46 protein-coding genes and 1 pseudogene (1 of these 47 running past the window's edge) are annotated in these 57,494 nt (G+C 63.7%); 15 read left to right on the top strand and 32 right to left on the bottom strand.

Translation table 11 applies throughout. The features are described from left to right. The 18 genes and pseudogenes from tssK to tssA all read right to left on the bottom strand — a co-directional run. Positions 1–806 carry the 5' portion of a type VI secretion system baseplate subunit TssK gene (gene tssK / locus ACXAHG_RS12190; protein ID WP_475057633.1) on the bottom strand. Its footprint begins 535 nt before the window's first position, so only the first 806 of its 1,341 coding nucleotides appear in the window; it begins with the start codon at positions 804–806; its stop codon lies off the left edge, out of view. Between the two features lie 47 nt (positions 807–853). Beyond that, entirely contained in the window at positions 854–2,320 is a 1,467-nt protein-coding gene (gene tagH, locus ACXAHG_RS12185; protein WP_475057630.1) for a type VI secretion system-associated FHA domain protein TagH, read from the bottom strand. 7 nt (positions 2,321–2,327) lie between these two features. Further along, on the bottom strand, positions 2,328–2,630 hold the full coding sequence (locus tag ACXAHG_RS12180) for a PAAR domain-containing protein (protein WP_475045505.1): 303 nt from the start codon (positions 2,628–2,630) through the stop codon (positions 2,328–2,330). A gap of 18 nt (positions 2,631–2,648) precedes the next feature. Then, a complete protein-coding gene (locus ACXAHG_RS12175) occupies positions 2,649–3,257 on the bottom strand; it encodes a DUF6931 family protein (RefSeq protein WP_475045503.1) in 609 nt (202 codons plus the stop codon). A gap of 10 nt (positions 3,258–3,267) precedes the next feature. Then, positions 3,268–5,370 carry a type VI secretion system Vgr family protein gene (locus ACXAHG_RS12170; RefSeq protein WP_475057627.1) on the bottom strand — a complete coding sequence of 701 codons (2,103 nt, stop codon included), beginning with the start codon at positions 5,368–5,370 and terminating at the stop codon, positions 3,268–3,270. A gap of 64 nt (positions 5,371–5,434) precedes the next feature. Further along, complete coding sequence (locus ACXAHG_RS12165; RefSeq protein ID WP_475057737.1) at positions 5,435–8,989, bottom strand: type VI secretion system contractile sheath domain-containing protein; 3,555 nt, start codon at positions 8,987–8,989, stop codon at positions 5,435–5,437. Positions 8,990–9,373: 384 nt separating this feature from the next. Further along, positions 9,374–9,871: pseudogene (gene tssB, locus ACXAHG_RS12160) on the bottom strand (type VI secretion system contractile sheath small subunit); the annotation flags it as partial. After that, positions 9,864–10,718: an ion transporter gene (locus ACXAHG_RS12155; protein ID WP_475045500.1), complete on the bottom strand. Its 855-nt coding sequence runs from the start codon at positions 10,716–10,718 to the stop codon at positions 9,864–9,866. The gene ACXAHG_RS12155 and the pseudogene tssB (ACXAHG_RS12160), both read right to left, overlap by 8 nt. A gap of 68 nt (positions 10,719–10,786) precedes the next feature. Then, positions 10,787–12,034 (bottom strand): hypothetical protein, encoded by a 1,248-nt coding sequence (locus tag ACXAHG_RS12150; protein WP_475045499.1) that lies wholly within the window; start codon positions 12,032–12,034, stop codon positions 10,787–10,789. A 35-nt stretch (positions 12,035–12,069) separates the two neighbouring features. Further along, on the bottom strand, positions 12,070–14,793 hold the full coding sequence (tssH, locus tag ACXAHG_RS12145; protein WP_475057624.1) for a type VI secretion system ATPase TssH: 2,724 nt from the start codon (positions 14,791–14,793) through the stop codon (positions 12,070–12,072). Position 14,794: 1 nt separating this feature from the next. Then, a complete protein-coding gene (gene tssG / locus ACXAHG_RS12140) occupies positions 14,795–15,850 on the bottom strand; it encodes a type VI secretion system baseplate subunit TssG (protein ID WP_475057621.1) in 1,056 nt (351 codons plus the stop codon). Further along, positions 15,814–17,691: a type VI secretion system baseplate subunit TssF gene (gene tssF / locus ACXAHG_RS12135; RefSeq protein ID WP_475045495.1), complete on the bottom strand. Its 1,878-nt coding sequence runs from the start codon at positions 17,689–17,691 to the stop codon at positions 15,814–15,816. Before tssF ends, tssG begins: the two co-directional genes overlap by 37 nt. After that, positions 17,691–18,188 carry a type VI secretion system baseplate subunit TssE gene (gene tssE / locus ACXAHG_RS12130; protein WP_475045494.1) on the bottom strand — a complete coding sequence of 166 codons (498 nt, stop codon included), beginning with the start codon at positions 18,186–18,188 and terminating at the stop codon, positions 17,691–17,693. The genes tssF and tssE overlap by 1 nt, the downstream gene beginning before the upstream one ends. Continuing rightward, positions 18,181–18,984, bottom strand: coding sequence for a type VI secretion system accessory protein TagJ (locus ACXAHG_RS12125; protein ID WP_475045493.1), 804 nt, complete (start codon positions 18,982–18,984; stop codon positions 18,181–18,183). The genes tssE and ACXAHG_RS12125 overlap by 8 nt, the downstream gene beginning before the upstream one ends. Positions 18,985–19,075: 91 nt before the next feature. After that, positions 19,076–19,564 (bottom strand): Hcp family type VI secretion system effector, encoded by a 489-nt coding sequence (locus tag ACXAHG_RS12120; RefSeq protein WP_475057618.1) that lies wholly within the window; start codon positions 19,562–19,564, stop codon positions 19,076–19,078. A gap of 79 nt (positions 19,565–19,643) precedes the next feature. Continuing rightward, a complete protein-coding gene (gene tssC / locus ACXAHG_RS12115; RefSeq protein WP_475045491.1) occupies positions 19,644–21,140 on the bottom strand; it encodes a type VI secretion system contractile sheath large subunit in 1,497 nt (498 codons plus the stop codon). Positions 21,141–21,155: 15 nt separating this feature from the next. Further along, positions 21,156–21,671 (bottom strand): type VI secretion system contractile sheath small subunit, encoded by a 516-nt coding sequence (tssB, locus tag ACXAHG_RS12110; RefSeq protein ID WP_027233793.1) that lies wholly within the window; start codon positions 21,669–21,671, stop codon positions 21,156–21,158. Between the two features lie 71 nt (positions 21,672–21,742). Next, positions 21,743–22,813: a type VI secretion system protein TssA gene (gene tssA / locus ACXAHG_RS12105; protein ID WP_475057616.1), complete on the bottom strand. Its 1,071-nt coding sequence runs from the start codon at positions 22,811–22,813 to the stop codon at positions 21,743–21,745. 184 nt (positions 22,814–22,997) lie between these two features. On the opposite strand from tssA, the gene ACXAHG_RS12100 reads away from it, so the two are divergent. The 6 genes from ACXAHG_RS12100 to ACXAHG_RS12075 all read left to right on the top strand — a co-directional run bounded on the left by ACXAHG_RS12100 (position 22,998) and on the right by ACXAHG_RS12075 (position 27,330). After that, the gene (locus ACXAHG_RS12100) at positions 22,998–23,843 is read left to right on the top strand and encodes a hypothetical protein (protein ID WP_475057613.1); all 846 of its coding nucleotides are present in this window, start codon (positions 22,998–23,000) and stop codon (positions 23,841–23,843) included. Between the two features lie 65 nt (positions 23,844–23,908). Next, positions 23,909–24,328, top strand: a complete 420-nt coding sequence (locus ACXAHG_RS12095) for a hypothetical protein (protein ID WP_475057610.1) — start codon at positions 23,909–23,911, stop codon at positions 24,326–24,328. 3 nt (positions 24,329–24,331) lie between these two features. Then, the gene (locus ACXAHG_RS12090) at positions 24,332–24,949 is read left to right on the top strand and encodes a MotA/TolQ/ExbB proton channel family protein (RefSeq protein ID WP_475057607.1); all 618 of its coding nucleotides are present in this window, start codon (positions 24,332–24,334) and stop codon (positions 24,947–24,949) included. A 16-nt stretch (positions 24,950–24,965) separates the two neighbouring features. Then, positions 24,966–25,376, top strand: coding sequence for an ExbD/TolR family protein (locus tag ACXAHG_RS12085; RefSeq protein WP_475057604.1), 411 nt, complete (start codon positions 24,966–24,968; stop codon positions 25,374–25,376). Beyond that, positions 25,373–25,780: an ExbD/TolR family protein gene (locus ACXAHG_RS12080; protein ID WP_475045481.1), complete on the top strand. Its 408-nt coding sequence runs from the start codon at positions 25,373–25,375 to the stop codon at positions 25,778–25,780. Before ACXAHG_RS12085 ends, ACXAHG_RS12080 begins: the two co-directional genes overlap by 4 nt. Continuing rightward, entirely contained in the window at positions 25,777–27,330 is a 1,554-nt protein-coding gene (locus tag ACXAHG_RS12075; RefSeq protein ID WP_475057602.1) for a DUF4384 domain-containing protein, read from the top strand. Before ACXAHG_RS12080 ends, ACXAHG_RS12075 begins: the two co-directional genes overlap by 4 nt. Positions 27,331–27,684: 354 nt before the next feature. Here the strand turns inward: ACXAHG_RS12075 and ACXAHG_RS12070 are convergent, their stop codons facing one another. Continuing rightward, entirely contained in the window at positions 27,685–29,181 is a 1,497-nt protein-coding gene (locus ACXAHG_RS12070) for a caspase family protein (protein ID WP_475057599.1), read from the bottom strand. 187 nt (positions 29,182–29,368) lie between these two features. On the opposite strand from ACXAHG_RS12070, the gene ACXAHG_RS12065 reads away from it, so the two are divergent. Continuing rightward, a complete protein-coding gene (locus ACXAHG_RS12065; RefSeq protein WP_475045477.1) occupies positions 29,369–30,409 on the top strand; it encodes an OmpA family protein in 1,041 nt (346 codons plus the stop codon). 226 nt (positions 30,410–30,635) lie between these two features. Here the strand turns inward: ACXAHG_RS12065 and ACXAHG_RS12060 are convergent, their stop codons facing one another. Continuing rightward, positions 30,636–31,736: a ParB/RepB/Spo0J family partition protein gene (locus ACXAHG_RS12060; RefSeq protein ID WP_475057596.1), complete on the bottom strand. Its 1,101-nt coding sequence runs from the start codon at positions 31,734–31,736 to the stop codon at positions 30,636–30,638. After that, positions 31,733–33,037 (bottom strand): AAA family ATPase, encoded by a 1,305-nt coding sequence (locus ACXAHG_RS12055; protein WP_475045475.1) that lies wholly within the window; start codon positions 33,035–33,037, stop codon positions 31,733–31,735. Before ACXAHG_RS12055 ends, ACXAHG_RS12060 begins: the two co-directional genes overlap by 4 nt. A 553-nt stretch (positions 33,038–33,590) precedes the next feature. Between ACXAHG_RS12055 and ACXAHG_RS12050 the strand changes: the two genes are divergently transcribed. Next, positions 33,591–34,274, top strand: a complete 684-nt coding sequence (locus ACXAHG_RS12050) for a DnaA N-terminal domain-containing protein (protein WP_475057593.1) — start codon at positions 33,591–33,593, stop codon at positions 34,272–34,274. 81 nt (positions 34,275–34,355) lie between these two features. Continuing rightward, positions 34,356–34,790 carry a GFA family protein gene (locus ACXAHG_RS12045; protein ID WP_475057591.1) on the top strand — a complete coding sequence of 145 codons (435 nt, stop codon included), beginning with the start codon at positions 34,356–34,358 and terminating at the stop codon, positions 34,788–34,790. A 9-nt stretch (positions 34,791–34,799) separates the two neighbouring features. On the opposite strand, the gene ACXAHG_RS12040 is transcribed toward ACXAHG_RS12045, so the two are convergent. From ACXAHG_RS12040 to ACXAHG_RS12025, 4 genes are all read right to left on the bottom strand, one after another. Beyond that, positions 34,800–35,711, bottom strand: coding sequence for a MurR/RpiR family transcriptional regulator (locus ACXAHG_RS12040; protein WP_475057735.1), 912 nt, complete (start codon positions 35,709–35,711; stop codon positions 34,800–34,802). A 49-nt stretch (positions 35,712–35,760) separates the two neighbouring features. Next, positions 35,761–36,063, bottom strand: a complete 303-nt coding sequence (locus ACXAHG_RS12035; protein WP_475057588.1) for a type II toxin-antitoxin system RelE/ParE family toxin — start codon at positions 36,061–36,063, stop codon at positions 35,761–35,763. Continuing rightward, the gene (locus tag ACXAHG_RS12030; RefSeq protein WP_475057586.1) at positions 36,056–36,292 is read right to left on the bottom strand and encodes a type II toxin-antitoxin system ParD family antitoxin; all 237 of its coding nucleotides are present in this window, start codon (positions 36,290–36,292) and stop codon (positions 36,056–36,058) included. Before ACXAHG_RS12030 ends, ACXAHG_RS12035 begins: the two co-directional genes overlap by 8 nt. A 187-nt stretch (positions 36,293–36,479) precedes the next feature. After that, positions 36,480–40,337: a PEP/pyruvate-binding domain-containing protein gene (locus ACXAHG_RS12025; RefSeq protein WP_475057732.1), complete on the bottom strand. Its 3,858-nt coding sequence runs from the start codon at positions 40,335–40,337 to the stop codon at positions 36,480–36,482. 408 nt (positions 40,338–40,745) lie between these two features. On the opposite strand from ACXAHG_RS12025, the gene ACXAHG_RS12020 reads away from it, so the two are divergent. Continuing rightward, the gene (locus ACXAHG_RS12020) at positions 40,746–41,642 is read left to right on the top strand and encodes a PhnD/SsuA/transferrin family substrate-binding protein (RefSeq protein ID WP_475057583.1); all 897 of its coding nucleotides are present in this window, start codon (positions 40,746–40,748) and stop codon (positions 41,640–41,642) included. A 16-nt stretch (positions 41,643–41,658) separates the two neighbouring features. Then, positions 41,659–43,941, top strand: coding sequence for a response regulator (locus ACXAHG_RS12015; RefSeq protein ID WP_475057581.1), 2,283 nt, complete (start codon positions 41,659–41,661; stop codon positions 43,939–43,941). A 183-nt stretch (positions 43,942–44,124) separates the two neighbouring features. On the opposite strand, the gene ACXAHG_RS12010 is transcribed toward ACXAHG_RS12015, so the two are convergent. Genes ACXAHG_RS12010 through ACXAHG_RS12000 form a run of 3 tightly spaced genes read right to left on the bottom strand, consistent with a single transcriptional unit; the run spans position 44,125 to position 46,153 of the window. Next, entirely contained in the window at positions 44,125–44,922 is a 798-nt protein-coding gene (locus ACXAHG_RS12010) for a metal ABC transporter permease (protein WP_475057579.1), read from the bottom strand. Continuing rightward, positions 44,919–45,674, bottom strand: a complete 756-nt coding sequence (locus ACXAHG_RS12005; protein WP_475057577.1) for an ATP-binding cassette domain-containing protein — start codon at positions 45,672–45,674, stop codon at positions 44,919–44,921. Before ACXAHG_RS12005 ends, ACXAHG_RS12010 begins: the two co-directional genes overlap by 4 nt. After that, positions 45,671–46,153, bottom strand: a complete 483-nt coding sequence (locus tag ACXAHG_RS12000; protein WP_475057574.1) for a Fur family transcriptional regulator — start codon at positions 46,151–46,153, stop codon at positions 45,671–45,673. Before ACXAHG_RS12000 ends, ACXAHG_RS12005 begins: the two co-directional genes overlap by 4 nt. Before the next feature lie 101 nt (positions 46,154–46,254). On the opposite strand from ACXAHG_RS12000, the gene ACXAHG_RS11995 reads away from it, so the two are divergent. Beyond that, on the top strand, positions 46,255–47,340 hold the full coding sequence (locus ACXAHG_RS11995; protein ID WP_475057572.1) for a zinc ABC transporter substrate-binding protein: 1,086 nt from the start codon (positions 46,255–46,257) through the stop codon (positions 47,338–47,340). Between the two features lie 33 nt (positions 47,341–47,373). Here the strand turns inward: ACXAHG_RS11995 and ACXAHG_RS11990 are convergent, their stop codons facing one another. Then, complete coding sequence (locus tag ACXAHG_RS11990; RefSeq protein WP_475057570.1) at positions 47,374–48,645, bottom strand: NAD(P)/FAD-dependent oxidoreductase; 1,272 nt, start codon at positions 48,643–48,645, stop codon at positions 47,374–47,376. Continuing rightward, positions 48,635–50,137 carry an L-piperidine-6-carboxylate dehydrogenase gene (gene amaB, locus ACXAHG_RS11985; protein WP_475057730.1) on the bottom strand — a complete coding sequence of 501 codons (1,503 nt, stop codon included), beginning with the start codon at positions 50,135–50,137 and terminating at the stop codon, positions 48,635–48,637. Before amaB ends, ACXAHG_RS11990 begins: the two co-directional genes overlap by 11 nt. A gap of 151 nt (positions 50,138–50,288) precedes the next feature. Here amaB and ACXAHG_RS11980 point away from each other — a divergent pair, with 151 nt between their 5' ends. The 3 genes from ACXAHG_RS11980 (at position 50,289) to ACXAHG_RS11970 (ending at position 53,390) form a co-directional block, all read left to right on the top strand. After that, complete coding sequence (locus ACXAHG_RS11980; protein WP_475045454.1) at positions 50,289–51,179, top strand: LysR substrate-binding domain-containing protein; 891 nt, start codon at positions 50,289–50,291, stop codon at positions 51,177–51,179. A gap of 1 nt (position 51,180) precedes the next feature. Continuing rightward, positions 51,181–52,068: a LysR substrate-binding domain-containing protein gene (locus tag ACXAHG_RS11975; protein ID WP_475045453.1), complete on the top strand. Its 888-nt coding sequence runs from the start codon at positions 51,181–51,183 to the stop codon at positions 52,066–52,068. A gap of 113 nt (positions 52,069–52,181) precedes the next feature. After that, positions 52,182–53,390 (top strand): pyridoxal phosphate-dependent aminotransferase, encoded by a 1,209-nt coding sequence (locus tag ACXAHG_RS11970; RefSeq protein ID WP_475045451.1) that lies wholly within the window; start codon positions 52,182–52,184, stop codon positions 53,388–53,390. Here ACXAHG_RS11970 and ACXAHG_RS11965 read toward each other — a convergent pair. Both ACXAHG_RS11965 and ACXAHG_RS11960 read right to left on the bottom strand, forming a co-directional pair. Beyond that, the gene (locus tag ACXAHG_RS11965) at positions 53,387–55,927 is read right to left on the bottom strand and encodes an AMP-binding protein (protein WP_475045450.1); all 2,541 of its coding nucleotides are present in this window, start codon (positions 55,925–55,927) and stop codon (positions 53,387–53,389) included. The two genes, ACXAHG_RS11970 and ACXAHG_RS11965, sit on opposite strands and share 4 nt — an antisense overlap. 193 nt (positions 55,928–56,120) lie before the next feature. Continuing rightward, a partial coding sequence (locus ACXAHG_RS11960; protein ID WP_475057568.1) for a LamG-like jellyroll fold domain-containing protein occupies positions 56,121–57,494 on the bottom strand: 1,374 nt, incomplete at its 5' end.

Raw genomic sequence — 57,494 nt, 5'->3', positions numbered from 1 at the left:
CCTGCGCAGGTGGTGAACAGCCGTTCCGGGTGCAGGTTCTCGATATTGCGCAGGTGGCGCACCTGCGGCAGCATCCGGTTCACCACCGCCAGCAGCATGAAGTCCGACACATCGGCCACCCCGCGGGCGCCGCCCGCCTCCGCCAGGCGGCCCGCCAGCGCCTCCATCCGGTGCGCAAGAAGCCCTTCCAGCTCGCGCAGGAAGCCGCTAAGTGCAGGCGCGGCCCGCACATCCAGGCAGGACGGGATAAAGGCCTGGTCCAGCACGATCTCCTTGTCAGGGCGCACTTCGATGATGCGCGCCACCGGGATCGCCAGCAGGTCGGCCAGATCATCCACCTCCAGCGCGAACTGCAGGCGCATCTTGCCCACGTCCAGCTCCACCGGCTTGCGCTCGGTCGAGGTGACATCGGTCACTTCCACCTTGTCCGGGCGCAGGCGGCTGGCCGAACGCTCAGCGCCGCTCAGATCCACCTCGGTCGCCCCCTGCCGGCGCTGCGGCACGGTCAGGTAGACAATGCAATCCTTGACGGTCGTCGGCACTTCCATCGCCGGCGGATGCGGGTCCGCCATCGGCACCCGGAACACGGTGCCGTCATGGCTCAACCCCTCGCAGGACTTGACCGCGAACTGGCCGATCTTCAGTGCCTCGTGGTCGATTTCCAGCCCGTTCACGCCCCAAGCATAAGGGCTTAGCCGCCGCGCCAGCCCGGCCACCAGCGCCTCGTTGTAACGGTCGGACTGCTGGAAATGGTGCGGCTGCAGAAACAGCCCCTCCGTCCAAAGTACCTTGCTGTCCCAGGACACCGGGATCTCCTCTCAATTACGGGCACGCGCACTGGGCGCGGTGCCGGTCATTCCTTCAACCTGTCCAGCTGGTCCTTGTAGGCCCGCGCGAATTCGCGGCTGAACAGGTCGTGAAAATCATTCTCAGCCTGGTCGGAAATCTCCGCATAAAGCTGCTCATAAACGTCCCAGTACTGCGCCTTCTTACCGCGCAGGAGGCCGGTGAAACCGCCCTTGGTCTCAATCTGGCTTTCCAGCGCCTTGGGGTCGAGCCGCTTCAGCACGCCTTTCAGCGCCGCCTCCATGCCGGTGACCATCGCCACCTCATGCGCCTTGATGTCCCGCAGCGCCTCCTCAGCAGCGGTTTCGGGCGAAAGGTAGCCCTTGGTCGCCGGGCGCACCATTGCCTCGAGGGCCTGCTCCGGCGTGATCGAGAATTTCAGCGGGTTGTTTCCACCGGCAGAAATCATTGTCTGCTCAATGCGGAACTCGGACTTGATCGAGGTTCGGGTCATCAGGATTTCGCGCAAGCCCGTGACCAGTGTTTTCATCACCCGGCCCATCCGCGCCATGGTGCTGGCGTGCTCCGAGGGATCTATGCTGACGTCAGCCCCCGCCCCATTGAGGAATGCGGCCACAGCCTCCTGCGCCTCGGCAGAGGGTGCCGCGGCCGGAGCAACGGTCCTCTCTGCAGCCTCATGTTGCGGCGGGATCTCCTGCGGCGGCACAGGCGGTGCCTCTTGCGGCGGAGCAGCAGGCGGCACTTCTGTTGGCGGCTGCGGCACCTCACGCGGCGGGGTAACTGGCTGCGGATCCGGCTGGGGCGCGGGAACTTCCGGCTCGCCGATGCCAGACAGGAAGTCGTCATCCCAATCATCCGGGATCAAGCTGGACTGCGCCGCAGGTGCCGCAAACCCGTCCGAGGCGGTCGGGTTGTGATTGGGCAGGCTTGCCCCTTCACCCTCGCGCCCGTCGCTGGCTTTCTGAAAGAACGGATCCTCCTCCTCGCCCATGGGTGGCAACAGCTCGTCGATCGGGTCCACAGGATTGAATTGCGCAGGCCCCTTCGGCCCCTCGCCCAGCAGATCATCCAGGAAATCGCCGCCCGGCCCGGCATCCTCCAGCAGTTGCAGCGGATCCGGCGCATTGGCGGCATTCCCGTGCGATGCAGGGCCTTGTGCCGCAGGCGCCGCAATCATGCCGCCCACGTCCGCCAGGTCTTCGCGGATTTCCACCACCAGCTCATAATTGCCGACACACAGCACATCGCCGTTGTTCAGCGGTGTCGGGGTACGGCCCAGAGGGATCTTGGAATAGTTAAGAAACGTGCCATTGGAGCTGAGATCAACCACCACCACATTGCCGTTGTGATCCTCGATCACACAGTGGTTGCGCGACAGCATCTGGTCCGGATCCGGCAGCACCAGGTCGCAGCTGGCACCGCGCCCCACCGTGAGGCTCGGCCCCCGCATCGGAACAGGGGCCGCATCACCGGGCATTGCACCCGAGCTCTGGAATTTCAGTGTCACTGCCATGCTGGGCTTACCCTCCTACCAGCACAGTGAATTCCCCTTTGACAACCATCCCGCCGCAAGCCGTATTGTCTAGGACGCGCGCAGCTGGCAGGCTGTTGATCAGCACCGTCGCCGACCCCTTGATTATCGGATGCGGTGCGGGCGCGGCAGTGCACATATCGCTCAGCCGCGCGGCCGGCAGCTTTCCTACCAGCACAGTTACCGCACAAGGCGGCAGGATCGGCGTCGGCACTGGCAAAACCGGCGGCGGCGGGGTGGAGGGCAGCATGCAGGCATGCAGATCCGTCATCCGGGCCTGTGGCATTCCCATCTATCACATCCTCCCTAGTCAGTCCTGCGCCGCGTGCTGGGGCACTTCGATCACTTGCCCTTTGCCGCCGCGCGCAATATCCAGCGCGCGCTCGATCAGCACGCCGCCGTGTTCTTCAAACTTATCAGACAATTGACCCAAGGCCACCATATTCATGGCAAAGGCGGCCGCCTCAGAGGCCCCTGCCGGAGCAGGATATTGATTCAATTCTCCGGGTCCCAGGGTTCCGGCCGCATACAGCACCGCCAGCGCACAGTTCACCGTGTCGTCATCCACATAGGCATGATCCAGGGTGATCCGCGCCTTGTCGCGGTTTTCCTCGCTGGGCTCAAACACCCAGGCCTCCGACGCAGTCAGCGAGGCCGGATCCTTGTCCGACCGCGGCCCGATGTAGTCGCGCGCCGCCAAGCAGGCCCACCAGACCCGCTCGCGCGGGGGCAGCAGCACCGCCAGCGTGCGCAACAGATCAACTAAGGCACCCTTGCGCTCCAGCTCTTCAAGCACAACCCCTGCCTGCGCCGTTGGCGGCGCCTCCAGCGGGGTTTTCAGGATGACATTTGCCCGCGACAGCAGCTTGGCCACCGGGTCGGCGGGCATTTTCACCAGCTTTTCAAATCTTGCCGACATCTGCACCCGCCTAGTTGATCATCGTGAGGCCGCCCTTCAGGGTCAGCATCGCATCGCCCTTGACGGTGGTCATCGGCGCCTTGGCCTCAACCATGCCGGAGCCTTCGATCTTGATCATCGGCCCCTTGATGGTGACACCCGAGTTGTCGATCTTGACCGAGGAGGCGCCCACGGTCAGCTTGATCTCCTGGCCCGCGCTCATCGCAATCTTGCCCGCGGTCACATCCACGGTGAGATTGCCCAAAGACACCGTTTCCGAATGGTTTCCCTTGGCAATGGTTTCGGTCAGGTTTCCAGTGTCGACGTCCAGGGTCATGTTGCCGGTCTGGATGTTCTCCGACTTGTCGCCTGTCTCCACGACTTCGGTGCGGTCGCCCTGATGCACGGTTTCCGTCATGTGCTGCTGCACCGTCAACACATAGCTCTTTTCATCCGCCGAGGTGACCTCAGGATCCGGCGCATCCATGCCGACGGTCACCGTGGACCGGTCCTTGACCAGCATCTGATGATCCTTCTCGGCCTGCACCCGCATCAGTTCGCTGTCTTTCTTGTCGTCGAACATCAGCTCGTTGTAGCCCCCGCCGCCCTTGGAGGAATTTGTCTTGATACCCAGCTGGGTCTGATCGTCCGGGTAGGTATAGGGCGGCATGGTTTCCGCATTGTACAGCATCCCGGTGCAGATCGGCCGATCCGGGTTTCCATCCTCGAACTGGATCACCGCCTCTTGACCGATACGGGGAACGGCCACCATGCCCCAGTTCTTGCCAGACCAGGGTGTCACCACCCGTACAAAGCAGGACGAGGTCTCGTTCTTCTTGCCCTCGCGGTCCCAATGGAACTGGATCTTGATGCGGCCATGCACATCAGTGTGAATTTCCTCACCGCTAGGCCCGACCACGGTGGCTGTCTGCAATCCCTGCACCTCTGGCCAGGGTGTCACCAGCGGCGCCCGGAATTGATCGGATTTCAGAATTGCGCCAAAGGTCGAGGCATAGACGTCATGCTCCATCTCCTCCGGCACCTCCATGTTCTTCGCCTTCACATCGCGGCGCATGGCCCCTTTGTCCGCAGTTTTCTTCTGGCTCTGGCTTTCCCGTTCGCCGTAATCCCAGGCCACCTTGATGTGATGCTCCGCATCAATCACCAGGTATTCCTTGTTGTTCTCCTTCACCGGGTGCTCCTTCATAGTGAAGGTGCAGCCCGTGACCAGCGTCGGCACGCTGGAGGCACCGCGCCAGCGGATGTGCTTGATCGCCTCTGCTTCCATCCGCACCCGCGCCAGCTTGTCGCCCAAGCCGGAGTTTTTCCGGTAGTGCCCCTGGTAATCGTAGACTTCATAATCCTTGTAGCTGTGCTTGCCCTTCTGGATGGATGATGCCGCCTTAAGATCACCTGTTGGTGTCAGGAAATCAAAATCGTTCAGTGTGACCTTGCCCCTAGTGATCCGCTCATCCTTGGCCCACTCAGAGATATGCTCCTCGCGCCGCCGGTCGCTGTCATCACGGGCGTGAAACTCGACATCCGCACCGCCCGCAATCGGGGTGTGGCCGCTGACACCGTCGCACAGCACCAGCTTCTCCGGACTGCTGGAACTGTCGAAGTAGAAATAAATCCCTTCCTCCTCCATCAGCCGGCACAGAAAATCGTAATCGCTCTCGCGGTACTGCAAGCAATATTCCCGCGTCTCATAGCTCTCGCTCAGCTTGTCAGTGAAATCACTGAAACCGTATTCATTGAACAGCTGCTTGATGATCTCCACCGTGGTCTTTTCCTGGAACACCCGAAGATCCGCGGTGCGGGTCAGCATCCAGAACCAGGGACGCACCTCGGCCACATACATCTCATAGCCGTTGCGGAACCCCAGATATTCGACCGAAACGCACTTGCCATTGAACTGATGCTCCGTCTGCTGGCGCATCACATGCACGTTCATCTGCTTGCCGACCAGATCCTCCAGCTTGGGCTGTTTCTTGGTCGCCGCGAATTCGATCGTGGTCTCGGTGAGCTTGCTCAACCCCTCGCGCACGATTGCCCGGCTCATCATCAGGCCTTCGGTGTCATAGCCCCCCGACATCCAGGCGAGGTCGTTTTCATGGCCCTTGCTTACAACCATGTCTCCTCCTTTCCGCGACGGGAACGGGGCCGGTAATCGCCGGCAGTGTTCTCAAACATTCGCATCACAAATCATCCAAAAGCGCGGCGAGGTCCGCATCCATTTCATCATCATCCCCATCACCGCTGTCGTCATCATCCCCAAACGACGACAACAAATCGTCCAGATCTCCAAGGCCATCGTCCTCCCCGCCATCGCCTTCGAAATCCAGATCATCCAGGCCGAGATCGTCCTCATCGTCTCTGCCCGAATCCAAATCAAGATTCAGGTCTTCGTCCTCTTCGCCACCCGCCGCAGGCAGTTTGGGTTTAGGCAACCCGCGCGGGTCCGGGGGCGAGGGCTCCGGCGCCGGCAACCCGGTCCAGGGCCCCAGGATCTCGCTGCCCTTAAGGGAGTTGAAGGACGTGAGCCGCACCTCGTCCCGCCCCTTGACCGCACTCACCGCCATGAACCCGCGTTCCTGCGCCAGCGCGATCTTGTCCAGATCGATGTTGCGCTCGGTGCAGGGCAGCGCCACCTGGTCGCCGAACTTGTCGTTCACATAATGATAGGGCATCCCACCCAGGGACATAATTTTACCCAACTGCAGCGACGGCCCGTGTTCCGTGAACGACCGCCCCAGCAGGATCGCCACCAGCACCACCGGATTGGCCCAAAGCATACCCTTCAGGCCTTCCGTTTCGGTAAACTCCTCGAAATCAAACTCATAGCAGGGATCGGTTTTTTCGCCATAAGGCCGGCGCAGCAGGAACCGCGGGCTGGCCAGCCCCAGATGGCCTGCCTCCGCCATGCCCTGAAGCGTGTCCCAGGCCTCCGTCACCAGCTTGGGCCGCTCCGCCTTGGGCGTTTTCAGGAACTCCGGCGAAATGGAGGCAAAGAAAGGCGCGTCCACATGCGCCGCCACCCGCGCGATCCGGCCCAGCAATTCGGCATGCGGCGGGGTCTCCTCAAACTGATACATCCCGATCAGCGCCGAATAGCCGCCGCGCCCGCTCTCCTCGTCCAGGGGTTCCTCGGTCAACAGCCGCACGAAACCGGTCTTGGACAGGTCGTCTTCGGCCGCCAGATCCGCTGCCAGCTCCTCTGCCGAGATGTCATACAGCATCACATCCAGCGTATCGTCCGCCTCAATCGAGCGCGCCATCAAGTCAATCGAGCGCCATTGCGCCTCGACCGATTGGAATTCCGGGTGATGCAGCACCAGCCGCATCGCATCGGACAGCGCCTCGTCCACCGCCTTTTGCATCGCGGTGACATCCGGATCCGGCAGCGCCCGGATATGCGGCCCGACGACGCGTGCCAGCAGGTCCTCCACCGGCGTGGCCGGGCGCGGGCTAATGCCGGCATCCCCGATCAACTGCTGAAACGCACTCAGCCGCTTGTCCGCCGGCACCGAATTCCCAGCTGAAGTCCGCTTCGGTGCCCGGGCCTTGGTGCCGAATTTCTCCGCCCAGGCCTTCAGCGATTTCGCCGCATGATCCGCGGTCGCGCCGCTCTGCAGCTGCTTGCGCAGGCCGACCAGCTCGGCAAACAATTCCACGTTTTCATACAGCTCATCCGGATGCAGCCCGTCCAGATCCTCCAGCTTGACCGCAATGCCCGCACCATCCTTGCCGATCGGCAGCACCAGCTCGGTGGCAAAGCTCTCGATCACATCCTCAACCGTGTCCGGATCCAGCAGCACCGCCTTGCGCGCCGCCAGCGCATCGCCAGTCTCGATCTGCCCTTTGGCCGCGCGGCCCGAAAAATCGCCCAGGACAGCAATCCGGAACCGCTTGCGCTCCAGCTTTTGCGGCTCGGGCCGCTCCGCGCTCATGGTGCCATAGGCAAACTCCGGCTCGTCTGAGGCTTCGGCCGCTGCCGCCGCTGCAGGCTCATCGCCTCCCTCGTCCAAATCTCCCAGGAGCGCATCCAGATCGCCGCCGCCTGCCTCAGCGGTATCCTCGTCGTCTCCGCCAAGATCGCCAAGCAGTTCGTCCAGGTCCAAATCCCCGCCGTCACCGCCCATCAGGCTGTCCAGATCCGCATCCGCGTCCCCCAGCCCGCCCAGCAGCGCGTCGAGATCATCTTCGGCGCTGTCCGCCTCCTCTGCCGCTTCGGCCTCCACCTCTTCGCCAAGACCTGCCAGCAGGCTGTCCAGATCGCCGTCTTCTTCCTCATCGCTGCCCAGATCGCCTAGCAGGTCATCCAGGCTAGCGTCCTCCTCGTCCGCGTCCTCATCCAACCCGCCAAGAAGCGCGTCCAGATCATCCTCGCCAGCGTCCCCGGCCCCGCCGCTGACGTTGTCCTCCAGACCGCCCAACAGCGCATCGAGATCGTCACCACCGTCTTCTTCGGCGGCCTCCTCATCTGCCAAAAGCGCATCCAGATCAGAGTCTTCGTCCTCTTTCTCCGCGTCCAAACCGCCGAGAAGATCATCCAAGGTGCTGTCTGCCCCGCCCTCAACTGCTGTTTCCTCCCCCAAGGCGCTCAACAGCGTATCAGAGCCGTCCGCAGTCTCCTCCTCTGCATCCAGACCGCCCAGCAGGCTGTCCAGATCGTTCTCCTCATCCGGCCCGCCGGCGAACAGCGTGTCCAGATCCTCGTCACCGCTGTCCGCATCCTCCGTGCTGCCAGCCTCGGCAAGGCCTGCCGGCACCTCAACGGACTCATCTTCGGCATCATCTTCCGGCGCATCACTGTCCAGGTCCGCAAGCAGATCCTCCAGCCCGCTGTCTTCACCTTCGTCTTCCGGCGCAGCGTCCAGCAAGCCCTCAAGAATATCCTCCGCGCCATCCTCTCCCGCGTCCTCAAGCTCAACACCAACCAGGCTCTCCAGTGCATCCTCCAAGTCTTCACCGTCTTCAGCCTCCTGCACCGCGGCCCCCGCCAGGCTCTCCAACGCAGCGCCGGAAAAATCTTCGTCGTCGGTGGCATCCGGCTCCAGCCCGGCCAATCTCTCGAGAATATCCGAGTGGTCTTCCGAATCCGGCTCTTCAACTTCAGCAGCGGCCAGGCTTTCCAGAGCGTCATCCGCCGCGGTGTCTTCAACCTCCCCCACAGCAGCCTCTGCCAAATCACCCAAGACGCCGGAGTGGTCCTCTTCCACGGCCTCCTCAATCTCGACAGAAGCCAGGCTTTCAAGCGCATCGCCTGTGGCGGCATCCTCTGCCTCCGGCACTTCCAGGTCCGCCAAGGCATCCAGAACGCCAGAGTGATCCTCTTCTTCCGCCTCGCTCACCTCAACCGCCGCAAGGCTCTCCAGCGCCGCATCCGCGGTATCTTCTTCCGCGGCCGCTTCCACTTCCTGCGCCGCCAGCCCGGCGAGCACATCGCCCGAAGTGTCTTCTTCCTCCGCAAGGGTTTCCGCCTGCGCCAATCCTTCCAAGACAGCGCCCGTCTGATCTTTCTCTGCAGCTTCCGGAACTTCAACGCCCGCCAGTGCGGCCAGCGCCTCGCCGGCTTCATCGGCCGGGTCTTCTTCGTCCGGTGCCGCGGCGCTCAAGCCCGCCAGCACATCCGCCGAACCATCATCCGCCACTTCCTCTGCAGGCTCCGCCGCCCGCAACCCGCCCAGCACGCTGCCGGAGGCATCTTCCGTTTCGGTCTCCTGCGGCGCTTGGGCGGCAAGCCCCTCCATCACCGCAGCGGAGGTGTCTTCCTCAACAGTCTCCTGAACCTCAGCCGCAGCCAGCGACGCCAGGGCATCCGCGGCCTCATCCGACAGGTCTGTGTCCTCAGGTGCCGCCGCACTCAGACCCGCGAGCACATCCGCGGAGGTGGGTTGCGGCGCCGCAACTTCCGGCACGGCAGAGCGCAACCCTTCCAGCACATCTGCCGACGTATCCTCCTCTGCCTGCTCCTCAGGCGCCGCCTCGCGCAATGCATCCAGAACACCGTTCGCGGTGTCCTCAGCGGCTGTCTCCTCCGGCGCCTGCGCCGCGAGGCCTTCCAGAACATCACTCGTGGTGTCCGCTTCTTCCTTCGGCAACTCCAGATTGCGCAGGCTGTCCAGCGCCGCTGCACTGTCCGCGTCCGCCGTAGGTGCCGACACCGCCGCCAGCAGCGACGGGTCGTTCAGGATCGTCTCGATCAGCGTCTCGGCCCCGGTCTTGCCGTCCATATAGGCCATCAGGTTCTGCAGCTGGGTGCGCGCCTCCAGCAGCGGGCGCAGCGCATCTACCTTGGCGGCAATCGCACCGGGCGCGAAATCCGCCATGCTCTCAAACGTCAGATCCACCGCCAGATTGCCCTCGCCGGTCAGCGTGTTGGGCACCGTGAAGGCCGCCCGCGGGGCCAGGCCCTTCATGCGTTCGTCGAAATTGTCGACGTCGATCTCCAGGAACTTGCGGTCGGCCACCGCGGGCTGCTCGACCGTGGATTTGCCAACCAGATCGCTCATCACCCCCATCACAAAGGGCAGCTGCACCTTCTTCTCGGCGCCGTATAGCTCCACGTCATATTCAATCTGCACCCTTGGCGCCCGGTTGCGGGCGATAAACTTCTGAGAGCTGTCAGCCATTGCCCTGCCCTTTCAACTCGGCCAGCTCAGCCCGCAACGCCTTGATCTCCTCATGCATCTCCCGGACATGCTCATCCACCACATCCGTTTCCGATTTCACCAGATCGCGCAGCTTTTCAAACTCCGCCTCCTGGTCTGCCTCCACCGCAGACTGCATGGTGTTGACCAAAAGGCCGATGAACAGGTTCAGAACTGAGAAGGCGGTGATCACGATGAAGGGCACAAAGAACGACCAGGCCAGGGGGAACTCTTCCATCACCGGGCGCACGATGCCCATCGACCAGCTTTCCAGTGTCATGATCTGGAACAGCGAATAGAGCGACCGGCCCAGCGTGCCGAACCATTCGTCAAATACCTGCCCGTACATCATCGTTGCCATCACGCCAAAGACATAAAACACGATGGAGATCATCACGATCACCGCACCCATGCCCGGCAGCGCATCCAGCAGAGCCTGCACCACGGCGCGCATTTGCGGAATGACCGACAGCAGCCGCAACGCCCGCACCACCCGCAGGCCGCGCAGCGCCGACAGGCCTTCATTGGCCGGGAACAGGCCGAAAGACACCACAACCAGATCAAAGATATTCCAGGCCGACGAGAAAAACCGCAGCCCGTAGGCAAACAGCTTGAGCGCCAGCTCCAGCACAAAGACCGCCAGCACGAGACGATCGATCACATCCAGCAGACCGCCCGCATGGGCCTGCACAGCAGCTGATGTGCCCAGCCCCAGCGTAATCGCGTTAAAGATGATAATGCCGAGAATGGCATTGGTCACCGCTTTGCGTTCCACAAACGCCCGGGCACGGTCCTGGAGGGTCACTCCGCCTTGCGTGCTGCTGTCCAAGGTTTCACTCCACTTGGTCTTCGTCAGATCCGCCAGGCGCCCCGCAGCGCCCGGCAGAGATTTCGAGCTCAGGCCGCGTCGAACACGGTCCCGTCCAGCACCTTGCTGGTGATCTTGTCATAGGCATAGCCGCCCACTGCGCCGCCCACGCCCAGGGCCAGGTCCTTGGCGCCGGTGGCAATTGAGTTGCCATCGATCGGCGCAGTTGCCAGTGCGGCGAATTTTAACGCCTCGCGGAACACTTTCAGCGCCTTCGGATCCTTGATCGTCAGCGCCTTCACCCGCTTCATCAGGTCCTTGATATTGTTGGCCCAGCCGCGGGCATCGGCATACATGATTTGGATCTTATCGATGGCGTTCTGAACCTCGGCGTAGTTCTTGGCCAAAGCTGTATCCAGCGCCTTGCTGATCATCACCAGCTGCGTCTTCTTGTCCTTGACCGGGTGCTTCTTCAGCTTCTTGCCGACCTCGGCCAGGAATTCCTTCTTCAACTTGTCCTGTTCCTTCAGGATCTTGTTCAGGTTCTTCGACAGGTCATGCATTTTGACGACCATCTGGGCATATTTCGCCTTCAGCGTATCCGCCGCATCCTCCACCGTCTTTACCGAGGGCTGCGAAATGCCCAGGAACTCCTGAAACACCGCCGCAGACACCTCGTTTGTGGCATTCAGCGCCTTGTTTGATGCCGCCTTTTCCACCACAGCGAGGTTCTTCACCAGGATGGTCTTGGACTGGTCGATGTTGATCGCCAGCTTGCCGATATCCTTGGCCAGCGTGACGCCGGACTTGATCAGGCCGATAATGCCAAATGCCGCCCCAGCACCGCCTGAAAACGGCGAGGTCGCCATCGCTGCGATGCTCACCGCCAGACCGGCCAGCGTGCCTGCGATGGACACGCCCACCTTGATCTTGAACTTGGACCATTCCTTCTTTTTCTTTTGAAGATTGCTCCAGGCCTTCTGCGCTGCCAGCTCCGCCGCCTTCTCGCCGACCTTGATGTCGTTCTTGATGGCGTCGTTCAGCCCTTTCAGCTGCTTTTCCATCGTTTTCTTGTCGGCGCCCTTATTGGCCATTTCCACAAAGGCCTTGTCGAACACCTTGCACTTCTTCTCGATGGTCTCGCGAGTTTGATCGAAAACCTCACTGGCGCCTGCGTGGAATTCCTGCTGCAAAAGCGGGTCTTTCTCGACCCCCTTCTCCATCTTCTTGTCCAGCTCGACCACAACCTTGAAGGACAGTTTGGGCGGATCAACCATCTCCAGCCCCGACGCCTTTATGTCGACGTTCTTCATGTCCATGACAACGTGTTTAACCATCAGATTTCCTTCCCACTGTTTACGCTTGGTCGCGATCAATCAAAGGCGTATGTGAACTCCCCGTCATTGACACCGATCGCGACTTTTTCGACTTCCGCGCCTTCCATAAGCCGGCGCAGGAATTCGTTTGAAATCTCCGGCAGCATGGTGTTGGTGACAATCGCGTCGATCATCCGCCCGCCGCTGTCCAGTTCCTGACAGCGGTTGACAATCTCCTCGACCACGGCCCCGGTGTATTCAAACGGCACCCCATGCGCCTCCTGCACCCGTTTCTGGATGCGGCCCAGCTGCAGCTTGGTGATCTCGCCGATCATCTCCGGGCTGAGCGGATAGTACGGGATCGCCACCAGACGCCCCAGCAGCGCCGGCGGGAAGACTTTCAGCAGCGGATCGCGGATCGCTTTCGCCATGCCCTCCGGGTCCGGCATCAGCTCGGGGTCGGAACACAGGTCCATGATGGTCTCGGTGCCGACATTGGAGGTCAGCAGGATCAGCGTGTTCTTGAAGTCGATGATGCGGCCCTCGCCGTCTTCCATCACGCCTTTGTCGAACACCTGGAAAAAGATCTCATGGACATCCGGATGCGCCTTCTCGACCTCATCCAGCAGCACCACCGAATAGGGCTTGCGCCGCACCGCCTCGGTCAGCACCCCGCCCTCGCCATAGCCGACATAACCCGGAGGCGCGCCTTTCAGTGAGCTGACGGTATGGGCTTCCTGGTACTCCGACATATTGATGGTGATGACGTTCTGTTCCCCGCCATACAGCACCTCTGCCAGCGCCAGCGCGGTTTCGGTCTTACCCACGCCGGAGGTGCCCGCCAGCATGAACACGCCAATCGGCTTGTTCGGATTATCAAGCCCGGCGCGGCTGGTCTGGATCCGCTTTGCGATCATCTTCATCGCGTGATCCTGGCCGATCACCCGCTGCGCCAGCCGCTCTTCCAGGTTCAGGATGGTCTCGATCTCGTCCTTGACCATGCGGCCCACCGGGATACCGGTCCAGTCACCGACAACCGAGGCCACCGCCTGATGGTCGACAATCGGCAGGATCAGCGCGCTGTCGCCCTGCAGCGTTTCCAGCTCCGCGTTCTTGTCCTTCAGCTCCTGCATCAGCTTGGCGCGCTCTTCATCCGACAGCGGGCTGTCAGAGGCGCCCTCCGCAGCGTCGTCCCCAGCATCCGGAGCAGCATCCACGGGCGCGGCCCCCTCTCGCAGCTTGGAGCGCAGTTCCAAGATGCCTTCGACAACCGCCTTTTCCTTGTCCCAGCGCTCGGTCAGCCCGGCCAGCCGTTCCTCCTCTGCAGCCTTGGCGGCCTCAACCGCCTCACGCCTGTCGGCAACCTCATACCCTGCAGTCTCGTCGCGGCCGATGATCTCAAGCTCGGTGGTCAGCGCCTCGATCCGGCGCTGGCTGTCGTCGACCTCAGCCGGCACCGCGTGCTGGCTCACCGCCACGCGGGCACAGGCGGTATCCAAAAGGCTTACCGACTTGTCGGGCAGCTGCCGCGCCGGGATATAGCGGGCCGAGAGGCTGACTGCCGCCTCGATCCCCTCATCCAGCACCTGCACCCGATGGTGGTTTTCCAGCATCGAGGCAATGCCGCGCATCATTAGGATCGCCTTCGGGATATCCGGCTCATCGACCTTGACCACCTGGAAGCGGCGGGTCAGCGCCGGGTCCTTCTCGATGTACTTCTTGTATTCGGCCCAGGTGGTGGCGCCGATGGTGCGCAGGGTGCCGCGCGCCAGCGCCGGTTTCAGCAGGTTGGCCGCGTCGCCGGTGCCAGCCGCACCGCCAGCACCCACCAGCGTGTGGGTTTCGTCCACGAACATCACAATCGGCGTCGGGCTCGCCTGCACCTCGTCGATCACCTGGCGCAGGCGGTTTTCAAACTCGCCCTTCATGCTGGCACCCGCCTGCAGCAGGCCCACGTCCAATACCAGCAGACGCACATCCTTCAGCGCAGGCGGCACGTCGCCGCGCGCGATCCGCAGGGCAAAACCTTCGACCACCGCAGTCTTGCCGACGCCTGCCTCACCGGTCAGGATCGGGTTGTTCTGCCTGCGGCGCATCAGGATGTCGACGATCTGGCGGATTTCCTCATCCCGGCCCACGATCGGGTCGATCTCGCCGTTGCGGGCCTGTTCGGTCAGGTCGGTGCAAAACTGCTCCAGCGCCTCGCCCTTGCCCATCGCGCCCGGCGCCATCGAACCGGACGCCTCGCCCGGTTTCGCCCCGCCGCCGGTCACATTGGAACCGTCCTGCGCGCCCAGCTTTTCCTCAGGCGAGCCATCGGTGGCCTCGTGGAAGTTATCGGCCAGATCATCAGCCCCAATCTTCGCCAGCTCCGGCGACATGTTTGACAGGATGTTGCGCAGCGCAGGCGTCTTCAGCATCCCCAACAGCAGATGGCCGCTGCGCACCTGGGAGGAGGAATAGAGCAGCGAGCCCCAGACCCAGCCCCGTTCCATCGCGTCCATCAGATGGTCTGACAGATCCGAGATCGTCGACGCCCCGCGTGGCAGCATGTCCAAAGCACGGGTCAGCTCGGTCGCAATCTTGCCCGCATCCAGATCATAATGCTGGATGATCCGGTGCATGTCGCTGTCCTGCTGCGCCAAGAGCTGATGCATCCAATGCACCAGTTCCACATAGGGGTTCCCGCGCATTTTGCAGAACACCGTTGCGCTTTCGACGGCCTGGTACCCCAGCTTGTTCAATTTGCCAAACAGCGCCACGCGGCTGATCTCGGTCATTTCAAATCCCTCCCTCTACTCGCTCTTCAGCCCCGGCGCCTAATCCCGGGTACAGGTACAAATCACTCGCGTCCGGCTGATCCGCATCCGGGTCGGGGCGCGAGCGCACCCAGCTGGTATGCCCCAGCCGCGTGGTGCCGCCCAAGGATGCCCGCGGCACCTCGTCGCCCGCCAAAATCAGGTTGACGTCCCAATCCAGCACATCGCCGGCATAAGACCGCACAATGGCACGCAGCCGGTCCAAGGCCGCGCCGCCCGGCAGCAGCCGTTCATAATCTTCCAGCTTCAGTGGCCCGATGCGGATGCGGAACTTCGCACTGCGGCTCCACACCTTGTCACCGATGCTAGTGGTCTGCCCCAGCCCGCCATAGCCCAGCTGCCAGCGGTCATCCGGCTCCAGCTCCAGCCAGCTGCCGATATATTCCTCCAGTTTGACGGGCACTTCAAAAAACGCCGACAGGATCGACACCAGCCCCTCCGCATTCTTGGCCCCCTTTGCCAGATGGCCCGCGAAATGCAGCTTGGCCAGGTCCGGCATGTCGTCCCGGTCACCAAATTTAAAGCCGTTGTAGCCGATCAGCGAGGACACCTTGCGCGCCATCGGATCATCCGCCCGGTCAAAGCTGACGGCGGGCGAACCTTGCGTCCAGGCGCGATAGAGCAGGCTCATCAGCCGGTGCGTCAGCATATCGGCAAAGGCCACCATTGTCAGGTCGCGGTGGTTGCGCTTCCTGTCGCGCGCGTATTCGGTCAGATGAAGCGGCAGCGGGCCTTGCGGCCCGAACAGCCCGAAGAACCGGTTGGTCAGCACCGCCGGCTTGCCCCCCTCGGCCGGTTTGAACGCCGCAATGGTCGAGGGCGGGAACGCCAGTTCGGCCTCCTGCCCCAACCGCAGCCGGTCCTGCCGCGGGCGGCGGCTTTCGCCTAGGCGCGGGGCATCATCGAAATGCGCCTCCAATACCCTCAGGGCCTGAAAAACATGGTGCTTTTCAGGGTCCATGGCCAGCCGGCCATAGAGGCTCAGATCATCCGGCCGAGGCCCTTTTCCGGTCGCCATCTGGCAATTTCCCCGCGTTTTTCGGTTTTCAGGACGGTCTCCGTGAACGAGTTGATACTGGCATAGCCGCGGAAGAACCGCTCCAGCACGGCCCCCAGCGCATAGATATTGCTGCCCTCGAAGTAGCTCTCGTCAAAGCCCAGGGTGATCTCCAGCCCCCGCACCGCGGTGGACAGCACCTCATCGCTCATCCGCCGCACGATGGGCCGGGCACCGACAGACAGGATGCCTTCCAGCTGCTTTTCCGTCACCCGGTCGCCCAAGGGTGCATAGAGCCCGACCAGCTCACGCAGCGCCTCCGCCGACTGGCCCTTGCCGGTCTCGGCAATCGAAACATAGTTCAGGCTCAGATGCGAGATCAGCCGCCAGGCAGTGTCGCCCTGCGCCAGCGTCGGATGCGGGCGGGTGGGGGAAACCGGCAGCGTCACCTTGCTCACCGGGCCGCCTTCGGGCAGGTGGAAGACGTCGTCATTGCCGGTGGCCAGCAGCATCGGCAGATCGCGGTTGGTGCACAGCGCCTTGACCGCCAGCTGCTCCAGCCCCGCCGAATACGGTGCCTGCGCCCGGTCAACCAGGGTCAGGAACACCTCCGATCCCAGGTAGGAGCTGCGCACCCCGCGCAAGCGTTCCTTTTCCGACCGCTGCCGCATCCGCCGCTTGACCGTGTAATAGGCAGGGTGGCTTTCACCCGCGGCAGTGAAATCATTGGCAGAATAGAACGGACGGAAGACCACGTCTTCCTCCCCCTCGCCGCTGATCCCGGTCACGCTTTGCAGCGCGTAGATTTCAAAATCGAGGCCCGCGGTGCGGTTCGGGATCACATGATGCTCGGTATCAATCGGCGAAATCCGCACGCGGTCGCAGCGTTTCTCGAACAGGTTCACAGCCGGCACCGCGTTCAGCTTGAACACCTCTGGCACCACGATCGGCGCGATCTCCGGCATCCCCTCGCGCAGCAGGATATAGAGGTCAACTTCATTGCCCTCGGCCCTTTGCAAACCCGCAGCCAACCCCTGCAGCTCGACAAAGCGGAACCGTTCCGGCATCGCGAAATATTCCTGCAGCAGCCGGTAGCCGTCGTAAACCCGGCGCGGCAGCGGCAGCAGTGCTTCCTCCGGGCTGAACCCCTTCTGCACCACCTTGGCGCCGCGCAAGGGCAGCTGCCAGTCCGCCCGCCGGTCAGTGGAGCGCGCCACGATCCCTTGCACCTGCGTGCACAGAAGTTCCAGCAGCGGCCAGCTGTTGCCCGCCTCGCCGGTCAGGTACAGTGACAGCTTGTCCATCTCCAGCTTGCTGATCGGGTCGCCGTCGATCCGCTTGATCCGCAGACGGATCCCCGCCCGCGCGTCATATCCGGTAGCAACCCCCGCCGCCACCAGCTCGCCGCGGCCGTCGATGTACTGCGCCTCGGCGATCTCGATCGGCCACATGGTCAGATCGGCAGAGGTGCGGAACTCGCACGGCGTCTGCTCGCCCTCGGTCAGCCGCGACCGCAGCGTCGATCCGCGCTTCAGCACATAGCCGCTTTTCACCGCCGAGTTCGCCACATCCGGCTCAAACGCCGCGATCATCATTGACGGCGTCGGCGCCAGGTAGTGCGGATAGATGATCTCCAGCAGGTTCGAGGTGAAATTCGGATACTGCAGCTCCAATTCCAGCTGCACCCGTGCAGTCAGAAAGGCGGCGCCTTCCAGCAGCCGCTCCACATAAGGGTCAAGAACCTCAACCCCTTCCATGCCCAGCCGTGCCGCAATCTTGGGATAGGCGGCAGCAAACTCCGCGCCCATATCGCGCAAGTAGTTCAGCTCATTCTCATAGTGGATCAGCAGCCGTGTATCCATCACATGGCCCTTTCCATTTCCACTTCGCCGGTGGTCAAATCAACCTTGCTGCGCAAATAGAGCTCCAGCGGCATCGGCTGCGCCCACATATCGGCTCGGATCTCCAGCCCCACGGTCATCTCGGTCGCGTCGGTGCCATCCTGCAGCCGCACATCGACAGAGCCTTCGATAATCCGCGGCTCATAGGTGGCAATCGCCTGCTTGATCGACCGCCGGATCGCCTCTGCTTTCTCGGAGGTCGAGGCTTCGCCCGCCACCTCAACCAGCCCGTAGTTCAGCACCGAAGCCGAGACCGCCGGGTATCGTTCTGCGTCGAAATGGCTTTCGACATTCTGGGTGTTCAAAAGCCAGGACAGATCGCGCTGAATGATTTCCCGCAGCCGCATCAGATCAATCACCCGGCTCTCGCGGGTTTCCTTCTGGTCGCCGGGTGCATTGTCGGTCAGCCGGTCCAGCAGCGACGGCTGCAGGCGCTCGGCCAGTGTCTTGTCAGCCATTCTCTTCGCCGTGCCCATCCATCCGGAGTGTGCGCACGTCCATGATGGCAATGTCCTCATCGCCGATCGCCAGCAGCCGCTGGCCCAGACCGGTATAGGTTTCCTCGCCGGCATCCTGCCACACGGTGGCCCGCGCCAGCATCGACAGCCCGTCGGCCTTCTCGCTGCCCGGATAGCGGGTCGGGATCATCGCCGCCACCGCACCGCCGCCCGCCAAGGTCAGCGTGCCGGCAGTCCAGACCGCATCGCGCAGGTCGCTCGGCTCTTCCGCCTCGAACGAGACGATCTTGGAAAACGGCAGCCAGTAGTATTTGCCGTTGATCACCGCCTCCAGCACCGGCCCCAGCCGCATGTCTGCGTCCGCAATCCACTCGAACCGCTTGCCGTTCACCTCGCCGGGGCTGGCCGGCGCCGCATCAAAAGCCTTGGCGCGCAGTTCGGCGGCCTCCTTCGGGTTGCCGGTTGCCAGCAGTTTCTGCGCCTCGATCAGATGCGCCAGCCACTCCTCCGGCTCGCCCAGGATCAGCGGCGACTTCTCACCGGCGAACACCTTCTCGCGGTAGACCTCGCAGATGATCGCCTCGCGGTAGGCTTGCGCCATCACCGTGGCGCCTTCATCCAGCCCCGCCGCTGCCTTCAGCTGCGCGATTGCCCGGTTCCAGTCGCCCAGCACACACAGCAGCTGAAACAGGAACACCCGCAGTTTCGGATTGCTCGCATCCGCGCGGATCTTGGCTTGCAGCGCCTCCAGCGCCGCCTTGGGATCACCAGCTTTCAGATGCTCTTCGGGGGTCATGGGGCCTACTCCGCAACGGGGATGGATGCTGCAAATACGTCAGAAAAAACGGACCCCGGGCATGAAATACACCCGGGGCCAGCCAAATGGTTTACTCGACCTTGCCGGTCTGCACGTTCCACTTGAAGGTGCCTTCAGTGGTGAGTTTGCCGGTTTTCTGGTTGGTCGATTTGTACTCATGCTCAATCGCGGCATAGGCCAGCGACCAGGTCTCTTCCGGGATGCCGTCTTCGCTGGCCGAGATCGAGTAGCTGTCGACAACCACGTCTTTCATCTTCCAGATCGAATAGACCAGCAGGCCCTGGCTGGCGCTGTCGCCCGAACGGCACCAGTGCATGATGATCTCGGGGCGCACGGTGCCGTTGGCAACCGACAGCGCCAGATCATTCGACGCCTTGCCCATCTGCGAGGTCAGCTCGATCTTGCCAAAGTTCGAGTTGGCGTGCATCCGCTGGGTCGACCCCAGGTCGGTCATTTCGACCGCGCGCTCGACATTCCAGCTCGCCGACTGAACCACGATCCACTTCTTGTGGTTCTCTTCGGTTGCATCGCCTTCGATGTCCGAGATCTGTACGAACATATTAGCAGCCATTTTGCTATCCTTTCAAAAATTAAGAACTCTACTGCACTATGATGGTTTGAGGCTGGAGAGTGGGTAATCAGCCTCCTTTTTCCGAGGGCAGTTTCGATACCAGACGCAACGAGACGGAAAGCCCCTCCAGCTGGTAATGCGGGCGCAGGAAGAATTTTGAGGTGTAATACCCCGGGTTGCCCTCGACCTCTTCCACAACAACTTCGGCCGCGGCCAGAGGTTTGCGCGCCTTCTCGTTCTCCGAGGAGATATCCGCGTTGAAGTCAACATAGTTGTTGATCCAGTCCTGCAGCCAGGATTCCATATCCTGACGGCTTTTGAACGAGCCGACCTTGTCCCGCACCATGCACTTCAGATAGTGCGCGAACCGGCATGTGGCGAACAGATACGGCAGCCGCGCGCCCAGATTGGCGTTGGCGGTGGCATCCGGATCGTCATATTCGGCCGGCTTGTGCAGCGACTGCGCCCCCATAAAGGTCGCAACATCGGTGTTCTTGCGGTGGATCAGCGGCATCATGCCGTTCTTCGCCAGCTCCGCCTCGCGCCGGTCATCGATAGCAATCTCGGTCGGGCATTTCTGATCGACGCCGCCATCGGTGGTCGGGAAGGTGTGACTGGGCAGATTCTCCAATGTGCCGCCGCTTTCGACGCCGCGGATGCGCGAGCACCAGCCGTACATCTTGAACGAACGGGTGATGTTCACCGCCATGCCGTAGGCTGCGTTGACCCAGCCGTATTTCTCGCTGCCAGCGCCTGCGGTGTCTTCCTCGAACGCAAACTCCTCAACCGGGTCGGTCTTGGAGCCATAGGGCAGACGCCCCAGGAAGCGCGGCATGGCAAGGCCCACGTATTTCGCATCCTCGCTGTCCCGCAGGGACCGCCAGGCGGCATATTCCGGAGTCTGGAAGATCTTGGTCAGATCGCGCGGGTTCGACAGTTCCGCCCAGCTGTCCATCTGGAACAGGGTTGGCTTAGCGCCGGTGATCAGCGGCGCATGCGCTGCGGCTGCGATCTTGGACATTTCACCCAACAGCTCGATATCCGGCGGCGAATGGTCGAAGTGGTAGTCCGCCACCAAAGAGCCATAGGGCTCGCCGCCCAGCTGGCTGAATTCCTCGGTGTAGATCTTTTTAAAGATCGGCGACTGGTCCCATGCCGTGCCCTTGAATTTCTTCAGGGTCTTCGACATTTCCTTCTTGGTGATCGGCATCACCCGGATTTTCAGCTGCTCATCGGTCTCGGTGTTGTTGACCAGATAATGCAGCCCGCGCCACGCGCTTTCCAGCTGCTGGAAATCCTCGTTGTGCAGGATCAGGTTGACCTGCTCTGTCAGTTTTTTGTCGATCTCCGAAACGATGCTCTCGATCGAGCGCAGCGCGTCGTCGGAAATCAGCGCAGAGTTTGCCAGCGCCTGCTCGGCCAGGGTCTTGACCGCGCTTTCCACCGCAGTCTTGGCCTGGTCCGATTTGGGACGGAATTCCTTCTGCAGCAGGCTCGCAAATTCGGTTGAGCCAAAGGCGGCTTCACCACCAGCGGCTTCCGCCTGGAGTTCTTCTTCAGCCATCTTTGTCCTCCGCTCTTATTCTTCGCTCTCGGCGTCGCCGCCGGGTTTCGGCTGCGCGGCCAGGGTCTTCAGCAGGCTCGGGTCCTGGATAATCTTGGAGATCAGATCCTCGGCGCCGGTCTTGCCGTCCATATAGGTCATCAGGTTCGACAGCTGTGTGCGGGCTTCCAGCAACTCGCGCAGCGGCTCCACCTTGGCGGCAATCGCCGCGGGCTTGAAATCATCCATGCTCTCGAAGGTGATATCGACCGCTAGGTTGCCTTCGCCGGTCAGCGTGTTGGGCACCGTGAAGGCGGCGCGCGGCGCCATCGACTTCATCCGGTCATCGAAGTTGTCCACGTCGATTTCCAGGAACTTGCGGTCCGCAACGGCGGGCTGCTCCACTTCGGATTTGCCCACCAGGTCGCTCATCACCCCCATCACAAAGGGCAGCTGCACCTTCTTCTCGGCGCCATAGAGCTCCACGTCATATTCGATCTGGACCCTCGGGGCCCGGTTGCGTGCAATGAATTTCTGTGAACTTCCGGCCATCTAGGTCTCCTTACTCGTCTTGCTTTCACGGGATCCGCAGCAGGTACCGCCGCAGAATGCCCCCGTGTCCGTCAGTCGTCGTCGTCTTCGTCAATGCCGCCGATCAGGTGGACGTTCTCCACCCCCTGCGGCGCCATGTCATTCATGATGGTGAGGAAGTCGGCCCCCACCAGCCGTTTGCACCGCTCCAGCAGGATCGGCAGCGGGCTGGACGGCTCCGCCCGCCGGTAATAGCTGATGATGCGGTCCAGCGAGTTGGACACATCCGCGTGCGAATTGATTGCCCCCGGCGCAGACGGCATCGCCCGCCCGCCAGCAGCCGGCGCCGCGGCACCGGCCTCCTCCGCGCTGTCCTCTGCCGCCTCATCTTCCGCCGCATCATCCCCGGCGCTCAAATTGGCATAGGTGCCGATCCGCTTGCCGATCTGCTGCAGAAGCTTGATCAGCGCGCTCAGATCCGGGCCCTGCCCCGGCGTCTGCTCGTCAAACACGGCAGAGATCGCCCGCACATTTTCCTCCGCCGCCTTGACCGCTGCCAGCCGCGCCGCAACGGTCTCCTGATCGCTGTCCTGGAACGCCGCCCCGATGGTGGCGCTGTCGGGGACATGCTCCATGTCCTCCGGCGCCGTCATCACCCCTTCGGCGATCTCGATGTCGCGCAGGCAAAAGCGGCCAAAGCCGCGGCTCTCGCTCAAGGGCGCGCGGCGCAGCGACCTGTACAAGGGCGACGCCCCGGCCATTCCGTCCGGCTGGCCGCACAGATCCTGAACCGCGTTGATCCGCATCGTCGGGTCGCCGTCGTCCTCGTCCAGCTCCGGATGGCAGGTCTCCCAGAACTCTTCCAGGCAGCCGCGGATATAGGCGGTCACATCGGCAAACCCCGGCAGCCCCTCCGAATGCAACAGCGCATCGCCCAGGAACACCGCCGCGCGCAGGTCGTGGCTGCGCTCCAGCACCTCCAGCGCTTTCTTCTGCACTTCGCGGTAATCGGGATCGGTGGCTTCGATCTTCTCATCGCCCACCACCGACTCCTCGCCCGGCTGGGCTGCCAGCTCCATCTCGGTGAAGGCCGGGTCGTATTCAAGGTTCTCGCCGCTGGGTGCGCCGTCCCTTTTGGATTGCAGCAATACTGCAGGATCCATTATCGTTGCCCCCCCCGCTTTATTCCGGTTTGCGGCTTCGTTAACGTAACGTCAAGCTGCCCACCCGCCTTTTCTGCTCTGACGGTTAAGACGGCCTTAATCTCAAACTAAAACTTGACCCCAAGTGAGCCTTATCGGCATCCTAAAGTCAAATGTTTTCACACCTTTTTGAGACAGGTGAATAATGAGTATTGAGCGTATTTCCGGCAAGGAAGTCAAAGCCATGGTCCGCGAGGGGGCCAAGAAGCGGATGAGCTTCGCCTTCTGTCTGGACGCTTCAAAGGACCCGCTGCTGATGATCCAGCCGGGCAAGAAGCCAGAGACGTTGCGCAATCCGATGAAGAAGGAAGGCGGCGGCCCGCCGATGGCCTGGGGCACCTATGTGGTGCGCTCCGGCGAGATGGAAATGACTTGCGAAAGCGCCCCCGCCCGCATGGTCACGGAGCTGAAAAAATTTCTCAAGCGCAACAAGCCCAAGGTTAACGTGCTGTTCTACGATGACGGCGGCAACCTGCTGGACAGCCTCAAGCCGGAGAAACCCGGCGGCCAGGTGACCGAGGAAAACGCCGCCGACATCTCAGCCTCGGGTATCGACAAGAAAGCCGTCGCACCGCTCAAACGCCGCCTGAAACGGATCCAGCCCCGCATCGCCCTGGCGCCCGGCCCGCTGGAATTGAAACTCAAACGCGCCCTCGCCAAATCCGTTGCCCTGATTAACAAAGGCCGCCTGCAAGAGGCCGAGACGATGATCGTGGTGATCGAACGCGCTGTCGCACGCATCGGCAAGGACCGCGAGGATGAGGCCAGAACCCTGAAACGCGGCCAGCGCGAGATGGACCAGCGCACGCTTGGCGCCCAGGTAAAGCGCGCCCAATCCCTGCAGGCCAATGTCGCCCGCGCCCCCGGCAAGGCCCGCGACCGCCTGGGCCGCGCCCTGCATGTGGCCGCCCGCCACCTGAAACGCCGCGACCTGGATTCGGCCCGCGACGCCATGGACAGGATCGAAAAGGCCCTGACCGCCCTGGTCTGACCCCGAACACAGCCCGGCCCGCAGCGGTTGCGGGCTGGGCATCCCACCGGAACCCGGAGACAGTGATGCCCTTGAAACCCCTGCTGACTGCCCTCGCCCTGATTTGCCTGCCGCTCGCGGCCGCGGCGGAAACCGGCCCGCTGCGGGTCGAGCTGAACAAGACCGAGGAGATCGAAACCGGCGGCTGCCGCGCTTTCTTCCTGTTTCGCAACCAGACCGGCAAGAGCTTCGAAGGCTTCGAGATGTCCTTGGCCATCCTCGACGGCCAGGGGGTGATCGACCGGCTGCTGTCGATCGACGCCGCCCCCCTGCCAGTTCAGCGCACCACCCTGAAACTTTTCGAAATCCCCGAGACCGCCTGCAGCAACATCACGGAAATCCTGCTGCACGACATAACCTCCTGCCAGCCTCAGAACGAGGAGCAGATGGACTGTTTCCCGATCCTGGAACTCGGCTCCCGCGCCGCCGCGCCGCTGGTGAAATAAGCCATGGCCGGCACTTGGGAAATCCTCGGAACCGGCGGCCCGGTGATTGCGCTTCTGGCGCTGATGTCCTTGCTCTCGCTCACCGTGATTGCCGTCAAACTGATCCAGCTCTGGCCGGTGCGCTCCGGCAGCGGCGCCCGCGAACAGGCCCTGACCCTATGGAAGGACGGCGACCGCAAACAGGCGCAGGACAGCATCGCAGGCGGCAAATCCCCCGCCGACCGGGTGATGGCTTATGCCATGCAGGCGCTGCAGGATGGCCTGCGCGGGCCCCTCTTGCAGGATGAGCTGCAACGCCGCGGCAATGAGGAGGTGAGCCGCATGAACGCCCTCATCCGCCTGCTTGAACTCATCGCCATGGTCTCGCCGCTCCTGGGCCTGCTTGGCACCGTGCTCGGCATGATCCAATCCTTCCAGGAGCTGGAACTAGCCCAGGGCGCCGCCAATGCCTCGGTCCTGGCCGGCGGCATCTGGCAGGCCCTGCTGACCACCGCCGCGGGCCTCTTGGTCGCCATCCCCGCCGCCGTCGCCGCAGGCCTGTTCGCCGCCCGCATCGACGCCGCGGCCCAAGCCATCGAAAGCGCCGCCGGCCGCCTGCTGTTGATCGACGGGTCGCGCTGACACGGAGAAACCGGCCATGACCCTCAACCGCCCAGCCCGCCCCCGCGCCCTGATCTCGCTGGTGCCGATGATCGACGTCATGCTGATCCTCTTGGTGTTCTTCATGGTGACCTCCACCTATCTGAACCTCGACATGATCCCGGCGGTAAAACCCTCCGAAGGCAGCGTAGGCAGCCCCCAGGCCCCGGCCGGCACGCTGATGATCCGCCTTGGCGCCGACGGCGTGCCGGTGCTGCGCGGCGCCGCGCTCGACGAAGACGCCTTGCGCCGCGCCCTCTCTGCCGCCATCACCGATGAACCCCAGACCCAAGTGGTGATCCTGCCCTCCGGCGCTGCCCAGACCCAGGCGCTGATCACGGTGATGGACGTGGCCGCCCTGGCCGGCGTCACCCGCCTGCGCGTGCTGCGGCTGGAGGCAAGCCGATGAAGCTCAGCCGCCCCGCCCGCAACCCGCATTCGGAAACCATCATCGCGCTGATCGACGTGGTGTTTTTCCTGCTGGTCTTCTTCATGCTGATCGGCCGCATGGACGCCACCGCCCCGTTTGACATCCGCCCTGCCACCGCCGTCACCGGCCGCGACATGCCAGCGGGCGGCATCACCCTGGCCGTCTCCGCGCAAGGCGCACTGGCGCTGGACGGCACGGAAATCAGCCGCGAGGGTCTCTCCCCTGCCCTTGCAGCCCTGCTGGCAGATGACCCTGGCTTGCGCCTGCGCATCAACGCCCACCGCGCCGCGGAACTGCGCCGGGTGCTGCCGCTGGTCGCGACAGGTGAAGCGCTGGGGTTCAAGGACGTGGTGCTGGTGGTCACCCCGGAAACCGAAGGGTGAGCCGCACGCCCGCCATATGGGCGCTGGGGCTGACAGCCTCGGCCCTAGTGCACGCCGCAGGCGCCGCCGCGCTGCTCATATCGCTGGTGCCGGACCCGGTGCCGCAGCAGCCGAACCCGGAAAGCAGCCTCAACCTCCAGGCCCACCGCATTCCCCGTTCCGACGCCGTGCCGCTGGCCGCCGAAGGGGAACAAGCCACTGAAAGCGAAGCGCAAACCCAGGGCCTCAACGCCGGCGCCGTCCCGCAATCGGCTGCCAAACCCCAGACGCCAGCCCCAGATCGCGTATCCTCTGCCGCGCCGCAAGCAGCCCGCCTTGCTCCTGCCGCTGCACAGCCGCCGGCCGCAGCGCTTGCACAGGCTCAATCCGCCCAGCTGGCCAGCGCCAGCGCGCCTTCCACCAGTCTGGCCAGCGCGCAGCCAAACCTCCAGCAAGCCAGCGCCGCCGCGGTGCAGCCAACGCCTGTATCAGCCGCCATCGCCGCCTATCAGCCTTCCGAAGCCGCCGTTCCCGCCCCTGTGCCGCTGGATGCTGCCCAGGACACCGCCCTCCCGCTTCCCGGTACCGATGCGCCGCTGGTCCCGGCCTCTGCCGCCGCACCGGACCCCGCCGCCTTGCCGCAAGCTCCGCCCAGCACCCAGCCCAGCCCGGAGGCACAACCCGAAACCGCCCCCCTGCCCGGCGCCGCGCCCAATCCGCAGCAAACGCCGGCCGCCATTCCTGACGCCCCCCGCATCAAGGCGGCGCTGGCGTTCCAGGGCGGCTCCGGCGACATCGACCCGGTCTCACTGGCCGCCTTCCAAAGCTTCATGCAGCCTGGCGATGCTGCGGCACAGGGCGACCCCCTGCGCGACGGCGTCTCCGGCATCCTCGCCGCCGTCCCCTGCTCGCGCCTGCAGGTCGCCTTTGTGCCAGAAACCGCCACGCTTGAGGTGCGCGGCCACCTGCCCGAAGACGGCTTGCGCGCCCCCGTTCTTGCTGCCCTGCAGGCCCAGATGGGCGCCGATATCACCGTCTCGGATGAAATGCGCCTGCTGCCCCGCCCGCAATGCGGCGCGCTGGCTGGGATCTCAGGCGTCGGCCTGCCGCAAAGCACCGACCAGATCACCAATCCGCTGCTGGTCGGCGATGACGCCCATGCCCGCGTGCTCGGCTATTCCGGCGGCGAGCGGCTGTTCTTCGACCTCACCGCGCCGGATTACCCGGCTTTTGTCTATGTGGACTATTTCGACGCCGGCGGCGCGGTGCTGCACCTCTCTCCGAATGAACTGGTGCCCCTGGTTGAGGCCGCCCCCAAAAGCGCCCTGCGCGTCGGCGCCAAAACGGCCGGAGACCCCGGCCTGCAATTCACCGTCGCGCCGCCCTACGGCCAGGAGATCGCGGTCGCCTTTGCCGCCTCGCACCCGCTTTACGAAAGCACCCGCCCGCTCAGCGAACCCGCCGCACCTTATCTGAACTTCCTACGTAGCCAAGTGGCCGCTGCCCGCGCCCAGCATGCGGATTTCAAGGGTGAATGGGTCTATTTCCTGATCACCACCCATGCCCCCTGACCGCACACCGCAACGGCCGCGCTCCCGCGCCCGCAGGCCCGCGGCCGACACCACCCGCCTTTTTCCGGGTCAAGGGCTGCGCCAGCAGCCGCGCGGCACGCGCGGTTCACCCTTGACGCGGAAAAAGGCGGATCACTTTCGGAGCGGCGCCTTAAGGGCAAACTTGCACTTACGCGCTTCTCAGCAAATGGAAATCAACTTGCCACCCGGCGGTCTGTCAGCTTCTCGAAACGCCCCCGCGCTGTGCGCAGCACAGCGCCGCGCCCAACCGGGCGGGTGCATTTCCAAATGCGCCTGCACGGGCGGGAGCCCCCCCTGCCCTGCCGGATCAACACCGGATCAACACCAGTAAGCCTACTGGCAGCCCCCCGCGGCCCAGCTTTTCAGCGCCTGTTTCAGCGCGCCGCCAAAGGGATGCTGTTTGCCCAGCGAGCGCTGCATATTGAGGCTCAGATAGGTATTGCCCTGCGTGCACAGCCGCTCCCGCGTCCATTGGTGGCAGGCGCTGCAGGACTGGTCCTTCCAATAGCTTTCCGGCAACCCCTCGACCGGCGGAAAGGCCGGTGAGCGTTTCACCGCTTCGGCCAGCGTCAACCCGGCAATTTCTTCCGCTCCGCCGGGCAGCGGGCTGGCATAGGTGATTGGACCCGCCTCCGCCAGCATGGCCGGCTCTGGTGCAGGCTCCGGGGCGGCCGCCGGGGCTTCTGATCCTGCCATTGGGTCCTGCGAGGCGCCGGCAGCCTTTGCCGCGGCCTCCGCCGCGGCCATTTCCGCAAATTTTCCCTCCGGATAGGCCATCAGATAGGCCTCATATGCGGCCTTGCTGCCATCGCTCTGCGCCGCCTGGAACATCGCGGTTTCCGCATCCTGCGCAGCCCCGGCCGGCGCCGCCGCAACCGCCGCACCGGTGCCGCCATGCAGTTCCTCTTCCATCAGCTCCGCCAGCAGCGCCCGCGCCGCATCCGCGTATTTACCGCCGCCATAACCGCGCAGAAACAGCATGATCTGCATCGCATCCCGCGACGCTTTGACTGAGGCCCAAATCTGCGCTTCTTCCATCTCGGCAGCGGTCAGCACAGGCTCTGGCGCGGCCTCCGCAAAGGTAAAATCACTCACCAGCGAGGACGTGTCCCAAGGGGTCTGGCCGCCGCCGCTCTGGTCCAGAACCGCCCGGCGCACCTGTTTGAACACCTGCTCCACCGGCGCCCCCGGCACCAGGATCTCACGTGCCAGCGCCGCGGTGAACGGGCTGTTTGCCCCTTCCCCGTCCAGCGCCACCTCGCCCGGAGCGGTTGCATAAGCCAGGAAAGTGCCGGTCGGCGCCTTCATCTCCGCCAGGCCGCTTTCATTCAGGTCCGCCACCGCCTCGAACGGGTTGTTGCGGCAGGCGTCCAGGATCACGATGTTGGTGCGGTTGCGGGCGGACGCCATCTGCCGCAGCACCGACTGCGCCTCAACTGCCATCAGGTCCAGGTCCGCCGCATCCGCCAGCGCCACATCGACTGGCAAGAGGTAATTGCTGCCAAAGCTCTGCACCCCGTGGCCGGCATAGTAGAACAGCCCGGTGGCGTCCTCGCCGGCGCTGCGCAGCTTGCGGCCGAACTGGGCAATCGCGCGCTTCATCTCGATCTGCTTGGCGTCCGCCGCCAGCGTCACGTCAAATCCCAGCCCTTCCAGGGTTTCAGCCATCAGCCGGGCATCGCGCACCGGGTTGTCCAGCGGCGCCACTGCGCCATATGCGGAATTGCCGATCACCAGCGCCAGACGCTCTTCCGCCTGTACCGTGCCGCCCCAGCCCAAGGCTGCAAGCGCCACGATCAGCAACCGGATCCTGTTGAATATGTTATGCACGCATCTGCTCCAATTCCCGCCATGGCTAAATTTCACACGGCGGCCTCCCAATTCTTAAGGGTATTTCGTTACGAATTTATCGCGCCCCTTGCACCCTGCGGCAAGTCTGCTGTTAGTCTTGGCGCATCGCCCCTTATCGCTGCCGGCAGGCAAAACCGTCATCCCTAGCCCCTTGAATGGATTGCACATGTTGCGTTTAACTCTTTGTTTTTTCACTATTTTAATTTTACTTTCCCGCCCCGCGCTGGCCACGGGCCCGTTTGAGGGCGGCTGGCAGCTGACGCCCGAATCCTCCGCCATCCGCTTCATATCAATCAAAAAGGGCAGCATTGCGGAATCGAGCCGGTTTGCCGCGTTCTCCGGCGGCATCTCCGAGGCGGGCGAGGCGAAAATCCACATCGCGCTGGACTCTGTCGACACCTCCATCGACCTGCGCAACGTGCGCATGCGCTTCCTGTTCTTTGAAACCTTCACCTATCCTGAGGCCGTGATCTCCGCCCAGATCAATCCGGCGCAGCTCACCGATCTCGCGACGGTGCAGCGCAAACAGATCGACCTGCCCGTTACCCTGTCTTTGCATGGGGTTGAGGCCGGACTGACCATTCCGGTAGCGGTGACATTGCTGAGTGAAAACCGCGTGGCTGTCGCCACTGTCCAGCCGGTGATCCTGAAACTCGAGGACTTTGCATTGAATGCCGGCCGCGAAAAGCTGGAGGAAGCGGCAGGCGTCACCATCACCCCTGTGGGCCTGGTCAGCATGGACTTGATGTTTGAGCGGGGCGGCAGCAGCACCTCCGCTGTCCCCGCGGGGACAACCGCTTCCGGCGCCGCCACAGCGCTTGAGGCCAGCGGCGATTTCAGCCGGGAGGCCTGCACCGGGAGGTTCGAAATCCTGTCGCAAGGCCGCAGCGTGAACTTCGCCCCTTCCACGGCCCGTCTTGATGCAAACTCCCGCGGCTTCCTGAACAGCCTGTCGGATATCATACGCCGCTGCCCCGGCATGGTGGTTGAGGTCGGCGGCCACACCGACAGCCAGGGCAAGGCCGCCTGGAACATGGCGCTGAGCGAGAAACGCGCCGCGGCGGTGAACCAATACCTGCAGAAAATGGGAATTCCGTCCGAACGGCTGGTTGCTGTGGGCTATGGCGAAACCACGCCGCTGGTGCCAAATGACACGGTGGCGAACCGGGCCAGGAACCGGCGGATCGAATTCAAGGTTCTGAACTGAACCGCCGCTGTCCCCGCGGGGACAAACAGGTAACTCCACAACGGCCCGGCACCCAAGCCGGGTCTTTTCTTTTGCTGGCGCGCTGCATCCCGCAGCTGTTTTCAGCTGTTGTCCCCGCGGGGACAGCAGCAAGTAGCCGGCCCAAACAAGCAGTTTAGAGACAAAAAGGCCCGGCATCTCTGCCGGGCCGTTGTGCAGGTATCTAACTGTCCCCGCGGGGACAAAGTCAGCTGTCATCCTCCAGCGCCGCAAAGAAAGCGGCGATAGCCCCCTCCAGCTTGTGCCGGTCGATCTCGGAAAAATCGCGCTCCATCGCCATCTCGATCTTGCCGTCGCGCGCCTGGCACCGCACTGTCCCCGCGGGGACAGTGCAGCGCAAAGTGGTCTTGGCAACCCCCGGGCGCGGCGCAGCGGCGGCGCGGGAGACGGGTTTGCGCTTGCCATCAAGAAAGCCACGCAACACGCCCAACTCCGCCTCCTCGGTCTCCGGCCGGCTCCGCGACAGGGCATCGCGCAAGTCCTGGACGTTGGCCGAGTCAGCATCCAGCCGTTTGCGCAGCTCCAGTCCCAGCGCCCGCGGGATCGCCTCAGGGTATTTCAGCAGATCTCCCACCATCGCCAGCAGCTGAGCAAAATGGCGGATGTAGATCTTCTTCTGACGGCCCGCGGAGGCATAAAGGTCATTGACCGCCTCCTCCAGGCTCTTCGCCCGGGTCACCTCATCCTCCGCATAGCGCAGCGCCAGCTGGGCCATCTCGGCAAAGGAAATGTCGCGGCGCACCAGGTTTTCGTCCACCATCCGGCGGTAGTGGTTTTGCAGCGTGTCACCTTTGGCCACCAGCCCCGCGGGAATGTGATCATAGGCCTCATCTTCCGTTTCCCGCAGCAGCTCCACATAGGCGCGCAGTCGGCGGTAGCCCTGGATCAGCTCATAGGTGCCGTCCTCGTTTTCCTCGACCCGGATCGGATTCGACAGGCCGATGGACTTGATCGAAGCCTTCAGCTCGTCCAGGTCCGGGTCGCGCCCCTCGCGGCGGTCGCGGATCAGCCTGGTCGCGCCAATCCGGCCGATCGGGATCCGGTCAACCATCAGGCCCAGCTTCTTCAGCCGCACGAATTCATGTGCCAGCCGGTCGTTCTCGGCGCGGATCTTCTCTTCGGCCTCGGCACGGGTCCGCAACGCATCGGCGTTCTCAGAGATCGCGGTGGCCATCGGCCCGCGGCGGGATACCGCAGTTTGCTCTGCTGGCTTTTCCGGGGCTGTCCCCGCGGGGACAGTTGCGGTGTCAGGGGTGAAGTCGATATCGAAAACGCGTCTCTTGCTCATGCCTCATCCTCCAGTTTCTCCCAGGCTTCCAACGCGTAGGACCTGAATTCGTCATAGGCCTGATCGAACGACGCGCGGGCGCGTCGCCAGGTCTCGCGGGTCATATCCCGGTAGTCGATTTCATAAATGGAACTTAGGAACCGGCCCGACTGTTCGACTGCGCGGGTCATCTCAATCGGGTGTTCGGTCATTCTACCCTCAAACACCTTCATAAATGCCGAACGCATCGCACGGTGCAAATCGTTACCGCTTTCGTAACGGGTCAGCAGGAAGCGGACGTCCTGGAAGACCTTGGGCAGGGCAAATGTCCCCGCGGGGACAACGCCGTTAAAGGCTGACAGATCTTCGAGCGCCTCAGACAGCTGGCCGATGAAGGAAGTGGTGGAGTCATATTCCCAATAGCCGGGACCGGAGGGAATATAGAGCATGTCGGCGGCAAACACCGCGTTCATCGACTGGTAGCCGATGGCGGGCGGGCAGTCGAAGATCATCATGTCGTAGTCTTCGGCCGGCAATTGGTCGAGGTAGCGGGAGACGGCGGCAAAGAAAGACCACTCCGGGTTCAGGTGGCGGTACTGGGCGGAGGCGAATTCCACGAACGCGGCATTGGCGCAGGAGGGGATGATGTCGATGGTAGGCCAGCTGGTGGGTTTCACAAAGTCGCTGACCCGCAGATCCTGAAGCCCCATGCCGGTGATCGCGTCGGGCAGCTGGCGCTGGGGCAGGGCGGTGCCGGACTCGGCCCCCTGCAGGGACGCGTTCATCCGCTCGGTCTCGCGCACCAGATCGCGAGCCATGATGCCCCAGACGGTGTAATCCTCGGTGACGTCGCTGAGGCCCATGGAATGCGAGAGCGTCGCCTGCGGGTCGAAGTCGACGCAGAGCACCCGGTAGCCGTCCAGCGCTGCTGCATGGGCGAAATGCAGCGCCACGGTGGATTTGCCCGCACCCCCTTTGAAGTTGGAGATCGCAACCCGCAGCGCCCGCTTCCCCGCGGGACGCTTGGGCAGCAGGGATTTGCGGTTGATCTTGATGCGGCGGCGCAGCTCGTTGATTTCCTCCAGCGAATACCAGCGCTGGCGGCCGTCTTCCTCGACATGGCCCTGGGGCAGGGAGGGATCCGCCGACAGCCGTCCCCGCAGGGTCGACTGGTTGACGCGGAAGATCAGCTCCGCCACTTCCCAGGAGGAGAACCGGCGCAGGGTCTTTTCCATTTCGGGAGAGAAGGTCTGCTGGCGGATCCAGCTTTGCATCTTCAAGGATTGAGCCTGCATCTTGGACAGGTCTTCGTGCGTAAACATCGCTGCTCCTTAGCCTCACACGGTGTTGTTTTTGACAGCGTCCATTTCTGCAGGACGCTAATTCAGCCTCAATATCCATTTACGCCGAATTTGCAAAAAACGCAAAAGCAAATATGGTTTGGAAGAGCGTCCTGTCCCCGCGGGGACACATTTGCAAAAGGCCCAGTGAAATAAGGGCAGGGGCGATTCGGAAGGCTAGCGCCAAACGATTCGTTTCATTGGGTTTTTCTGGTGTTCAGAGGCCAGATTTAGGGGGACACCCCGGGCAAGGATACCGCAGATTGGGGGACATTTTTGCGCCAATAGGGGACATCCTGGGTGTCACCCAATACCATAGATACCAATTTTTCTTTCGAAAAAGGGATTGGGGCTGAATTCAATTCCCGCCGGCGCTTGACAGAATCGGATTTCCGGACGCAAATCAGGTACAACAAACGAATAGCGTTGAGTTCAGGGCAAAACCGGCCAACGCAATTCTCAGCAAACAAGCTGAGAGCACTTGAGGCAGCATATCCCGGCCCAGGAGGGCAGGGAGGGAGAAACGGGGGCAGCAATGCTTGCCAAACGGCCTGCGGGGCGCAACGCCTCTGCGCTGAAATACGACATCCTCACGGCGATGGGCGCTTATGCGCTTGGCCAGGGCAAGGGGGCGCAGAAGCTGGTTCTGCGGTTCATGACATTGATGACCGCACGCTACAACTGGCAGCGCGACGAGCTGGCTGTGGGTCAGCGGGAGATCGCCCGGTTGTGGGGTGTGGATGAGCGCACGGTGAAGCGCGAGATGGCAAAGCTGCGCGGCTGGGGCTGGCTGGTGGTGAAACGCCAGGGTGCGCGCGGGCGGGTGACGGAATATGGCATCGACCTGGAGCGGCTTCTGGGGGATACCCAAGAGCGTTGGGGCGCGGTTGGGCCGGACTTTGAGCACCGGATGCAAGGCGCGGATGAGCCTGCGCCGAACGTGGTGCCGCTGCGCCCCGGCGCGGCTCCGCCTGCGCCGGATGTGTCGGACGGCCAAGAGTGGAGCCTGGCGAAGGCGGTGCTGCATGCAGAAGACCCCGCGAATTACGCGTCCTGGATACAGGGGTTGGAGCGCGTGGGCAGGGCAGGGGGGCGGCTGATGCTGAAGGCGCCGAGCCGGTTCCATGCGAATTACGTAATGTCGCATCTTATGCCGCGGCTGCTGGCAGCCTGCCGGGATGTGGATGGGGAGGTCTCTGCAATTTTGGTGGAGGCCTGAGGCCGGATCGGAACCCGGCGGAGGTTTCTGTTCGGGTGTAAATTGCTGTATCCTGTGCCGGACCCGTAAGGAGGTCCCATGATGAGTGACGTTTTGGAGGGCCGCTGCCTGTGCGGCGCGGTGAAGATCCGTGTTGAGGGCGCGCATGATCCGCACCTGGGTGCCTGCCATTGCCGCATGTGCCAGCGCTGGAACGGCGGGCTGTTCTTGTGTTTCGAGGCTGATGCGGAGGCAGTGACGGTTGACGGGCCGGTCACGCGCTACCATTCCTCAGCCTTTGCGGAGCGGGCGTTTTGCAGCACCTGCGGATCCCATCTGTGGATGCGGGACGTGGATGAGGAGGGCGGCCCTTTTGACCTGATGCCGGGGCTGTTTGATGCTGCGCTGGCCTGGCCGCTGAAATCGGAGATCTATGCCGACCGGGCGATGGCATCGGTGCGGCTGGAGGGCGGTCACAGGCGGGCCACCCGGGACGAATGGGAGGCGCAGAACCCGTTTATTGACGGCGACGTCTGAGCATTGGGATCAGCCCCCCACCCGCGGCAGTTTCGGACCGCTCCAATAGGCGCCGCTGTCCTGGCGCAGGGCGTCATAGGATTTGATCCGGCGCCGGGCCTCCTCGCCGCCGGCCTCGATCAGATGGGTGAGCAAGCATTCCAGCACCGCCATTGCGCCGCCAACGGCGCCGAAGGGGTGCAGCGAGTTTGCGGCGACTGCCAGCACGTGGTCGGTGCGGATGCCGGGGGCGATCACTTCGCTGTCGGAGATCAGGATCACCGATGCGCCGCGCTCAGCCGCCAGCCGCAGCGCCTGGATGGTGCCGGCGGAGTAGGGGGAGAAGGTGAAGGCAATCAGGCAGTCCTCGGAGCCTATTTCTAAAAGATCATCCAAGGCGGCGCCCATGTGGCGGGGGACCAGCTCGAGCCTTGGCAGGGCCATACGGCTGACGTAGTGAAAGTAATAGGCCAGCGCATAGGATGAGCGGGTGGCAGTGACATAGCTGCGGCCGGCGGCGGTGAGCGTGTCCACGATGGCCTGGGTGCGCTCTGCCGTCATTAGCCGCAGGGAGCGCGAGGTGATGTTCAATTGGTTGCGCGCCGCGGCCGCCTGCAGCTTGCCTGCCGGGCCTTCGTCCTGCATCCGGTCCAGCCAGTCCTGCCCGAGATCTGCCTCATGCGTGGTGGTGAGGGCGGCGCGGAACGGGGCGCGGAAGGCTTCGAACGTGTCATAGCCCAGATGCTGGGCGAGGCGGACAAAGCCGTTGGCGCTGATGCCGGTTTTCCCTGCCGAGGTCCGCACGGTGTCGAGGCCGAAGTCGCCGGGGTTGTCGATCACGTATTTCGCCGCTGCCTTGAGCTTGGGTGGGAGGCTGTCCATGTGGTCCTTCAGATGCTGGATCAGCCGGGCGGTTTTTCTGGGATCGAGATGCGGGTCCATGCGCTGCATCAGAGCAGATGTACGGAAAATGGCAAGATTGAAACGGATGTTACTCCATGAGGAACGCCATCAGGTCCTGGCGGGCGTGCAGGACGCGGATGATTTCGGGGCGGTTTTGCTCCAGGCGATAGATCACCAGATGCGCGCCGGTGGGGTGGATGCGGACAGGGGGCGTGAATTCCACCCGCTCGCGGGCCATTTCGGGGAAGTCCGCCAAAAGGTCGAAGAGGGCAAACAGGCTGTCGGCATAGGCGCCGGCTTGTGTTTCGCCCCAAGTTTCCAGGCCATAGCGCCAGATGGCAGCAAGATCAGCCTGGGCAGCGGGGCGGATCCGCCAGCGTTCCTCAGCCATTACGGCGCATGGCGGCCTTGAAACCTTCGGCGGTCAGCGCCTCAGCCGGGCCGCTGGCGAGGCCTGCGTCGATGGCGGATTGCAATTCGGTAATGGCGGCTGTGCGGGCCTGGTCGCGGCGGATCAGGTCGCGGACGTAGTCGCTGGAATTGGCATAGGTGCCGGTGCGGGCCTGTTCCTCGACCCAGGATTTCATCTGGTCCGGCAGGGAAACGTTCATGGTGGCCATCGGCGGGCTCCTTTCGCTGGGACAGGATATGGCAATCTTTGGCAAATGTGCAAGGGGGCAGCACCAGCCCTGCGGGCGGGGGACAGGGGATGGTGGGCGGAATCGCCCACCCTACGAACGCCGGTTCAAACAAAAACACCCGCAGCCAGGAGGCGCGGGTGTTTTCCGGGTCTTGCTGCAAGCGGGGTCAGGCGGAAACCACCTTGAGCCCCTTTACCTCTTGCGGCTGGATGGTGCCGTCTTCGCTGACGGTCACCTGCTCGCCATGGCTGAGGCTGTCGAGGCCCTTGCAGGCGACCAGCATCAGCACGTCTTTTTCGCGCGCGACGATGGCCATGTGGCTGAGCCAGCCGCCGACTTCGGACAGGACCGCGCCGGAGCGCTGGACCCACGGCAGCCAGGCCGGGTTGACCATGCGGCAGACCAGGATGTCACCGTCCTGGAAGTCTGCGAATGCCGCCGGGTCGATGCAGCTGTCGTCCTCCATCCAGAACACCCTTGCGGTGGCGCTGCCGCTGCCCGCGACGCAAGTGCCGCCCAAGGCGCCGCCCTCCGCATTGGCCTGAGCGCCGAGCGACAGGAGTTCGCAGCCGCGCAGGGTCAGGGAAACCTCAATAGGTGCGGACTTCTTGCGCAGGTTCTCCTTTTCCGCGCGGGCTTCGGCGAGGCCGCGCAGCGCGTCCGGGGCGGACCAGCTGCCGTTCAAGACCTCATCAAAGGTTAGGTTGAACACCAAGTCCGCCAGCCCGCTGACGTGGCCCAGGGCCAAGAGGGCACGGCGCAGTTCGGCGACAACGCGCAGGGCCTCGTGCTTGGCCTGCTCCTTGAGGTCCTGGTAGGCGATAGCGATGCCGATGGTATCGTCTAACTCATCCGGCAGGTTGGCCGGGACCGGCACCGCGCCGATCGGCTCCACCGAGCTGCCCAGCAGCGAGTGCAGCAGCGCCGGCGCCTCGGCATAGCGGGGCGAGGAGAGCTCGTAGTCGAAGATCGAGCGGTGGCCCATCAGCTGCATGGCACGCGCCTGGGCGTCCTTGCCGGTGCAGGAGGCGATCAGGCTTGAGGGCGCATTGGGCAGCTCAGCGTGCATCAGATGCGCCCGCAGGGCCGGGTCGCCCGCGGCGGCGGAACCTGCCTCACCCATGGTGAAGCCTGCCAGGATGTTGATCTTCTCGGCCTCCAGATAGACCTCGCGGATGAACATGTCCTTGAGGGTGGAGATTGCCTCCAAGAGCTTGTCTTGGGGCAGGGCAGTGTAATCCACGGCCTGCCAGATCGCCAGCTTGTCGCGCAGTTCCGGCATCACCTCAGACCGGAAGCGGGTGATCATCGGATGCGCCTGCTTGCGCAGCTGCTTGGCTTTGGCGGCGCTGAGTTTCAGGGTCATGCCCTGTTTCAGCGCCACGTCGACGTAGGTTTTGCCGAACAGGTTGACGAGGTGGCCGTCGCGGCCCTCGGGCAGGCCGTAGGGCACACCCAGCTCGCGGCAGGCCAAGTCAACACTGCCGCCGGGCGCCCACAGCTCGCTCATCAGCGAGAAGGAGAGCGGGGTGGGGCGGGGCAGGACTTCGGACATCTCGTCCTGTTCCAGGATGGTCTGATTCGGGTCTGCATCCGCATAGCGGTTCAGCAGGCCGCGCCATTCGGCCAGACGGGTCTGCTCCTGCTCGGTGCCCAAGGACAGCGTGGTGATGTCGCGGCTCTGGACGATCTGGAATTGGCCGTTGGCATAGGCCCATTCGACGTCCTGCGGGCAGCCGAAGGTGTCCTCGATCTGCTTGCCAAGGGCCAGCAGCGGCGCCATGTCCAGCGTCTGGTCCTGATCGGCATCCGCCGGCAGGCCGGTGTAACGGCCAAAGCGCAAAGAGGTCGGGGTGACGCGGCCGGACACCAGGTCCTCGCCGCAGCCTTCGACCCATTCGATCATCGCCATGCCGGGGGCCATCGGGTCCTGGGTGAAGAGCACGCCGGCGTATTCCGCCTGCACCATTTCCTGCACCACGATGTTGCCCTGATCGGTGCTGTCGCCCTCGCCGGAATAGCTGGCAGCGCGCTCAGACGAGAAGCTGGTCACAACTTCGTCCAATGCGGCGCGCATGGTCTCTGCGGTCACGTCGAGCACCGATTCAAAGACGCCGGCAAAGCTTTGGTCGTGGCCGTCCTCATTGCTGGCGGAGGAGCGCACGGCGACCGGCTTGCCCCCTGCAAGGCCAAAGACCTGTGCCGCAAATGCATCTTTCTTGGCATCGGGCATTTCACGGTAGTCGTGGATTGCATCGGAGCGCACGATCACGCCGCCCGGCACCGGCAGGCCTGCGTTGCGCAGAATCGACAGGCGCAGGGCCTTGTTGCCGGCGTGCTCCAGCTCCTCGGTGTAGCCCATCGGGATCACGCCGCGCGGCAGCTTAGCGAGGCGGCGCTTGTGGGCGCGCAGCGACAGGGCCTCGCCCAGTTTCTTGTGCATGCCGGTCACATAGGCGCGCTGCACCAGCAGCAGGGTCAGGCTGAAGCAAAGATAGGCATTGGCCGCGGCAGTCAGGCTGAACACCATGGCAAACAACGCAGGCATGCCCAGCAGCATCCACAGCTGTTTCTGGCGCTTGGTCTTGGCGACGGCCCACAGCAGGTAAACGGCAGCCAGCGCACAGAACAGTACCGGCATGAGGAACAGCGGATCGGGCGCGCCGAGGTCGGCCATCCACAGGAACGGGGTTTGCAGGGCGGCGCTGGCCTCTTGCGCAGCAGAGACGCCCAGCATCATCACCGGCAGGAACAGCAGTGCGGTGAGGTTCTTCATCGGCGTCAGGCCCTTGTCGGCGTAGAACGCCTGCACCGCGCGTGCCTTGCGCACCGGATCGTGGGCCAGTTTCGCTTTCAGCGCCTTCATTTCATCGGCTGTTTCATTGGTGATGATCTGGTCGCGTTCGGACTTCAGCGCCACCGGCAGCACCAGGATGCGGGTCACGATGGACAGCACCAGGAGGCCCAGCAGGATATGGCTGCGCTCATGCACCCACAGCAGAGCGGTGGCCAGGGCCGAGATCGCCTTGCCCCAGAGCCCGCCCTGCTGGTCGGCCAGCCAGGCCTGCACATGCGGTTTCGGCGGCGGTGCGACGAAGTATTCCCAGGGCAGGGTATAGCGGCCGCGGAAGTCGATGCCCTGCTGCGACAGCTCCAGCCCCAGAACCTGGCTCATGAAGCAGCTGCGGCGGTCGTAGCAGGCGGCGATGGTGGGTTTGCCGGGGTCCAGTTGCGCGATGCGGTCCATCAGGTCCGCGGTGGTCATCTTGCGGATCGGAATGTTGACGGCGCCGGGCAGGTGGCCGCTGGCGAAGTCGCCCGGGTAGCGGGTGTCGACGATCTGCAGGTCCTCGGTGGTCAGCAGGGCCTTGAAGTCATCGGTGCTGAGCAGCACGTCCTTGCCCGGGTATTCCGGGATCGCGCGCAGGTCGGAGAGGGTTTTCACGTCTTTGTCGGAGAAGTCGCGCCCCTCGACGATCCATTTCTCGATACCGCCGGCAATGAAGCTGCAGTCGATCCCCATTGCTGCCAGCTTGGCGCAGGTTTCCGAGGAGCGGTTGCCGTTGTGGCAGAACAGCACGACCTTCTGGCCGGGCTGCACCGGGCGGGTCTGCAGGAAGTCCGGGAAGCGGATATGGGTGGCGCCGGGCAGGGTGCCCATGGCGTTCTCGCCGGTCTCGCGGATGTCATAGAACAGGGTGGATCCGTCCCCTAGCGCGGCGGCGGCGTCGGTGGTGCTCATCGCCAGCGGATGATTCTCCTGCTTGGAGAAGCTGGTTTCCTTGAGCGTGGCGTCCTTGATGGTGGTGCCGTCAAACTGCGCCGGCCGGGTCAAAGTAGCCTGCAGCCTTGCCAGCTCGGCCTGCTCGTGCGAGGAATACTGCCAATAATTACCAGCGGCCAGCGCCAGGGCTGCAAGAACGAGGACGGAGATCAGCTTGACCGGGTAACGGCGTTGTGAGCCGCCCGGTTTAGGGGAAAAACCCAGTTTTGCCGCAATCACGGCCCCCAAACCGGAAATCATGGCAATTCCCACCGCGAGAACCTGCGATAGCGAGGAGACGGATCCGATGACCAGTTCCGGTGAGGGAATAGCAAGGGCTGCGATGGGGAGCGTCGCAAAAAGCGAAGCCAGCACAGTAATTTGTGCCGGGCGGCGGACGGACCGCAAGGTCCGGAGTGGCAAAGAGGTGTTCTTCACGGCAGTTCCTGTTGAGCCAGTCGGGCTGGTATTCTGATTTGAGGCGAATTTGCCTAAAAGATTACGAAAATCTTACTGAACCGTTAATATAGCGGAGGAAGAATAAAAGAACCGCAAAATTTTTTGGAGAATTGCAGGTGCGTTAACATTGTATTCTTAACCATGTGCCATGTAACGAAGAGTGGCGGCCCGCCTGCCGTGCCAGCCGAAAGCAGTCAGGAGGCTAGAACCGTGACCCTGTTAGTGTGGATCGTTGGTATCGTTGAATTTTTCAGGTTGCGCCTGCGGGCGGCAGCTCCCGCTGCGGCGCTGGCGGCCTGTTTCGCCTTGCTGTTGCCCGGCGCCGGGCGGGCGGGGGTTGAGCTGGTTTTTGGAACCTATGCAGCCGATAAACCAACTGCAACGGTAAAAAAGTACCAGCCCTTTCTGTCCTTTCTGTCCAGCCGCATGAGCGAGGAGCTGGGAGAGCCTGTGTCGATCCGGCTCAAGATCGCCAAGGAATACGGAGAAGGCATCCGGCAGCTGGCCAGAGGCGAGGTTGATTTTGCCCGTTTCGGGCCGGCCTCCTACGTGCATGTGATGACGGAGAACCCCGGTATACAGATTGTCGCGATGGAATCGAAAAACGGCGGCAAGCGGTTCAAGGGTGTGATCGTCGTGCATAAGGACAGCAATGTGCAATCGGTCGAGGATCTGGCCGGGCTCAGCTTTGCGTTTGGCGATGAGCTGTCGACCATCGGACGCTACCTGGCGCAGGAATATCTGCTGGACGCGGGGATCAGCAGCGCCGATCTGCATCAGTTCGACTATCTTGGCCGTCACGACCTGGTTGGTGAAGCGGTGGGCGCGGGAAAATATTCCGCAGGCGCGCTGAAGGAAAGCACCTTTAAGAAGCTGGTCGCCAAGGGGGTGCCGATCCGGGTGCTGGCCTCCTTTGACAATGTCACCAAACCGTGGCTGGCCGCGTCCGGGATGCGGCCGGATGTGCTGGAAGCCATGCGCCAGGTGATGCTGTCCTCGGAGAATGAGGAAATCGTGCGCCGGATCTCCAAGAACGGTTTCCTGCTGGGTACCGATCAGGACTATGACATTATCCGCCGGGCAATGGACCGCAGCCTGGCCTTTTAAGGTGCCGCAATAGACTATGAGACGTACAGGCATCCTTTTCCAGATCGTGCTGTCGCTGCTGCTGGCTGCTTCGGCCGTCGGCTTTGCCGTCGGGGATCTGGCGCAGCGCCAGGAGGTGCAGCGGCTGGAAGAGCAGCTGGCAGAGCAAGCGGATCTGACGGTATCGCTGCTGAGCGGACTTATGCTTGAATCGATTATCGTCGAGGATGTGCCGGTGCTGGAGACCGGCCTGATTGAGGCGGTCACCCGCAAGCCGCAGATTGTCTCGATTCAGATCCGCAGCCCGGCTGGCAAGCTGCTGGCCTCGGCCGAAGCACCAGGTGCCGTGCGGGACGGCAGCCACGTGATCTATGAGCGTCCGATTGAGCTGGAGGGGGCGTCCTTTGGCACTATGGTGGTGGAATGGTCCACCCGCGACGGCGAAGCGCTGGTGGCGGCCAAGGTGCGCCAGATCATCATCTGGACAGTGGTGCCGGTGCTGGCGCTGTCGCTGCTGGTTCTGCTGCTGGTGCATGGGCTGGCATTGCGGCCCCTGCAGCGGATTCACACGCGGATGTCGGATGCGATCGCAGGCCTGCGAAGCCCGTTGCGGCCGTTGCCCTGGTATGCATCGCGTGAGTTCCAAGCGCTGGATTTTTCGGTGAGCGTTCTGGAAGAGACCTTTTCCGAGCGTGACGAACGCGAATATGCTTTGGAGCAGGCCCGCGAGGCCGCTGATATTGCCAATCGCGCAAAGTCGGAATTCCTGGCCAATATGAGCCATGAGATCCGCACCCCGATGAACGGGGTGATTGGCATGGCGGAGCTGCTGCAGGAAACCCGGCTGGACGACGACCAGCGGATGTATGCGGAAACCATCGCCAAGTCCGGCTCGGCCCTGCTGACGATCATCAATGACATCCTGAATTTCTCCAAGATCGAAGCGGGCAAGGTCGAATTGAACGAAGCGCCTTTTAACCTGCAGACGGCGGTGGAGGATGTGGTGACGCTGCTGTCGCCCAAGGCGGCCGAAAAGGGCGTGGAGATCACCATGCGCTACGATCCGGCCTTGCCTGAAGTCTTCGAGGCGGATGCGGGCCGGATTCGCCAGGTGATCACCAATATCGCCGGCAATGCCGTCAAATTCACCAATGCGGGCTACGTCTATATCGATGTGACAGGGCAGGAAAAAGACGGCCGTCACCAGCTGACCCTGCAGGTCACCGATACCGGGACTGGCATTGAGCCGGAGCGGATCGGGCAGATTTTCCGCGCCTTTGAGCAGGCCGACAACGCAGCGACCCGCAATTTCGAGGGCACCGGCCTGGGGCTGGCGATTTCTGCGCGGCTTCTGGATCTGATGGGCGGGTCGGTCCGGGTGGTTTCCGAACCGGGTAAGGGGTCCGTCTTTACGGTCGAGCTGCCGCTGAAGGCAGGCGGGCATGTCGAAACGGACCGGGCTGGCAGCGCCCGCAGCTTCGAGGGCCTGAATGGCCTGCTGGTGGACGATCTGGAACTGAACCGGGTGATCCTGTCGGAGCGGCTGGGGGCCTGGGGTGTTACCTGCACGCTGGCGGCTTCGGCGCATGCGGGGCTGGAAATCCTGTCTGACGCGCAGCTGGACGGCCGCAAGTTCGATTTTATCATTCTAGACTACCAGATGCCAGCGATGGACGGCCGTGAACTAGCGGCGCGTATCCGCGCCATGCCCGGGTTTGAGGCTGTGCCTCTGATTGTTTTGTCTTCGGTGGAGCATGCGTTGAACCGGGCGGATTGCGAGGCTATCGGGATCTGCGAATTTGCGCTCAAACCGGTCCGTTCGGAGCAATTGCGGCAGGTGATCAGCCGGGTGCTGAGCAAACCGGCGCAGCAGCCTGCTGCGGAAGGGCAGGATAAAGGCCTCAGGGCCGGGGATGAGCGGCTTGTGAAGGTGCTGCTGGCAGAGGATAACCGCACCAACCAGCTGGTTGTCACCAAAATGCTGAAGGATGCGCCGCTCAAGATCAGCATTGCCAAAAACGGATTGGAAGCGGTGCAGCAGTTCCAGGCGGAACGGCCGGATATTGTGCTGATGGATATGATGATGCCGGTGATGGACGGGATTGAGGCCACCGCCGAGATGCGCCGTATCGAGGCAGAGGCCGGCGGCGGCAAATGCCCGATTGTGGCGCTGACGGCAAACGCGCTGCACAGCCACCGTGAAAAATGCCTGGAAGCGGGGATGGATGATTTCCTCAGCAAACCGATCAACAAGAAAGCCTTGACCGGCGCGATCAGCAAATGGACCAGCTGCGAAGGGCTGCAGCGCACCGGCAGCTGACTGGCAGCAGACCAGGGCTGGCTGGCGGCCGGAAACTCGGCCGTGCTGCTGTTGGCGTATGCCGCTTGCGGTTTTGCCGTGTCATGCAGGCCGGCCGCGGCGCGGTTTCTGTGCTGATGCGCCCCGGGGCGGTTCCGAGGCAAGGCAGCCCGCGTCGAGCCCGTGCCCGGGCTGTGCCGGTTTTCAGGTCCGGCGCAGCACACCGGCCAGGCTGGAGAAAGCAAACAGGCCGGCGGCCAGGCAGACAATGCTGGGGCCTGCAGGTGTGTCCAGAACAAAAGCGAGCTTCAGCCCTCCGGTGGCTGCCAGCATGCCCAGCAGCGCGGCGATGACGGCCATGCGCTCTGGGGTGGCGGCAAAGGGGCGGGCGGCGGCGGCCGGGATCAGCAGCATGGCGGCAATCAGCAGCACGCCAACCACCTTGATCGCCACCGCCACCACCAGTGCCAGCGCAATTGTCAGCACCATCTGCTCGCGCCGGGGATCGATGCTGGCGGCATGGGCCAGGTCCGGGTTCAGGGTGGCGGTCAGCAACGCCGACCAGCGCCACCACAACAGCGCCAGCACAAGCACCGCACCGCTCCAGATCACCGCCAGGTCGAGGCGGCTCACCGCCAGGATGTCACCGAACAGATAGGCCATCAGATCAATCCTCACCCCTTGCAGGAAGGAGACGGCAACCAGGCCGAAAGCCAGCGAGGAATGCGCCAGCACCCCCAGCAGCGTGTCCATCGCATAGCCGCGCCCGGCGAGCGCTGAGACCGTGGTGGCCATTGCCAGCGCGGTGGCCAGAACACCTGCAAAAACCGACACATCAAAGCTGAGCGCCAGCGCCACGCCGAGGATAGAGGCATGGGCGGTGGCATCGCCGAAATAGGCCATCCGGCGCCAGACCACGAAACAGCCCAGGGGCGCGGCGGCCAGCGCCACGCCGATACCCGCCAGAGCGGCGCGGATCAGGAAATCGTCCAGCAGGGTCATTCGGCGGCCTCGTGTTGGTGTCCGTGATTATGGTCGCAGCCGTGATCGTGGCTGTGGTTATGCTCATGCCGGTAAAGCGCCAGGGCGCCTTGAGTGCCGGTGCCGAACAGGGCGCGGTATTCCGGTGCGCTGGCAACATGCTCGGGCGCGCCCTCGCAGCAGATGTGGCCATTGAGGCAGATCACCCGGTCAGAGGCCGCCATCACCACATGCAGCTCGTGGCTGACCATCAGCACCGCGCAGCCGATGTCCTGGCGGACTTTCTCGATCTGCTGGTAAAAGGCAGCCGAGCCGGGCTGGTCGAGGCCTTGGGTGGCCTCATCCAGGATCAAGAGCTGCGGTTTGCTGAGCAGGGCGCGGGCCAAGAGCACCCGCTGGAACTGGCCGCCGGAGAGGCCGGACATCTGGCGCGCGGCTAGATTGCCGGCGCCTGCCTGCGCCAGTGCCTCTGCCGCGCGGGTATCGGAAACGCGGGCGGGCAGGCTGAGGAAGCGGCGTACGGTCAGCGGCAGGGTCGGGTCAATGTGCAGTTTCTGCGGCACATAGCCGATGCGCAGGCCGGGCGTGCGTGCAACGGTGCCGCCCGAGGGTTTCAGCGCACCGATCACGCTGCGCAAGAGGGTCGATTTGCCGGAGCCGTTGGGGCCAACCACGGTGACGATCTCGCCGGCCTCGATGCTGAGGGTCACGCCGGACAGAACCGTGTTGCCGCCGTAGGTAACGGAAAGGCTGTCGAGGGAAATCAGGCTCATGCCGCGGGGGTTTCCTGGCATTTCGGGCAGAGGCCTTCGGCCTCGATCACGGCACGTTCGATGACAAAGCCGGCGGCGCGGGCGGCCTGGCCGAGCTGGCCTTGCGACGGCTCGCGGGAGGCTTCGGCAACCGCATCGCAGGACCGGCAGATCAGGAAGAACGGCGCGTGGCTCTCGCCCGGGTGGGTGCAGGCGATGAAAGCGTTCAGGCGCTCGATCTTATGGGCGAGGCCGTTTTTGACCAGGAAATCCAGGGCGCGGTAGGCGACGGGCGGCTGCGAGCCGAGGCCCTCTTCGCGCAGCCGGTCGAGGATGTCGTAGGCGCCAAGCGCGCGGTGCTCCTGCAGCAGGATCTCCAGCACCCGGCGGCGCACCTTGGTGAACTGCAGCGCGTTTGCCCGGCAATGGGATTCGGCGGCGGCGATGCCGTCGTGAACGCAGCTGCTGTGGTCATGCGGTTCGAAACCGATGGACTCCATGGGATCAGGCCTCCGGGGGTGGGCAGGATTGGCTCTTGATATGTAATGTTATGACGTTTATCAACCCGGGCGAATGTTATAAAGTTACATCGGAGGATGGCATGCGGAACGCGGTGGCAGTTGCAGCGCTTTTGGCGGGGACAGGGGCAGCCTGGGCGGAGGTGCCCAGGGTTGCGGCGGATATCACACCGGTGCACGGGCTGGTGGCGCGGGTGATGCAGGGCGTGGGGGAACCTGCCCTGGTGGTGCCGCCGGGCGCGTCGCCGCATGGCTATTCGATGCGCCCCTCCGAGGCGCGGGCGCTGGATCAGGCGGATGTGGTGTTCTGGATGGGGGAGGCGCTGACGCCTTGGCTGCACGGCCCGCTGGAGGAGCTGGCCGGCGATGCGCACCGGGTGGAGCTGCTGGAGGCTGCGGGCACCACGGTGCTGCCGTTCCGCGAGGGTGCCCGGTTTGAGGCGCATGATCATGGCGATCATGAGGGCCATGGTGATCACGATGACCACAGTGGGCATGAGGATCATGGGGATCACGAAGATCATGCGACCGAAGGTCATGATGACCATGACGACCATGATCACGAGGCGCATGCTGAAGACGGTCATCATGCTGAAGACGGTCATGATGATCACGAAGGTCATGATGATCACGCCGATGCGCATGCCGGCCATGATCATGAAGGTGATGATCCGCATGCCTGGCTGCTGCCGGCCAATGCGCAGGCCTGGTTGGATGTGATTGCCCAAGAACTGGCAGAGCATGACCCGGACAATGCCGCTGCCTACAGGGCCAATGCCGCGGCGGGCAAGCAGGAGATTGCGGAAACTGTGGCCGCGATCTCGGCGCAGCTGGAGCCGTTCCGGGGCAAGCAGTTCATCGTGTTCCACGATGCTTACCAGTACTTCGAGCGCGGCTTTGGCCTGAATGCGGCCGGCGCGATTTCGCTGGGGGATGGGGTCAAGCCGAGCCCGGCTCGGGTTGCGGAAGTTCGCGATGTGGTGGCGGATCTGAATGTGGCTTGCGTGTTCTCGGAGCCGCAGTTCAATCCGGGTCTGGTCGCCACTGTGCTGGACGGCACCGGCGCGGGTACCGCGGTGCTGGATCCGCTCGGCGCCAAGCTGCAGCCCGGGGCGCAATTCTACCCGGCGCTGCTGCAGGAAATCGGCGCGGCGATCGCCGGCTGCTGAGCACGTGGGGCGGGCCATAACGGCCCGCCTTTTTCATCTGTTGCTGATTAGATGGGTGAGCGTGGCGCCGGTCTCGTAATAGGCGCTGCGCAGGCCGGCGAAGGGGATTGCGTGGCCGCTGGCGGGCGGCACCGGCAGGCAGGTTTGGTCGCCGGTCAGAAGTGCCTCGGCCATTGCGGTGCCGAATAGGGTGCCGGGACCGATGCCGCGACCGGAGTAGCCGAAACAGGCATAACCGCCCTGCAGGTCGAGGATCTTGGGCAAGTGTTCGGTGGTCATGGCGATGCGGCCGTGCCAGTGGCTGCGCAGTCTCACATCTTTCAGCTCCGGATAGAGCGCCGCCAGCTTGCGCGGCAGCCAGCTGCGGTGCAGGGCGCTGCCGAAGTGGTTGAGCGCGCCCATGCCACCGATCACCAGCCGCCCGGCCTGATCGAGGCGCCAAGAGGACATCACCAAGGCGGTGTCCCAGCAGCCTTCCTTGTGTGGCAGGATCTTCTTGAGCAGGGGGCCTGGCAGCGGGCCGGTGGCGGCCTGGAAGTAATGCACCGGGATTAGCTGCGGGGCGTCATAGCCCGAGATGTCGCGGGCATAGGCGTTGGTGGCCATGATCAGATGCTTGGCGCGGAGGCTGCCCTTGGGGGTGGTGACATGCCAAGTGCTACCATCGCGGCGGATCGCGGTGGCCGGGGAATGCGCGTGCAGCTCTGCGCCTGCGTTTGCGGCGGCCCGGGCGAGGCCGCGGGCGTAGGCCAGCGGCTGGATGGTGCCTGCGCGCGGGTCGAACAGGGCGCCGTGCACCGCTTCGGAGCCGGTGCGTTGGATGGCTTCCTCGCGGGAGAGCAGTTTGACCGGCGCGCCGGTGGCGCGAAGCTGGGCGTGGCGGCGCTGCAGGTCCTCAAGGCCGGCAGGCGCGTGGGCGCAATGCAGGGTGCCGTTGTGTTCCGGCTCGCATTTGATGGCGTGTTTGGCGATCAGCGAGAACACCATTTCCGGCGCGCCGGCCAGCAATTGCGAAAGGCGGTTGCCGGTTTCCGGGCCCAGTTCGGCGTTGATGTCTTCGGGCGGCAGCCAGAGGCCGGCATTGGCCAGCCCCACATTGCGGCCCGAACCGCCGCTGCCGATCTCCTCCGCCTCGATCAGGCAGACGGTGGCGCCAAGTTCCGCGGCCTTCAGCGCGGCGGAGCAGCCGGTGTAGCCGCCGCCGATCACCACGAGGTCGGCTGTCGCCTCCTCGGTGAGTTCCGGGAAGGCGGGGTTTTCCTGGCAGGTTTGCTGCCAGAGGCTGGACGCCAGATCAGATGTCAAACTTGATCCCCTGAGCAAGCGGCAGCTCGCGTGAATAGTTCACGGTGTTGGTCTGCCGGCGCATGTATCCTTTCCAAGCGTCGGAACCGCTTTCACGGCCGCCGCCCGTCTCCTTTTCGCCCCCGAAAGCGCCGCCAATCTCAGCGCCGGAGGGACCGATGTTCACATTGGCAATACCGCAGTCGGAGCCCGCTGCCGAGAGGAAATATTCGGTCTCGCGCACGTCGGTGGAGAAGATGCAGGAAGAGAGGCCCTGGGGCACTTCGTTCTGCATTTCAATAGCTTGGTCCAGATCGGCGTATTTCACCACATAGAGGATCGGGGCAAAGGTTTCAGTGTGCATGATCGCGGTCTGGCTGGGCATTTCGGCGATGGCAGGATGGGCATAGGCGGCATCGCCGTGGCTGTCCGCCAGCGCTTGGGTGCCACCGTGCACGGTGCCGCCTTCGGCCTTGGCGCGTTCCAGCGCGCTGGTCATTGCGTCCAGCGCGGCGCTGTCGATCAGCGGGCCGACCAGGGTGCCGTCCGCCAGCGGATCGCCGATCGGCAGGTCCGCGTAGGCTTTGATCAGGCGCGGGATCAGCGCGTCATAGATGTCTTCATGCACGATCAGGCGGCGCAGGGTGGTGCAGCGCTGGCCGGCGGTGCCGACGGCGGAGAAGACGATGGCGCGCAGGGCCATTTCCAGATCGGCGGAGGGCGCGACGATCATCGCGTTGTTGCCGCCAAGCTCCAGGATGGTGCGGCCAAGGCGTTTTGACATATCGGCGGCAACCGCCTTGCCCATCGGTACCGAGCCGGTGGCAGAAATGAGGGCGACGTCATTGGAGGCGGTCAGCGCCTCGCCCAGATCACGCTCGCCGATCAGCACCTGGATTAGGCCCTCGGGCGCGTCATCGCCAAAGGCGGCCATGACGCGTTCACAGATCTTCTGCACCGCCAGCGCGGTGAGCGGGGTTTTCTCCGACGGTTTCCAGATCACCGGGTCGCCGCAGACCAGCGCAAGTGCTGCGTTCCAGCACCAGGGGGCGACGGGGAAGTTGAAGGCAGTGATGATGCCGCAGGTGCCCATCGGGTGCCAGCTCTCACGCATGGCGTGGCCGGGACGTTCCGAGGCGATAGTGAGACCGTAAAGCTGCCGCGAGAGGCCTACGGCAAAGTCGCAGATGTCGATCATCTCCTGCACTTCGCCAAGCCCCTCCTGGTAGATCTTGCCGCATTCCAGGGTGACGAGGCGGCCCAGGTTTTCCTTTTCGCGGCGGAGCTCGTCGCCCAGCAGGCGGACCAGTTCGCCGCGGCGCGGGGCGGGCATCAGGCGCCAGGATTTGAAAGCCGCCTTGGCGGCGGTGATCTGCGCTTCGGCCTCCGCCGTGCTGTGGGTTTTCAGGCGGGCGATTTCGCTGCCGTCCACCGGCGTGGTGACGGAGAGGCTGCCGCCGGTGAGTTCGGCCTCAGTCAGGCCTGCAGCGGCGAGGATGTCGGAATGGAGCATGTCGGCGTCCTTGTGCATGGGGCGGGGCATGAGCAAAACTTTTGGCTGGTTTGCGCAAATGCCCTGCGGGGCGTCTGTCTGATATAGAAATTGCACCGGCGGCGCTGGATTGCTAATGAAACTAAATCCTGAAGCCATGAGTTAACATCATATGATTGCCCCGCGCCGGTTCCTCCCTTCTATCCCTTCGCTGCTGGCCCTTGAGGCTGTGGACCGGCTGGGCAGTGCCTCAGCCGCGGCGGAGGATCTGTCGCTGACGCAAAGCGCCATCAGCCGCCAGCTGAAGCAGCTGGAAGAGCAGATGGGGGTGGATCTGATTGCCCGTGACCAGATGCGGATGCAGCTGACACCTGCGGGTTCAGGCTTTGCCAAGGAGGCGCGGGCGGTGCTGACGCGGCTGGCACAGGCCTCGGTCAAGCTGCGCGCGAACCCGGACGGGGGCAGTTTCACGCTGTCGATCCTGCCGTCCTTTGGCCTGCATTGGCTGGCGCCGCGGCTGCGGGAGTTTGCCGCTGCGCATCCGGGCATCACGGTGAACCTGCACACCCACAATCTGCCGTTCAGCTTTGATGCGGGCACAGCGCAGGCGGCGATCCATTACGGCACCCGGGACTGGCCGGGGGTGGAGTATCTGCCGCTGATGCCGAAACATGTGCTGCCGGTCTGTGCGCCGGGGCTGATGGAGGGGCCGGTGGCCTCTCCGGCGGAGCTGCTTAGTTACCCGCTGTTGCATCTGGAGACCCATCCGGACAGTTGGGAACAGTGGTTTCAGATGCATGAAGTGCCGGCCCAGAAGCTGAAGGGCATGCTGTTTGACCAGTCCTCAGCGATGACGCAGGCAGCAGTGCATGGGCTGGGGGTGGCCTTGCTGCCGGACTTCCTGGCGGAGAACGAGATTGCCCAGGGGCGGCTGGCGCTGGCGATGGAGGGGGCTGCGGTGAGCCTGGGGGAGTATTTCCTGGTCTGGCCTGCAGATCAGGCGGAGGACTATCCGCTGATCAAGTTCCGCGAGTGGCTTCTGTCGCAGTTGGAGGAGAATTGAAATGCGCCTGCCAAGCCTGACCCATCTGCGCTGTTTTGAAAGCGCCGCGCGGCATCAGAGTTTCACCGCGGCCGGCGAGGAGCTGGGGCTGACGCAAAGCGCGGTCAGCAAGAAGGTGAAGGAGCTGGAGGCGGACCTGGGGTTCGACCTGTTCCAGCGGGCCGGGCGCGGCGTGGTGCTGACACCTGCGGGGCAGGGGCTGGCGGCGGATCTGGAATTGGACCTGGCGGGCTTACGCGCGACCTTGCAGAAGGCGGCGGCGGCCGGGGCCGGGCGCTCGGCTTTGCGGGTGGCGGTGCTGCCGGCCTTTGCCAACCTGTGGCTGATCCCGCGGCTGCCGGATTTCTTTCAGCGCCACCCGGAGGTGGAACTGAGCTTCTCCACCCGGCTGGAGCCGTTTGATTTTGCGCGGGAAAACTTCGACCTGGCGGTGCATTACGGTCTGGATAACTGGCCCGGCACCCATATGGCACCGCTGTTCGGCGAGGAAATGGTGCCGGTCTGCGCGCCGGGGTTTTATGCCGCGCATCAGCTGGAGTTGGCCGCCAACCTGGCGCAGGCGCCGCTGCTGCATCTGGACAGCCGGGCGGGGTCCTGGGCGGAGTGGTTCGAGCGTGCCGGGCTGGCTGGCAGCCCGCGCCAGGACGGGCGCTATTTCGACCAGCACTCGATGGTGATTGCGGCGGCAGCGGCGGGGCTGGGCGCGGCGATTGTGCCCTATGACATGGTGGCGCGGGAGATTGCGGGCGGCGATCTGCTGCGGATCCCGGGGCCTGTGCTGGAGTCGCGCAAACGCTATTTCCTGGTGCGCCCGCACGGGCCGGTGCCGGAGGCGGTGCAGAAGCTGGAGGCCTGGATGCGCAAGCAGTTGCGGGTGCGGCCGGATTGAGGTGAGCCGCTAGCCATGACTAACTGGAATGGATGCGGTCGGGACCGGCTGGTTTTCCAGCGCAACCGGAAGCTTCACTCTGGGTGCGCAAAAACCAGCAAGGAACCTTTGCCATGGCCCACTTCCGCCGCGCCAGCCGTCTTGAGCCGCTTGAGGTCTCGGAAATCCTGACAATCGGCGCCAAGGCCGCCGAAATGAAACGCCAGGGCGCGCCGGTTATCATCCTGGGCGCGGGCGAGCCGGACTTCGACACGCCTGACCACATCAAAGAGGCCGCCACTGCCGCGATGCGGGCGGGGGAAACCAAGTACACTGCGCTTGGCGGCACGCTGGGGCTGCGGAAGGCGATCCAGGCCAAGTTCAAGCGCGACAATGGCTTGGATTATGCTCTGGATGAAATCACCGCCGGAACCGGAGCCAAGGAAATCTTGTTCGATGCCTTCATGGCCAGCCTCAACCCGGGAGACGAGGTGATCGTGCCGACGCCCTATTGGACGTCGTATTCAGACATCATCCGTATTGCGGGCGGCGAGCCGGTGCTGGTGCCCTGCGGCAGCGAGACCGGCTTTCGGCTGACCGCTGAGAAGCTGGAGGCGGCGATCACCCCGCGCAGCCGCTGGCTGCTGCTGAACTCGCCATCGAACCCGGCAGGGGCGGGCTACGGCGCGGCGGACTACCAGCCGCTGCTGGAGGTGCTGCTGCGGCATCCGGATGTCTGGCTGATGGCGGATGACATGTATGAGCATATCACCTATGGCGGCTTTGAGTTTGCCACGCCCGCGCAGGTGGAGCCGCGGCTGAAGGACCGGGTGCTGACCGTCAACGGCGTCTCCAAGGCCTATGCGATGACCGGCTGGCGGCTGGGCTATGCGGGCGGTCCGAAGGCGCTGATCGATGCGATGAAAGTGGTCCAGTCGCAGTCGACCTCGCATCCGTCGTCGGTGTCGCAGGCCGCTGCCGCGGCAGCGCTGAACGGGCCGCAGGAGGTGCTGGCGGAGCGGCGGGCCAGTTTCCAGGCGCGACGCGATCTGGTGGTGGCGGCCTTGAATGGCATGGAAGGTCTTGATTGCCCGGTGCCGGAGGGGGCGTTTTACACCTTTGCCAATTGCGCAGGCGTGCTGGGCAAGCGCACGCCGCAGGGTGCGCTGCTGGAAACGGACGCGGATTTCTGCGCCTACCTGCTTGAGCAGCACCATGTGGCGGTGGTGCCGGGGCGGGCCTTTGGCATTTCGCCCTATTTCCGGATTTCCTATGCAACGTCTGAGGCAGAGCTGCGCACGGCGTTGACCCGGATTGGGGCCGCGGTGTCGGCGCTGTCTTAGGCCTGTAACACAGCCGGCTGGCGGCGGTTCCGTGCCTGGGACCAGGCCTGCACCAGTTGGCGCTGCAGGGCAGCGGCTGCGAGGCCGAGAGCGATGCCGCCGAAGATGGCCAGCGCATCATTCAGCGGGCTGCGGCCTTCGAGGCCGGCCAGTGGCATCAGCAGCTCGGGCACGAAGCGGTGCAGCAGATAGATGTGGAAGGCGGCCTGCGCCAGTCGCATCAGCGGCCGCACGGCGAAGCGCGGCATCGCCAAGCGCGGGATGAACAGCAGCCCGGCGATCAGTGCCAAGAGCCACATGTATTTGATCCAGCCGCCGTACCAGTTGCCGCCGAGATAGGCGGCCATTGGCATGATGACGCAGGCGGCCGCCAGCACCAGCAGCCTGTGCCCCAATGTGCTGGCGGCGGTGATACACCAGCCAAGCACAAACAGGTAGAAGACCCATGGCACGGTGAACTGCGCCCGGCCGCCGATGTTCCAGATTTCCGGCACACCGAGGCGCAGCGCGACGGCAAACCCCAGAAAGCACAGGCCTGTGCGGAAGGCGCCTTGTTCCGCCAGCCAGCGCCGCACCGGCGGCAGGGCAAAGGGCAGCGCCACCAGCAGGGTCATCTGCAGGTAAGCCTCGATGAACCAATAGAGATAGGGTAGCATCAGGTGGGTTTCAGGCGTCGTCACGGCAAAGTTGCCGACCAAGAAGAGTGAGACCCAAGGCACCTGTTCCCAGGCCACGGCATAGCCCGCCAGGATCAGGTAATAGGGGATCAGCACCGCCGCCACGGGTTTGAAGAAGCTGCGCATATCCCCGGATTTCAGCGCCTCCCAGCGGAAGCCTGCGACGCTCATTCCCATCAGGATCACCATCGCCGCGGCGCCGCCGAAGACCGGCCAGAAAGTCTGATGCGCCACCACGACTGCCAGGATCGCGATCACCCGGGCCGCCAGGTCAAAGGGCAGGCTGGCCGAGGGGGACGGGGCGGCTTGCTCCAGCTGTCTGACGGGCATGGTTTCCCAGCCCGCAGGGGCGCCGCCGAGCGCCTCGTCCAGGGCCAGGGACAGTTCGACATGGCGCAGCGAGTCGCCGCCCAGCGAGGCAAAACTGTCATTGCGGCCAATGGTTTGTGGCGCAAAGGCGGCCTGGTAAGCAGCCAGCACGCCTTTGGCGCGCGCGGGTTTGGCAGATTGCGCCTTAAGCGCCGGATAGTCGGTCTTGCCATTGGCCCGCCGCGGCAGGGATTTGCGCGGGAACACGATGAAATGCTGCTGGCCGACACCGGTGAGCTTGGCGGCCAGCGCGGCGATACCGTCCTGCGGTCCGCAGATGGCGATGCAGATGCGGCTGTCGTCGCCCCAGACCGCCGCCTCATGCCCCTGGGCGGCCAGGGCGCGCTCAATGGCGTCATGGCCGATGCGCAGGCCTGCGATCTTTGACATCCGCGACAGCCGCCCGGTGATATGGTAAAGCCCGTTTGCATCGCGCCGGGCCAGATCGCCGGTGGCGAGTTCGGAAAGTTCCGCGCCCTTAGCAAGATCGGCGTGGCTTTCGGCATAGCCCATCATCACATTCGGGCCCTGGTAGACCAGCTCACCCTCGCCCTCGGGCGCGGTGATTTCCCTGCCGCCCGCGTCGCGCAGCATTAATTGGCCGCCGGGGATGGCGCGGCCAGCGGCGCCGGGGTGGTCCAAAGCCTGTTCAGGCGGCAGGTAGCTGATCCGGGCGGTTGCCTCGGTCTGGCCGTACATGACAAAGAACCGCCCGGCCCGGGCCTGCATCCGCGCGGCCCATGTGCGGACCTGTTCCATTTCCATCGCACCGCCTGCAACGGTGAGGGCTTTGATGGTTTCCGGCAGCGCATGGGACAGGCTTGCGCTGTCCAGCAGCCGGAAGTGATGCGGCACGCCAGCCAGGCTGGTGGCGCCGGAGGCCTCGAGCGCATCGGCAAAGCCTGCGTCCAGCACCGAGCCGGGAGCAAGCCAGAGGCTGGCGCCGGCGGCGAGATGCGAATGCAGAACAGACAGGCCATAGGAATAGTGCAGCGGCAGGATCAGCGCGGCGCGGTCGCGGGGCTGTATCTCCAGATATTCCGCAATGGCGCGGGCGTTGCTGTCCAGGGCTTTGGCGGACAGGCGCACGCCGCGGCCGTGGCCGGTGCTGCCGGAGGTTTGCAGCAGCAAGGCGAGGTCCGGATGAACCTCTGCCGCCTCATGGGTGTGTGCCATCAGCTCCCAGGTGCTGCCGCGGCAGCGGAAACTGGCGGCAGGGCGGAAGCGCTCTTCGAGCATTGCCGCAGTTGCCGCGTCTCCTGCCGGCAGCGGCATGACCGCATGTCCGGCCGCCAGGGCTCCGAGGTATGCGCCAATGGTTTCGGGGCTTGCCGCGGCTTCAATTGCAATCAGCCGCCGGTCCTGCGGCAGCAGCGTGCTGAACTGTGCGGCACCGCTGGCCAGCTGCGCATAGGTTGTCTTGGTCCCGTCTGCCGCGATCAGGCAGGTCCGGTCCCCGTATGCACGCAAATTTGCCAGGTCGTAGAACATCCGCAACTCCTTTGAGCGCGGCGGGTATAATAAGCTACTAATTTTGTCAATTATTTGATGGGCGGTATTCTGCTAGCCAGTTCGCAGGCCGCACTTCAACAAAAAACTTCCCGGAAGATGAGCGTTCGCGGGTGGGACTGGCGGCAGGCGCTGGCTGCCAGTCCCGTGGTTTTCAACAGCTGCAGTGCGGGTGTCAGAGCAGGCCGCCGAAGGCAACCGTCTGATCCGCAAAGACCAGCAAATCGATGTCCAGCAGCTGGTCGCGGCCTTCATAGAACCCGTCGGCACCGCCGCTGGCGGCATCGGTCACCGTCAGACGGGTGACATCTGTCCCGCGGTTGGAATCGAAGTAGGTGTAGCTTTCAAAGCTGTAGTCTTCGAAATTTCCATCAAACACCGCGCGGTCCTTGCTGGACTGGCCGGAGTCATTCCAGCTGTGGCCCTGCAATCGGTCGTCGCCCAGCCCGCCATAGAGCCAGTCGGAGCCATCTTCGCCATAGAGGGTATCATTGCCGTCGCCGCCGAACAGCTGATCCCGGCCGCTGCCGCCTGCCAGCTTGTCATCGCCGGACTGGCCCGAAAGCGTATCCTCGCCGCCGCCGCCATAGAGACTGTCATTGCCGCCGCCGCCGCGCAGCAGGTCGTCATTGCCATGGCCCTGCAGGCGGTCATTGCCTCCGCGCCCGATCAGCACGTCGGCGCCGTCCGCGCCGCGCAGATCATCTTCGGTTTGCGAGCCGAATTGGATGTCGGCGGTCCGGATGGTGATGTCCTTGAATGCCGCAAAAGCATCACCCGGGTCCAGCGTGGTTGCGGTGCCGCCCTTGCTGATACTGGTTTCACCGCCGCCGCGGCTGAACTGGAAGCTGTCGATGCGGCCATCAATATACGCATGGTCGCTGCGTGGATTGCTGCCGAACACGTCTTCGCCGCTCAGAACTTCGCCATAGATTGCCAGCCCGCTGATGGAACCGTCGAAATAGCTGTGGATCTTGCTGGTTTCGCCGGGCGTGTTGCTCCAGCCCGAAGCGCCGGCGATCAGGGCCTCCTCGTTGCTCGTCCAATTGAAATCCAGGCCGGTGTCATAGGCGATCCGCGCGCCGTTCAGGTAGATTTCCACGCCGCCGCTGCCGAAATTCAGGCTGAAGTCATAGTCCTTGCCTGCCTGGACCGCATTTGCGGCAGTGAAATAATGTGAGGCTTCGCTGTCTTGCAGACGCACGAGCAGCTTGCCGGTGTCATCCAGATAGACTGTCAGATGGCCGCCATCGCCAAAATCTGCGGCATCCTTGGAGAGAAGTGTCTGGTTGCCGGACAAGCTGCCCGCGTTGAAACGAAAGGCGATGGTGCCGCTGGCCAGCGCCAGACGGCTGTCATGATCAAACACATAGGCGGAACGGTCTTCCGCCTCGAATTTATGGCGGCCGGTCATGGCAAAAACCGGGGTTTCCGGTGCTGCCAGGCCCAAGCTGCTGTCGTCCGCCAGCGCTGCCCCCGGGACTTTGATTTTGCCGGTGTTTTCGGAGACCTCTTTGGGGGCCAGGGCCTCCTCCAGGTCGTCGATTGT

This window comes from Leisingera sp. ABD4_442, from assembly GCF_056160905.1.
The sequence above is the reverse complement of the archived record's forward strand: the minus strand, read 5'-3'. Positions and strand labels throughout refer to the sequence as shown.

Bases quoted from the DNA above. Each gene is read 5' to 3' on its own strand.
- tagH (WP_475057630.1), bottom strand. From the start codon at position 2,320: ATGGCAGTGACACTGAAATTCCAGAGCTCGGGTGCAATGCCCGGTGAT.
- ACXAHG_RS12180 (WP_475045505.1), bottom strand. From the start codon at position 2,630: ATGGGAATGCCACAGGCCCGGATGACGGATCTGCATGCCTGCATGCTG.
- ACXAHG_RS12175 (WP_475045503.1), bottom strand. From the start codon at position 3,257: ATGTCGGCAAGATTTGAAAAGCTGGTGAAAATGCCCGCCGACCCGGTG.
- ACXAHG_RS12170 (WP_475057627.1), bottom strand. From the start codon at position 5,370: ATGGTTGTAAGCAAGGGCCATGAAAACGACCTCGCCTGGATGTCGGGG.
- ACXAHG_RS12165 (WP_475057737.1), bottom strand. From the start codon at position 8,989: ATGGAGGGGCTTGCCGCCCAAGCGCCGCAGGAGACCGAAACGGAAGAT.
- ACXAHG_RS12150 (WP_475045499.1), bottom strand. From the start codon at position 12,034: ATGGTTAAACACGTTGTCATGGACATGAAGAACGTCGACATAAAGGCG.
- tssH (WP_475057624.1), bottom strand. From the start codon at position 14,793: ATGACCGAGATCAGCCGCGTGGCGCTGTTTGGCAAATTGAACAAGCTG.
- tssG (WP_475057621.1), bottom strand. From the start codon at position 15,850: ATGGCGACCGGAAAAGGGCCTCGGCCGGATGATCTGAGCCTCTATGGC.
- tssF (WP_475045495.1), bottom strand. From the start codon at position 17,691: ATGGATACACGGCTGCTGATCCACTATGAGAATGAGCTGAACTACTTG.
- tssE (WP_475045494.1), bottom strand. From the start codon at position 18,188: ATGGCTGACAAGACACTGGCCGAGCGCCTGCAGCCGTCGCTGCTGGAC.
- ACXAHG_RS12125 (WP_475045493.1), bottom strand. From the start codon at position 18,984: ATGACCCCCGAAGAGCATCTGAAAGCTGGTGATCCCAAGGCGGCGCTG.
- ACXAHG_RS12120 (WP_475057618.1), bottom strand. From the start codon at position 19,564: ATGTTCGTACAGATCTCGGACATCGAAGGCGATGCAACCGAAGAGAAC.
- tssC (WP_475045491.1), bottom strand. From the start codon at position 21,140: ATGGCTGAAGAAGAACTCCAGGCGGAAGCCGCTGGTGGTGAAGCCGCC.
- tssB (WP_027233793.1), bottom strand. From the start codon at position 21,671: ATGGCCGGAAGTTCACAGAAATTCATTGCACGCAACCGGGCCCCGAGG.
- tssA (WP_475057616.1), bottom strand. From the start codon at position 22,813: ATGGATCCTGCAGTATTGCTGCAATCCAAAAGGGACGGCGCACCCAGC.
- ACXAHG_RS12100 (WP_475057613.1), top strand. From the start codon at position 22,998: ATGAGTATTGAGCGTATTTCCGGCAAGGAAGTCAAAGCCATGGTCCGC.
- ACXAHG_RS12095 (WP_475057610.1), top strand. From the start codon at position 23,909: ATGCCCTTGAAACCCCTGCTGACTGCCCTCGCCCTGATTTGCCTGCCG.
- ACXAHG_RS12090 (WP_475057607.1), top strand. From the start codon at position 24,332: ATGGCCGGCACTTGGGAAATCCTCGGAACCGGCGGCCCGGTGATTGCG.
- ACXAHG_RS12085 (WP_475057604.1), top strand. From the start codon at position 24,966: ATGACCCTCAACCGCCCAGCCCGCCCCCGCGCCCTGATCTCGCTGGTG.
- ACXAHG_RS12080 (WP_475045481.1), top strand. From the start codon at position 25,373: ATGAAGCTCAGCCGCCCCGCCCGCAACCCGCATTCGGAAACCATCATC.
- ACXAHG_RS12065 (WP_475045477.1), top strand. From the start codon at position 29,369: ATGTTGCGTTTAACTCTTTGTTTTTTCACTATTTTAATTTTACTTTCC.
- ACXAHG_RS12060 (WP_475057596.1), bottom strand. From the start codon at position 31,736: ATGAGCAAGAGACGCGTTTTCGATATCGACTTCACCCCTGACACCGCA.
- ACXAHG_RS12055 (WP_475045475.1), bottom strand. From the start codon at position 33,037: ATGTTTACGCACGAAGACCTGTCCAAGATGCAGGCTCAATCCTTGAAG.
- ACXAHG_RS12050 (WP_475057593.1), top strand. From the start codon at position 33,591: ATGCTTGCCAAACGGCCTGCGGGGCGCAACGCCTCTGCGCTGAAATAC.
- ACXAHG_RS12045 (WP_475057591.1), top strand. From the start codon at position 34,356: ATGAGTGACGTTTTGGAGGGCCGCTGCCTGTGCGGCGCGGTGAAGATC.
- ACXAHG_RS12040 (WP_475057735.1), bottom strand. From the start codon at position 35,711: ATGGACCCGCATCTCGATCCCAGAAAAACCGCCCGGCTGATCCAGCAT.
- ACXAHG_RS12035 (WP_475057588.1), bottom strand. From the start codon at position 36,063: ATGGCTGAGGAACGCTGGCGGATCCGCCCCGCTGCCCAGGCTGATCTT.
- ACXAHG_RS12030 (WP_475057586.1), bottom strand. From the start codon at position 36,292: ATGGCCACCATGAACGTTTCCCTGCCGGACCAGATGAAATCCTGGGTC.
- ACXAHG_RS12025 (WP_475057732.1), bottom strand. From the start codon at position 40,337: ATGATTTCCGGTTTGGGGGCCGTGATTGCGGCAAAACTGGGTTTTTCC.
- ACXAHG_RS12015 (WP_475057581.1), top strand. From the start codon at position 41,659: ATGAGACGTACAGGCATCCTTTTCCAGATCGTGCTGTCGCTGCTGCTG.
- ACXAHG_RS12010 (WP_475057579.1), bottom strand. From the start codon at position 44,922: ATGACCCTGCTGGACGATTTCCTGATCCGCGCCGCTCTGGCGGGTATC.
- ACXAHG_RS12005 (WP_475057577.1), bottom strand. From the start codon at position 45,674: ATGAGCCTGATTTCCCTCGACAGCCTTTCCGTTACCTACGGCGGCAAC.
- ACXAHG_RS12000 (WP_475057574.1), bottom strand. From the start codon at position 46,153: ATGGAGTCCATCGGTTTCGAACCGCATGACCACAGCAGCTGCGTTCAC.
- ACXAHG_RS11995 (WP_475057572.1), top strand. From the start codon at position 46,255: ATGCGGAACGCGGTGGCAGTTGCAGCGCTTTTGGCGGGGACAGGGGCA.
- amaB (WP_475057730.1), bottom strand. From the start codon at position 50,137: ATGCTCCATTCCGACATCCTCGCCGCTGCAGGCCTGACTGAGGCCGAA.
- ACXAHG_RS11980 (WP_475045454.1), top strand. From the start codon at position 50,289: ATGATTGCCCCGCGCCGGTTCCTCCCTTCTATCCCTTCGCTGCTGGCC.
- ACXAHG_RS11975 (WP_475045453.1), top strand. From the start codon at position 51,181: ATGCGCCTGCCAAGCCTGACCCATCTGCGCTGTTTTGAAAGCGCCGCG.
- ACXAHG_RS11970 (WP_475045451.1), top strand. From the start codon at position 52,182: ATGGCCCACTTCCGCCGCGCCAGCCGTCTTGAGCCGCTTGAGGTCTCG.
- ACXAHG_RS11965 (WP_475045450.1), bottom strand. From the start codon at position 55,927: ATGTTCTACGACCTGGCAAATTTGCGTGCATACGGGGACCGGACCTGC.